Here is a 55,120-nt window from a genome sequence, read left to right on the forward strand (position 1 = left end):
GCTGCGCCTGGCCGACGACGCACTGCGCATGCGGCTGCGGCTGGAAAACACCGGCGGCGCGCCGTGCCCGATGGGCTTCGGCTGGCACCCCTGGTTCGCCCGCCCACCTGGCTGCAGCCTGCGCTTCGCAGCCGCCGCGCGCATGGTGAAGGGCGAGCGCGAATTGCCGGTGGCCGCCGAGCCGAGTAGCGGCCTGGACTCCGCGGTGGCCGAGCTGATGGGGCTGGACGGGCATTTCGCGGGATGGGACGGCGTGGCGGTGCTGCACCGGCCGGACCTGACGGTGACGCTGCGGGCCAGCGGCGCCTGGGCGCGCAACCTGCAGGTCTTCGTGCCGGACGACCACCGCGAGGTGGTGTGCATGGAACCGGTGAGCCACGTGCCCAACGTCATCAACACGCCGGCGCTGGCTTCCTATGGCGCCATGCAGGTGCTGGCGCCGGGCGAGGCGATGGAAGGCAGCCTGGAACTGCTGGTGCGGTAGCGGCCCGGCGACCCGCGGCAAACGATGGGCCGGGAGCCTTCGCTGTCCGTGGCCTTGCGTCGCGCGCATCCGCCCGGCCATTTTGCCGCATGCCGAACGCGCTTGTCCTCGGGGCCGGGATCATGGGCCTTTGCACCGCCTGGGGGCTGACCCGTGCCGGATGGTCCGTCACCGTCCTGGAGCAGGACGCGGTGCCCAACCCGCGCGGCTCCAGCGTCGATGCGCACCGGCTGATCCGCCATGCCTACGGCGCCGAGGCCGGCTACCAGCGCATGGTGGATGCCGGCTTCGCCGCCTGGGACCTGTTGTGGGCGGAGCTGGGCGAAAGCCATTTCGTGCCGACCGGCGTGCTGGCCCTGGCCTCGGCCGCCGGCGGCTGGCTGGCCGACAGCCGCGCCACGCTGCGCGCCGCCGGCCACGCGGTGGAGGACCTGCCCCCCGCCGCCATCCCCGCCCGCTTTCCCATGCTGCGCGATGCCGGCGTCGTGGATGCCCTGGCCACGCGCCCCGGCGGCGTGCTGCTGGCCCGGCCGGTCGTCGCCGCGCTGGCCCGCCATCTCGCCGCGCGCGGCGTGCGGTTCGAGCAGGGGCGCGCCGCCCGGGTGGACCCCGCGCGCGCCGCGCTGGTGCTGGACGGTGGCGGCACGCGGCAGGCGGATTGGCTGGTGCTGGCCGCCGGCCCCTGGGCGCCGCGCCTGTTGCCGGAACTGCGGGGCGAGGTGGTGGCGTCCCGCCAGATCGTCGTGGACCTGGAGCCGCCGGCGGCGCACCGCGCCGCCTGGGCAGCCGCCCCCATGCTTCTGGACCTGTCGCCCGATGGCGGCTTCTACGCGGTGCCGCCGGTGGCGGGCACGGCGCTGAAGATCGGCGACCACCGCTTTTCCCGCCGGGGCGACGCGGAACAGGACAGCCGCGCCGCCACGCCCGCCGAGGCCGAGGCGATCCTGGCCCTGGCGCGCCCGCGCCTGGCCGATGCCGCGGGCTACCGCGTGCTGGGCGCCCGCGCCTGCTACTACGACGTGGAGGAGGCCGAGCGCTTCGTGGTCCGCCCGCTGGGCGACCGGGCCATCGTGATGAGCGGCTTTTCCGGCCATGGCTTCAAGTTCGGCGCCGTGCTGGGGCTGGCGGTGGCCGCGGCGGCGGGTGATGCCGCGCTGGCCGCCGCGCTGCCGCGCTGGGCGGCCGGGCAGGCCCCGCCGCCGCCGGGCATGCTGCCGGACTGCTGCCGCGCCGCCATGCCGGCATGAGGCTAGCGGCCGGGACACTGCTGCTGTCGCTGGCGGCCGGCCCGGCGCTGGCGGCCGCCACGCCGGACGGCGCGGTAGCGGATTGCCGCCGCCCGGGCTCGGACGCCGAGCGTGCGGTATGCGCCAGCCCGGCCTTGCAGGCAGCCGACCTGGCCCTGGCTTCCCTGGTGGCGGACTGGCGGCAGCGCGCGCCGGAAGCGGCGGCGCAGCAGCAGGACTGGCTGCGCCGGCGCGACCGCATGTGCGCCCCCGCCATGCGCCCGGATTGCCTGGACATCGCCTATGCCGAGCGCACCGCCTGGCTGCGCGCAGCCCTGGCGGCCCTGCCGGCGACCATGCCGCCGCCGCCGGCGCCGCCCGCCGCCGCGCCCGCGCCGGTGCCTCCGCCGGTGCCGGCCGAGGCACCGGCGCCCCGACCGGCCCCGGCGGCGGTGGCCGTGGCATCCATGGCGGCGCGGCTGGCCACGGCGCCCTGCGCCACGGTTGGCAGCACCGCTTTGCGGGGGCAGGGCTGGGGGGTGGGCGATGCGCCCTTCGGCCTGGCGCTGGACCGCTGGTCGCAGCCCGATTTCGCCGCGCTGATGCGCCGGGCCCGGGAATGCCAGGCGGAGAACGTGGACAACGCCCGCAACCTGCAGCTCATGCTCAATGTCTTGAACCAATTGCGCGCCACGGCACCGGCCCTGCCGCCGGCGGCACCCGCCGTGCCGCGCCCACCTGCCCCACCGCAGCCTGCGCCGCCGCCCGAGCCCGCGCGGCAGCCCGCCGCCACGGCCATCGACTGCGCCGACCCCGCCCTGCTGCAGGACGTCGCGTTTACCTTTCAGGGGACGCCCGGCGTGTCGCGGGGCGCGCGCATCCGCCAGATGCTGCGGCCACGGCCTTATTCAGACGTCATCACGGAGGCTTATGGCGCCACGCCGGCGCTGCGGGCCGAGTTCCAGCGGCTGCAGCCCTTCATGGCGCCCGTGCCGCAATGCCTGGTGGATGCGGAAACGGACGGCGGCGCGGTGACGCTGTCCTACCGGCTGTATGCCGACGCCGGGCGCATGCTGATCGAGGTGCAGCGCATGCCATGACCGCCGGGCGGGGGAGGGGACCCCCCCGCCGCCGAGGTTATTCGCCCTGCTGGCTGGGCTTGCGCTTGTGGCCGGGCGCCACGTCCACCGGCCCGCCATGCAGCGAGGCCATCTCGTTGGCGTCGCCCGGCTGCGGCTCGCCCGGCGGGATCGGGTTCTCGACGGAGCCGGCGGCGACCTCGTCGGTGTCCTCGGCGTCGGGGCGGCTGTCGTTGACGCTGGGGTCGCGGTCCATGGCGGTGCTCCTGTGTTCCGGCGGCATGGGGTGCCGCCCTGAACAGGGAGAACCGGCGGGCCGGCCGGGCGGTTGCACCGCCGGCCGGCGATGCTCAGTCGCGGCCGACAACGATATCCGGCGCGTCCTCGGCCTTCATGCCGACCACGTGGTAGCCGCTGTCCACATGGTGCACCTCGCCGGTCACGCCGGCGCCGAGGTCGGACAACAGATAGACGCCAGCGCCGCCGACATCCTCGATGGTCGTGTTGCGCTTCAGCGGCGCGTTGTACTGGTTCCACTTCAGGATGTAGCGGAAGTCGCCGATGCCGCTGGCCGCCAGCGTCTTGATCGGCCCGGCGGAGATGGCATTCACCCGGATGCCGCGCGCGCCCACGTCCACCGCCATGTAGCGCACGCTGGCTTCCAGCGCCGCCTTGGCCACGCCCATCACGTTATAATGCGGCGTGACACGTTCGGCGCCCAGATAGGTCAGCGTCAGCAGGCTGCCGCCCTCGCTCATCAGCGCCGCGGCGCGGCGGGACACGGATACGAAGGAATAGCAGGAGATGTCGAGCGCCTGCAGAAAGGCCTCGCGCGGGGTATCCATGTAGCGGCCGCGCAGGAACTGCTTGTCGGCGAAGCCGATGGCGTGGACCAGGAAGTCCAGCTTGCCCCAGCGCTGTTCCAGCGTCTCGAACACCGCGTCGATACTGCTCTCGTCCGTCACGTCGCAGGGTAGCACGATGTCGCTGCCCAGGCTTTCCGCCAGCGGGCGCACGCGCTTCTCCAGCGCTTCGCCCTGGTAGGTGAAGGCCACCTCCGCCCCCTGGGCGGCCACGGCGCGGGCGATGCCCCAGGCGATGGAGCGGTCGTTGGCGACGCCCATGATCAACCCGCGCTTGCCCGCCATCAGCGTGCCGGTGGCGGGCCCGGGGGTGTTCGTTTGCGAGGCAGCTTCCATGTTCAGGCGAGACCGGTTCCGTTGAAGGGCAGGGAAAGGCAGCATGGCCCGGGGCGCGTGTGGCCCCCGGCCCGGGCGTGGCGTTGCAAGGGTCTGGGCGTGGTGGCACACCCCCGCCGCCTGGGCAAGAGCACGCCGCGGCACCGGCTGGCAGCAAAGGCGGAGAGCGCATGACCGAACCCACCCCCGATACCGAGCCCTTCGCGCTCTTCTCCGCCTGGCTGGCGGAGGCCGAGCAGTCCGAGCCGAACGACCCCAACGCCATGTGCCTGGCGACCAGCACGCCGGACGGCTTCCCCACCGCGCGCATGGTGCTGCTGAAGGGGCTGGACCCCCGCGGCTTCGTGTTCTTCACCAACCACAACAGCCGCAAGGGCGGGCAACTGCTGGCCAACCCCCGCGCCAGCCTGAACTTCCACTGGAAGTCGCTGCGCCGCGCCGTGCGGGTGGAAGGCTTGGTGGAACAGGTCTCGGCCGCTGAGTCGGACGAGTACTACGCGACGCGCCCGCGCCGCTCGCGCATCGGGGCCTGGGCTTCCGACCAGTCGCACCACCTCGGCTCCCGCGCCGAGCTGGAACAGGCGGTGGCCGATACCGAGGCCCGCTTTCCGGGCGAGGATGTGCCCCGCCCGCCGCACTGGGGCGGGTTCCGCGTGCTGCCGTCGCGCATCGAGTTCTGGCGGGACATGCCGTTCCGGCTGCACGATCGGCGGGTGTTCCACGCGGCGGCGGGCGGGGGCTGGACGTCCGAAACCTTGTATCCCTGACGGGACAGGGCCGGGGGGAATGGCTCCCCCGGCCCGGCCCGGCATTCCCGCTTCTGGCGCCGCCCCTGGCCGTTGGTGTATCGAGGGCGATCCGCAGAAGGGTTTCCCTCCATGTTGTCTCGCCGTTCGCTGCTGCTCGCGTCCAGCGCCGCTGCCCTGGCCCCGGCCGCCCTGGCCACCTCCGCCGCGCGCGCGCAGACGCCGCCGGGCGTGCTGGTCTTCGCCAAGCAGATCGACGACATCATCTCGCTCGATCCGCATGAGATGTTCGAGTACACGGCCACCGAGATCGCCGGCAACGTGTACCAGAAGCTGGTGACCACCCCGAACAGCAGCCCGTCCGAGATCCGCGGCGAGCTGGCGGAGAAGTGGACCGCCTCCGACGACAACAAGACCTTCACCTTCACCTTGAAGGACGGGCCGAAATTCGCCTCCGGCAAGCCGGTGACGGCCGAGGACGTGGCCTTCTCGCTGTCCCGCGCCGTGATCCTGAACAAGCCGCCGGCCTTTATCGTCAACCAGTTCGGCTTCACCAAGGACAACGTGGCCGAGCGCATCCGCGCCACCGACCCGCGCACGGTGGTGCTGACCACCGGCGAGCCGACGGCGCCCTCCTTCCTGCTGTACTGCCTGTCCGCCGCCGTCGGCTCGGTGGTGGAAAAGGCGGCGGTGATGGCCAATGCCAAGGGCGACGACCTGGGCAATGCCTGGCTGAAGCAGAATTCGGCGGGCTCGGGCCACTACGCCGTGCGCTCCTGGCGCGCCAGCGACAGCGTGATGCTGGACGCCAACCCGCATGCCAGCGAGCCCCCCAAGGTCAAGCGCATCATCATGCGCCACGTGGCCGACCCCTCGGCGCAGTTGCTCGGCCTGCAGAAGGGCGATTTCGACATCGCCCGCAACCTGGTGGCCGACCAGATCGCGACGCTGAGCAAGGACACCTCCTACGAGGTGCAGTCCGCCCGCAAGGCCAGCCTGCTGTACCTGTCGCTCAACCAGAAGAACCCCAACCTCGCCAAGCCCGAGGTGCGGCAGGCCATCAAGATGGCGATCGACTACGCCGGCATCCAGAAGAACATCGTGCCGACCACCTTCAACGTGCACCAGGCGATGGTGCCGGCCGGCCTGCCCGGCGCGCTGACCGACACGCCCTTCCAGAAGGACGTCGCCGCCGCCAAGGCCGCGCTGGCCAAGGCCGGCGTGCCGGACGGCTTCGAGCTGTCGTTCGACTACACCTCGGCCGCGCCGTATTCGGACATCGCCCAGGCCATCCAGTCCAACCTCGCCGAGGTCGGCATCCGCCTGAAGATGCTGCCGGGCGAGCAGCGCGCGGTGATCACCAAGACCCGCGCCCGCACGCATGACATCGCCATGGTGCGCTGGGGCTCGGACTACTTCGACCCCAACAGCAACGCCGAGGCTTTCTCCATCAACACCGACAACGGCGACGAGGCGCGCAACAAGACGCTCGCCTGGCGCGCCTCCTGGCTGATTCCGGAGCTGTCGGCCAAGACGGTGGAAGCCCTCAAGCAAACCGACGCCGGCACCCGCGCGCAGATGTACCAGGACATCCAGAAGGAGCACCAGCAGGTGTCGCCCTTCGTCATCATGCTGCAGGAGATCGAGGTTTCGGTGTCCCGCCCCGGCGTGCGCGGCTTCGACATGGGGCCGATGAACGACCGCCATTCCTACGTCAACATTTCCAAGGGCTGAGTATTCTCTTTATGCGATCCGATGGGGAACTTCAGGCGGAACTGCTGCCGCCTGAGGGCGAACAGGCCGCCGCACCGGTTGTGCGGCGGCCCAGGCGCTCGAAAGCCTGGCTGCGCCTGCGCGGCACCTTGTCCACGCTCGCCAGCGTGCCGATCACGCTGTTTGGGCTGGCACTGGTCACCTTCTTTATTGGCCGGGTGGTGCCGATCGACCCCGTCCTCGCCATCGTCGGCGACCGCGCGCCGGCGGACGTGGTGGAGCGCGCGCGCCTCGACCTCGGGCTGGACCAGCCGCTCTACGTGCAGTTCTGGCGCTATCTCGGGCAGATCCTGCACGGCGACCTCGGCCGCTCGGTGATGACCTCCAATTCCGTCACCGACGACATCGCCCGCTACTTCCCCGCGACCTTCGAGCTGGCCACGGTGGCGATCATCGTCGCCGTGGTGATCGGCGTGCCGCTCGGCGTCTGGGCGGCGACCAAGCAGGGCAAGTGGCAGGACCAGGCGGTGCGGCTGTTCTGCCTGGCCGGCCATTCGCTGCCGGTCTTCGTGCTGGGCCTGCTGTCGCTCCTGCTGTTCTACGCCAAGCTCGGCTGGGCACCCGGCCCGGGGCGGCAGTCCATCTACTTCGAGGGCATGGTGGACGAGCGCAGCGGGATTCTCACCGTCGACAGCCTCCTGGCCGGCGACTGGGGCGCCTTCTGGGACGCGCTGGCGCATCTGGCGCAGCCGGCCGGCGTGCTGGCCTTCTTCTCGCTCGCCTACATCGCCCGCATGACGCGCGCCTTCATGCTGGCCGAGCTGAAAAGCGAATACGTCACCACCGCCCGGGCCAAGGGCCTGTCCAACGCCCGCATCGTGTGGCGCCACGCCTTCGGCAACATCACCGTGCCGCTGGTGACCGTGCTGGCCATGACCTATGCCGGGCTGCTGGAAGGCGCAGTGCTGACCGAGACCATCTTCTCCTGGCCCGGCCTCGGCCAGTATCTCACCGTGTCGCTGCTGAACGCGGACATGAACGCGGTGCTGGGCGCCACCCTGGTGGTGGGGCTGATCTACGTGGCGCTGAACCTGTTGGCGGACGCGCTCTACCGGCTGCTGGACCCGCGGGTGACCTGACGCATGAGCGATACCACTGTGAGCCGCCGCGACTGGCTGCTGTCCGACACGCCCACTTCCCGCGCCCAGGCGCGCTGGGGCCGGCGCTACCAGACCTGGCTGGCGTTCCGCCGCAACGGGCTGGCCGTGGCCGGCCTGGCCGTCATCCTGGTGATGCTGGCGCTGGCGCTGCTGGCGCCCGTGCTCGCCACCCACGACCCCGGCGTGCAGTCGCTGGCCGACCGCCTGCAGCCGCCTTCCGCCGCCCACTGGCTGGGCACGGACGAGCTGGGGCGCGACACCTGGTCCCGCCTGCTGTATGGCGGCCGCGTCACGCTCGGCATGGTGGTGGCCGTCGTCATCCTGGTGGCGCCGCTGGGGCTGATCGTCGGTTGCGTGGCGGGCTATGCCGGCGGCATCGTCGACAAGCTGCTGATGCGCGTGACGGACGTGTTCCTGGCCTTTCCGCGCCTCATCCTGGCGCTGGCCTTCGTGGCCGCCATGAAGCCGGGGGTGGAAAGCGCGGTCATCGCCATCGCGCTCACCGCCTGGCCGCCCTATGCGCGGCTGGCGCGGGCCGAGACGCTGACCATCCGCAACACCGACTTCATCGCCGCCGTGCGCATGACCGGCGCCAGCCCGTGGCGCATCATCCTGCGCCACGTGACGCCGATGTGCATGCCATCGCTGACCGTGCGCGTGACGCTGGACATGTCGTCGATCATCCTGACGGCGGCGGGCCTGGGCTTTCTCGGCCTTGGCGCGCAGCCGCCCATCCCGGAATGGGGCACCATGATCGCGACGGCGCGGCGCTTCATCCTGGAGCAGTGGTGGGTGCCGGTGATCCCGGGCATCGCCATCTTCACGGCGAGCCTCGCCTTCAACCTGCTGGGCGACGGCCTGCGCGACGTGCTGGACCCGAAGCAGCGATGAGCGACCTTCTCGTAGACATCAAGGACCTTCGGGTCGACTTCCCGAACAGCGCGGGCGGCTACAACCCGGCGGTGCGCGGCGTCTCGCTCTCCCTCGGCCGCGAGAAGCTCGGCATCGTGGGCGAGAGCGGCTCCGGCAAATCGGTCACCGGCCGCGCGCTGATGCGCCTGCTGCCGGAGGCCGCGAAGGTGCGGGCCGAGCGGCTGGTGTTCGACGGCATCGACGTGCTGGCGGCCTCGGAGCGTGAGATGCGCCGGCTGCGCGGCGGCCGCATCGGGCTGATCCTGCAGGACCCGAAATACAGCCTGAACCCGGTGATGACGGTAGGCCGGCAGATCGCGGAAGCCTGGCGCGCGCACCATAAGGGCGGCGCCCGCGAAGCGCGCGACGCGGCGGCGACGCTGCTGGAACAGGTGCGCATCCGCGACCCCGGCCGCGTGCTGGATGCCTATCCGCACGAAGTCTCGGGCGGCATGGGCCAGCGCATCATGATCGCGATGATGCTGGCGCCCGACCCGGACATGCTGATCGCCGACGAGCCGACCAGCGCGCTGGACGCTTCCGTGCAGGCCGAGATCTTGTCGCTGATCGAGAACCTGGTGTCCGAGCGCGGCATGGGGCTGATGCTGATCAGCCACGACCTGCCGCTGGTCGGCCGCTTCTGCGACCGCGTGGCGGTGATGTATGCCGGCCAGGTGATGGAAACCCTGCCGGCGCGCGACCTGCACCGCGCCGAGCACCCCTATACCCGTGGCCTGCTGGACTGCATGCCCGCCCTGTCGCAGAAGCGGGCGCGGCTGCCCACGCTGACACGCGACCCGAGCTGGCTGGAGCAGCACCGTTGAGCACGCCCATGATCGAGGCCAAGCGCCTCAACGTGCATTTCGGCTCCAACCACGTGGTGCACGACGTCGGCTTCGCCATCGCGCCGGGCGAGACCTTCGGGCTGGTCGGCGAAAGCGGCTCGGGCAAGTCCACCGTGCTGCGCTGCCTGGCCGGGCTGGTGGACAGCTGGGACGGCGAGCTCGCCATCAATGGCGAGAAGCTGGGCCACAAGCGCGACCGCGCCTTCTTCAAGCGCGTGCAGATGGTGTTCCAGGACCCCTACGGCTCGCTGCACCCGCGCCAGACGGTGGACCGCATCCTGTCCGAGCCGCTGGCGGTGCACGGCATCGCCGATGCCGAAACGCGCATCACCCGCGCGCTGGAGGAGGTGGCGCTGCCGCGCACCGCGCGCTTCCGCTTTCCGCACCAGCTTTCGGGTGGCCAGCGGCAGCGCGTGGCGATCGCCCGCGCGCTGATCGCCGATCCCTCCGTGCTGCTGCTGGACGAGCCGACCAGCGCGCTGGACGTGTCCGTGCAGGCGGAGGTGCTGAACCTGCTGGCCGACCTGCGGGAAGCGCGGCAGCTCACCTGCATCCTGGTGTCGCACAACCTCGCGGTGGTGGGGCATCTGTGCGGGCGGCTGGCGGTGATGCAGGGCGGGCGGATCGTCGAGATCCTGTCCGAGCAGCAATTGCGCGACGGACAGGCGACGCATGCCCATACGCGCGACCTGATCGCGCTGTCGCACGAGCTGGAAGGGTAGAAGGTCGGGGGCGCCTTCCGGGGCGCCCCTGCCGCGTCAGGCCCGGCGGCGCCGGGCGAGGGCCAGCCCGCCCAGGGCGACGCCGAACACGGCGAGCGACGCCGGCTCCGGCACCGTGGTGGCGAGCCGCTGCTGCACGCCGCTGAAGGTGCAGCCGCCATACCAGCAGGCACCGGCGCCATCGCTGTTGAACGTGCCCTGCACCACGGAAGTGCCGTCGAAGGCGAGGCGCGCTTCGTCGCTGGTGTTGTTGAAGGCGACAGTGCCGTTCAGCATGCCCCCCGCGGCGGCGGCGAGGCTGAGGCGGAAGACCGGGCTGCTGCTCGGCTGGCGCGGGTCCTCGTAGGTGAAGTCTGCCAGGGTGTAGCGCAGGGAGCCATTGGGGAAAGGCCCGTTGAAGACGCTGACGAACAGGCCGAGCACGCCGTCCGTTTGCGCCACGCTAGCGCCCCCACCGCTCGAAGCCCGCACCGAGAAGCCGTTCTGTGCCGCCTGGTCGCTGATCACCAGGGTCATGGACGTCACCACACCGATCGTATCGGTCGACGCATAGGGACTGCCGGGGCTGGTCCAGGTAGGAGAGGTCTGGACAAAGCTGTAGATCACGTCCGCCTTCGCGGGGCTGGCCAGGACGGCGGTCAGTGCGAGCAGGCTGGCGGCGAGCGCGGATTTCATGGCGGCGTTTCCCGGTGGTGCCTGGGAAATAGCAAGTTTCATGCCGTGAAAAAAGTTGTTCCGTTTGAAGGCCTTGTCGCTCAACTTATGATCGCGCGGCACGACATGTAAATTCGCGCAACTTGGGTTGCTGTTCCCAGAGCGTCGGCTTCAGCGGCTCGACCGCCGTCCCCACGCCGCGCACGCCCCCGCCACCAGCAGCCCGGCCACCGAGAAGCCCAGCCCCGCGCCGAACACCGCCGCGTGGGATTCGCCGCTCCAGCGGAACAATGCCGCCAGGGCGAAGCCGAAGCCGGCCTGGGACAGCGCGTAGACCGCCGTCGCCCGCACCCACAACGCCCCCGAGGCCGCGCCCGCCGCTTCCCGCGTGCCGGCCAGCGCCACGGCGCTGATGCCGATGCCGGCGAAGCCGGACAGCGGCGCGGCGACGAGGATAGCGGCATCGCCCAGGCCCGGCGGCACCAGGGCGGCCGACAGCGCCGCGACCTGCACCAGCAGCCAGAGGGCCATGGCCGGCATGGCGCCGATCCGCCCCGCCACGGCGCCGGCGCTCAGCGTGCCCAGAAAGCCACCGACGCCGAACAGCACCCACAGCAGCGACACCATCGCCGGACCGGCGCCGTGACCGCGCACCGCCAGATCGGCGGAATACACCATGGGCGCCACCATGCCGGCGGCCGACAGGGCATAGGCCAGCAACAGGGCGACGCTGGGCGGCACCCGCAGGCCACGTGGCAGGGCCAGGGTTTCGGGCGGCGGGTCCGGCCAGCGCGGGCGGGCCAGCAGCCAGGCCAGGGCGGCCAGCACCCCCAGCCCCAGCCACGCGAGGGTGACGCCGCCGCCGGCCAGCAGCGCCGGCACCGCCAGCGCCCCCACCACCACGCCGCAGCCGACGCCGGAGGTCAGCACGCCACCGGCCAGCGCCCGGCGGGCCGGCGGCACCACGGCCTGGGCGGCGGGGCCGGCCAGCGCCATCAGCAGGCCGCCCGCCAGCCCCGCCACGGTGCGCCACAGGGCGAGCCAGCCCAGCCCGCCCTGCCAGGCGCAGGCCAGAAACGACAGCACCACCAGCGCCATGCCGAGGTCCATGGCCGCCGGCACGCCGAGCCGCCGCCCCAGGGTGCGGCCGCCCAGGGCGCCCAGCAGGTAGCCGGTGAAGTTGCAGGCCCCCAGCATGCCGGCACCGCCGCCGCCCACCCAGCCGGCGGCGACCATGGCGGGAAACAGCGGCACGTAGCCGAAGCGGGCCAGCCCGATGCCGGACAACAGGCTGGCACCGGCCGCCAGGGGGGCGGCGAGCGCCGCGGCGCGGGCGCGCATCAGCCGGCCGCCGCCGGGCTCAGCGCCCCTGGGCGGTGCGCAGGGCGCGGCGCAGGCGGGCCACGCCGGTGCGCACATGGCCTTCGCGGCACATCGTCATGCCTTCCTCGGCCAGGCTGCGGGCCGGCTCCTGCGCCGCGCCGGGCAGCGGGGCCAGGCGGGCGGACAGCTCCTCGCAATATTCGCGGCCCTGCGGCACGGTCCGCACCTCGGCCGTGGGGCGGGGCACCCCGGGAAAGGCGATCAAGGCCGAGGACAGCAACAGGCGTGGCAGCATGGCCGTATCCTGCACCATCCCGCCCTGCGGGCGCGTGGCACAGGGGTGACAGGCCGGTCATGCGCTGCCCCGTCATGCCGTGGGCAGGCGGATGCAGACGGCCAGCCCGGGGCGGCCCGGGCCGGCCTCGTGGCCGTCCTCGAACCACAGCGTGCCGCGATGCAGCGTCACCACCGCGCGCACCAGCGAAAGGCCAAGCCCGGAGCCCGGGGTGTTGCGCGACTGGTCGGCGCGGAAAAAGCGCTCGCCCACCCGCGCGCGGTCCTCGGGCGACAGGCCGGGCCCCTCGTCGCACACGCGCAGCAGCACCGCGTCGCCTTCCCAGCCGGCTTGGAGCCGGATGGTGCCGCCCGGCCCGGTGAACTTCACGGCGTTGTCCAGCAGGTTGGCCACTGCCTGCAGCAGCAGGTCGCGGTCGCCGGTCAGCGGCAGCGAGTCCGGCCAGTCCGTGGCCAGGGTCTGCGCCTTTTCCTCGGCATTGGCCCCGTACAGCTCGGCGGCATCGGCCAGCAGGGGCACGAGGTCGAGCGGCGCGAAGGCGGCGCGGCGCGCGCCGGCCTCGACCTCGGCGATGCGCAGCACCGCCTGGAACACGCGGGTGACGTTGTCCAGGTCGGCGATGCCGCGCTCCAGCGCGCCCTTCAGCGCCACCGGGTCGTCCGAGCTTTCCAGCGACTCCTCCAGCCGCGAGCGGGCACGGGCGATCGGCGTGCGCAGGTCGTGGGCGATGGCGTCTGACACCCCGCGCACGCCTTCCATCAGGTGGGCGATGCGGTCCAGCATGGTGTTCATGCTCCGCCCCAGCTGCTCGAACTCGTCGTCGTGGCCGGACAGCGGCACGCGCGGCGACAGGTCGCCGCCGGCGATCAGGGCCGCGGTCGCGGTGGCGGGCGCGAGCCGCTCCTGCAGGGCGCGCCGCAGCATCCAGGCGCCGAGGAAGGCCAGGATGATGGCCACGCCGGCCGCCCAGGCCAGCCCCTCGGTCAGCAGCTCGCGCAGGCGGATCTTCTCGCTGATGTCGCGGCCGACGGCGAGCAGCGAGTTGTCCGGCAGGGTCTGCACCAGCAGCCGCGCCTCGCTTTGCACGCCGTCCCGCTCCACGGTCATGCCATACCACTGGGCGTTGGCCTCATAGACGTCGGGCAGCCGCTCCAGGTTGCCGGCCAGGCGCCGGCGGGCGGGGTCGAGCAGCAGGTAGAGGGTCTGGTCCTCGGCATCCAGCGCCAGCCGCTCGCCGATGGCATCCACCACCGCCGGGTCGCCGCCGTCGCGCCAGCGCTCGGCCAGTCCCACGGAATCCGCGCGGATGGCGGCATCGATCTGCCGCTCCAGCGCGCCGGCGGTGCCCCACCAGAGCACGCCGCTGAAGGCCAGGCCGGCCAGCAGGAACAGGAGCGCGAAAAACAGCGCGAAGCGGAAGCTGGCCGAGGCCAGCAGCTGCCACAGCGCCCCCGGCGTTTGCCGCGAGCGCCGGTGGGCCAGCCCCGCCGGCCGCGTGGCATCGTGCCGCGGGTGCGCCACGGGGGTGTGCCGCGGGTGCGGCGGGGGACTCACGGCTCGGCGCGGATCATGTAGCCGGCGTTACGCACCGTGTGGATCAACGGCTTGTCGAAGCCCTTGTCCAGCTTCTGCCGCAGGCGCGACACGTGCACGTCGATGACATTGGTTTGCGGGTCGAAGTGGTAGTCCCAGACCTTTTCCAGCAGCATGGTGCGGGTGACCACTTGGCCGGCATGGCGCATCAGGTGCTCCAGCAGCCGGAACTCGCGGGGCTGCACGTCGATCCGCTTGCCGGCGCGCGTCACGGTGCGCGACAGCAGGTCGAGCTCCAGATCCGCGACCTTGAGGCGGGTGGCGGGCGCGTCCACCGCCGGGCGGCGGCCGAGCGCCTCGACCCGTGCCAGCAGCTCGGCAAAGGCGAATGGCTTGACCAAGTAGTCGTCGCCGCCGGCCTTGAGCCCCTTGACCCGCTCATCCACCCCCGCCAGCGCCGACAGAAAGATCACCGGCGTGTGGTTGCCCTGGGTGCGCAGCGTTTCCACCAGCTTCACGCCATCGATGCCGCCCGGCAGCATGCGGTCCAGCACCAGCAGGTCGAAGTTCTCGCTGGCCGCCATGAACAGGCCTTCGCGCCCGTTCCCCACGTGCTCGACCGTGTGGCCGGCCTCCTGGAGCCCCTTCTTGACGAAGCGGCCGACCTCGGCATCGTCTTCCACCAGCAGGATGCGCATGGGTGCTGAACTCCTCGGGGTCTCAAGGCGCGGCGCGCCGGCTTTCTGACGGCAGGATGGCGCGCCGTGCGGAAACGCGCCAGCCCATAGCCCCAGGCGCGGAACTGCACCAGAGACATGGCTGGCGGGGCGGGAACGAGACAGGCCGCGGCGGCGCATCGCCCGCCGGACCCGGCCACTGGCCCTGGGCGGTGGAGCAGGGAGGGGGGGGGGGTGGAGCATGCCCCGGCCCGGACGGTGCCAGGGACCGGGGGGGCAGCCTCGGGGGAGGCCGCCCCCCGGGGGAGCGGGATCGCACAGGGGGAGACGACAAGGATGTGCGAGCCACCGCCCGGGGGCGGGCGGTGGCATGGCGGATCTTAGGCGGCGCCGGTGAACAACCGGTTCACGCCGGGTTCAGAAAAAGCCAAAGCCGCGCCGTTCCGTGCCGCGCTCGGCCCGCAGCACCTTGCGCGCGCCGTCCGCGGCGAATTGCCGGCGGTCGCGCACGCCGGGGGCCAGCACGCCGCGCCCCTGGCACCAGGTGAAGAACTCGGCGGGGCGGATGGCGATGCGGATCACCCGGTAGCCCTGCTTCTCGTGATGCCGCAGGTCCTTTTGCGCGCCCATCCGCCAGTCCTCGTAGTTCTCGCTCATGTCGGGCATCCGCAGCCGCAGCTGCGCAAAGCTTTCGGCATCGTACCACGCGAAGCCCATCACCGGTTTCTCGGCCTGCATCATGCCCATCCCTGCCCAGGCAGCCGGCGGTGCCGACGGCCGAAACGGAGAATGCCACGGGGCACCACGCGGCCGGGCGGGGCGGTGCCTCAGAATGCCGTCACGAAATGCCGAGAAGGTTTGACGGGGGGTTAACGCCCCCGCCGGCCGCCGCCACGCTTCTTTTCCGGGTCGTAGCCGCCACCGCCGGGGCCGAGCGGCTTGGGGCGCCAGTCCTTCTTGGCGTCCTTGTCCGCCGCCTTGCCGCCGCGCCCGGCCGGGCGGCTGTCGGGGCCACGGCGCGGCAGCGCGTCCTGCATGGAACGTCCGGCCAGGTTGGGCTCCAGACCCAGCTCCAGGTTCTCCAGCCGCTTGATCTCGTCGCGCATGCGGGCGGCGGTCTCGAATTCCAGGTCGGCGGCGGCGGCGCGCATCTTGCGCTCCAGCTCGGCGATGGAGGCGCGTAGGTCCTTGCCGACGAAGTGGCTCGGCCCGTCCTCCTCCGCGCCGGTCGGCGCGACGGTGACGTAGTCCTGCTCGTAGACGGACTGCAGCACGTCGCTGATCTGCCGCACGATGCTTTGCGGCGTGATGCCGTGCGCGGTGTTGTATTCCACCTGCTTGGCGCGGCGGCGGTCGGTTTCCTCCAGCGCCTGGCGCATGCTGTTGGTCATGCGGTCGGCGTAGAGGATCACGCGCCCCTCGGCGTTGCGCGCGGCGCGGCCGATGGTCTGGATCAAGGAGGTGGTGGAGCGCAGGAAGCCTTCCTTGTCCGCGTCCAGGATCGCCACCAGCCGGCATTCGGGGATGTCCAGGCCCTCGCGCAGCAGGTTGATGCCGATCAGGACGTCGAACACGCCCTTGCGCAGGTCGCGGATGATCTCGATCCGCTCCAGCGTGTCGACGTCCGAATGCAGGTAGCGGACCTTGATGCCCGCTTCCGTCATGTACTCGGTCAGGTCCTCGGCCATGCGCTTGGTCAGCGTCGTCACCAGCACGCGGCCGTTCTGCGCCATCACGTCGCGGCACTGGGCCAGGAGGTCGTCCACCTGGCCTTCCACGGGGCGGATCTCCACCGGCGGGTCGATCAGCCCGGTGGGGCGGATCACCTGCTCGGCAAAGGTGCCGCCGGTGCGCTCCATTTCCCAGGAGCCGGGTGTTGCGCTGACAAAGACGCTGTCGGGACGGAAGGCTTCCCATTCCTCGAACTTCAGCGGCCGGTTGTCCATGCAGGAGGGCAGCCGGAAGCCGAACTCGGTAAGGATCGACTTGCGCGCGAAGTCGCCCCGGTACATGCCGCCGATCTGCGGCACCGTGACGTGGCTCTCGTCGACGATCAGCAGGGCATTGTCCGGCAGGTACTCGAACAGCGTCGGCGGCGGGTTGCCGGGGCCGCGGCCGGACAGGTAGCGCGAATAGTTCTCGATGCCTTTGCAGGACCCGGTGGTTTCCATCATCTCCAGGTCGAAGGTGGTGCGCTGTTCCAGCCGCTGCGCTTCCAGCAGCCGGCCCTCGGCGGTCAGCCGCTCCAGCGTCTGCTTCAGCTCGATGCGGATGTCGCGGATCGCCTGGATCATGGTCGGGCGCGGCGTGACGTAGTGGCTGTTGGCGTAGATCGCGACGCTTTCCATCTCGCCCGCGATCTCGCCGGTCAGCGGGTCGAACTCGCGCAGCCCGTCGATCTCGTCGCCGAACAGGCTGATGCGCCAGGCGCGGTCCTCCAGGTGGGAAGGCCAGATATCGACGCTCTCGCCCCGCACGCGGAAGGTGCCGCGCTGGAAGCCGGCGTCGTTGCGGCGGTACTGCTGCTCCACCAGCGCCTTGACCAGCTGGTCGCGCGGGATGCTGCCGCCGACCTGCAGCTTGACCACCATGTTGGAATACAGTTCGACCGAGCCGATACCGTAGATGCAGGACACGGAGGCGACGATGATGACGTCGTTGCGCTCCAGCAGCGCCTGCGTCGCCGAATGGCGCATGCGGTCGATCTGCTCGTTGATCTGCGCGTCTTTCTCGATATAGGTGTCCGAGCGCGGGACATAGGCTTCCGGCTGGTAGTAGTCGTAGTAGCTGACGAAGTATTCGACCGCGTTGTCCGGGAAGAACGACTTCATCTCGCCGTAAAGCTGCGCCGCCAGCGTCTTGTTCGGCGCCAGGATCAGCGTCGGCCGCTGCACATGCTCGATCACCTTGGCCATGCTGAAGGTCTTGCCCGAGCCTGTGACGCCCAGCAGCACCTGGTCCCGCTCGTTCTGCTTCAGCCCCTGCACGAGCTGCTCGATCGCCGCCGGCTGGTCGCCCGCCGGCTCGTAGGGCGAAACCACCTGCAAGCGCCGGTTGCCCGGTGGGCGGGGGCGCTTGGGCGGCACGAAGGTCACGGCGGTGGCGGGGATGGTCAGACTCATGCGGGCGGCTCCCGGGCGGGCATCAGCCGCCAATGTGGGGGCTCGGGGCATGGAGCGCCAGGAGTGCGAACGATTCGTGAACGGCGAAGCGGCCCCGGGGGAAGGAATTCCCGGGACCTGCCTTACCCCGCCGCGGCTTCGCGCAGCGTCACGCCCAGGGCGCCCAGGTCCCGCCAGTAATCGGGGTAGGTCTTGGCCACGCAGCCGGGGTCCAGGATCGTCACCCCCGGCACGCGCAGCCCCACCAGCGCCATGCTCATGGCGATGCGGTGGTCGGCATAGGTCTCGATCCGCGCCGGGCGGAAGGCCCCGGGCGGGCAGGGGGTCACCACCAGGTCGTCGCCTTGCTCCCTCGCCAGCCCGGGGGCGAGGCGGGACAGCTCGGCCGCCATGGCCGCCACGCGGTCGCATTCCTTGACGCGCAGGTTGGCGATGCCCGTGAAGCGCACCGGGGTGGCGTTGAAGGCGGCGAGCGCGGCGAGCGTCGGTACCGCGTCCTGCATCTGGCTGCCGTCGATCTCGGCCGGCAGGTGCGGAAAGGCGGCGATCAGCGCATGCGCCTGGGCGTCGGGCTGGGTGAAGGCCCCGGCGGGGGTGCCGATGTCGATGCTCCCGCCCGTCAGCACCTCGGCCGCCCAGAGATAGGTGGCGGCGGACGCGTCCGGCTCGATGTGCAGGTCGGCGGCATGGTAGCCGCCGGGGGCGACGGTCCAGGCGCCTGGCGCTTCCTGCGTCACAGCCGCGCCGAAATGGCGCATGGCGGCGGTGGTCAGGTCGATGTAGCCCCGCGCGCCGATGCTGTCGCCCGCCAGGGACACCCGCACCGGCCCCGTGCCGCAGGCGGCCAGCATCAGGATGGCCGACACGTACTGGCTGGACAGCCCGGCATCGATGCTCACGGCCTCGCCGTCGAAGCCGCCGCGGCCTTGGATGGTCACGGGCGGGCAGCCGGTGGGCGCCTTGGCGGCCACGCCCAGCGCGCCCAGGGCGGCGAGCAGCGGGGCGATGGGCCGCTTCTGCATGTGGGCATCGCCCGTCACCACCACCGGGCCGTCGGCCAGGGCGCAGGCGGCGGACAGAAAGCGCGTGGCGGTGCCGGCATTGCCCAGGAACAGCGGCCCGTCCGGCGCCCGCAGCCGGCCGGAGCCGGATACCAGAAAGGTGGTGGCGTCCGGCTCCTGCACCGCCACGCCCATCCGGCGCAGGGCGTCCGCCATGTAGCGGGTGTCGTCGCTTTTCAGGGCGCCGGTCAGGCGGCTGGTGCCGCGCGCCAGCGCCGCCAGCAGCAGCGCCCGGTTGGTGATGGATTTGGAACCCGGCGGCGCCACCCGCCCGCGCAGCGGCGCGGCGGGCGGGTGGATGAGCAGGGCTTCCGTCATTTCTCCACGAAGGCCTTTTCGATCACGTAGTGGCCCGGGCGGCTGTTGGCGCCCTCGTCAAAGCCCATGCCTTCCAGCAGCGCCTTGCTTTCGGCCAGCATCTCCGGGCTGCCGCACAGCATGACGCGGTCGTGCTCCGGGTTGAAGGCCGGCAGGTTCAGGTCGTCGAACAGCTTGCCAGAGCGGATCAGGTCCGTGACGCGCCCCTGGTTGCGGAAGGGCTCGCGCGTCACGGTCGGGTAGTAGACCAGCTTGGGGGCGACCATCTCGCCCAGGAACTCGTCGGCCGGCAGCTCGCGCTCGATGTAGTCGCGGTAGGCCAGCTCCTTCACTTCCCGCACGCCGTGCAGCAGCACCACCTTGTCGAAACGGTCGTAGACCTCGGGTTCGCGGATCAGCGACAGAAAGGGCGCAAGGCCGGTGCCGGTGCCGTACAGCCACAGCGTCCTGCCGGGCAGCAGCGCGTCCGGCACCAGGGTGCCCACGGACTTCTTGCCGACCAGCACCTGGTCCCCCGGGCGCACATGCTGCAGCCGGCTGGTCAGCGGCCCGTCCGGCACCTTGATGGACAGGAACTCCAGGTGCTCGTCAAAGGCGGCCGAGGCCACGGAATAGGCCCGCACCAGCGGCTTGCCCTCCACCATCAGCCCGAGCATGACGAACTGGCCGGCGGAAAAGCGCAGCGTGGGGTTGCGGCTGCAGCGGAAGCTGAACAGCCGGTCGGTCCAGTGATGCACCGTTTCCACCGTTTCGGTGAAATAGGCGGGATGGCTGGCGGTCAGCGGCGGGCGGGTCTCGGCATTCATGGTGCGGAGTTGGTCTTCTCAAGTGCGCCGGGCAAGGAGGTCGGGCAGGCACGGCTTGCATGCGGCCGCGGTTGCGGTGAGCCTTCGCCTATCATGAGCACGCCCCCGCAAGCTACCCCGCCCACGGAAACCCAGCCCCCCGTCGGGCCGGAGGTCGACCCCACCCCGCGCCCCGTGCCGGCCCGCGTCGCCCACCGTGGCGCCAGCGTGACGCTGGAACCGCTCGGCATCCGACACGCCGAGGAACTGTGGGGCGGCATGCAGGGGCAGGGGGCCGACAGCAGCTGGGCCTACCTGCCCTATGGCCCGTTTCCCGATTTCGCGGCCTTTCGCCGCTTTCTGGGCAGCTTCGCCACCACCCACGACCCCATCGCCTGGGCGGTGCGGCCGCATGTCTCGGGGCAGGCATCCGGCTGGCTGACCCTGATGGAGATCCAGCCCGCCAACGCCGCCATCGAGCTGGGCAACATCTGGTTCGCGCCGCGCATGCAGCGTTCCCGCGCCGCCACGGAAGCCATGTTCCTGCTGATGCGCCACGCGATGGACGACCTGGGCTACCGCCGGCTGGTGTGGAAGTGCAACGCGTTGAACGAACCCTCGCGCCGGGCGGCGGCGCGGCTCGGCTTCGTGCCGGAAGGCGAGCACCGTGCGCACATGGTGGTGAAGGGCCGCCGGCGGGACACCACGTGGTTCTCGATTCTGGACGACGAATGGCCGGAGCGGCGCGATGCCATCCTGGCTTGGCTGGACGACGGCAACTTCGACCAGCGCGGCATGGCCCGGCGGAATATGGCCCGGGTTTAATTTGGCGGGCTCAATTCATCCGGGCAGTATTTCGGTGCCGGGCCCATTCCCGGCACAGGAGTGCCGCCCCATGCCGGATTTGTCGGAGCCTTCCAACCAGGATGATCCCCAGGCCGCCCCGCGCCGGCCGGGGCGCCCGCGCCTTGGCGTCGTGGCGCGGGAAATCACTCTGCTGCCCGGCCACTGGGAATGGCTAGCGCGGCAGCCGGGCGGGGCATCGGGCACGTTGCGGCAACTCGTGGAAGCAGCGCGGCACGACGACGTGGAATGACCCCCGGCCCGATGCCGCCGGGGCCGGGCCAGCCGCGGGCCGGGGCCTATACCAGGCCGATGCGCTGGACGATGTCCAGCCGGTCGCCGGCCGCCAGCGGCGTCGCGTCATAGGCCTCGGGAGCCACGAATTCGGTGTTGCGGCCCACCGCCACCTTGCGGCTGTCCATGCCCAGGGTGCCGAGCAGCGCCGCCACGGTGGCGTGGTCCGGCACGATGCGGGCGTCCCCGTTCACGACGATCGAGATCATGTCTGCCATGGCGGGGAGGATGGGGCTCCTCCCGCGCCACGGCAAGGTCACAGGCTGATGGTCGGCGCCGGGTCGATGGCGGTGGGCACTGGCCGGGCCGCGGCGGGGGCCGGTGCGGCGGCCGGGGGCGGCAGTGCCTCGGCTTCCGGGGCGGGCAGGGGGCCGGCGCCCTGCAGCGTGCCGCCGGCTGGCGGCGTGTGGGTGGGGGCGGGGGCCGCGTTGCGCGACTCGGCGGCGACGGCCGGCGGCTCGGGCGGGGTGGTGTAGTCGGGCACGATGCGCGCCTGGGCGCCGGCGATGACCAGCACCTTCTGGCCCAGCGCCAGCGGCACCTGGTCCTTTTGCGCCACGGACACCAGCTCGCTGTTGCCCTTGCGCACGATGTATTCGAAGCCGTTGGTGTTGCCCACGGCCTTTTCCGTCGCGGTGCCGATCAGCCCGCCGATCAACCCGCCGCCGATGCCGCCGAAGGCGGAGGTGATGTCGCTGCCGCTGACCCGCGTGCCGGCCACGCCGCCGGCCGCGGCACCCGCCGTCGCGCCCGCCGTGCCGTCGGCCGCGATCTGCACCGGGCGGACGCCGACGATGGTCCCCTGCTCCACCTTGTTGGCCTGCTGCACGGCACGCCCGGCGTAGGTGTCGGGCGAATAATCAGGGCCGCAGGCGGCCAGGCCCGCCAGCAATGCCAGGGCGAGCCAGGACGGGCGGGAGGATCGGGGGCGCCGAAAGGTCTGCAAGGTCGCGCATCCGCTACGGTGGAAAGGCGCGCGGAACGTAGAGACTGCGGGCGGGCCTGTCATCCCATCCACCGCCGGCACGGCGGCGCGGGCTGCAACGCCGCCGCCCTGCGGCGGTTGGTTCGGTGGACGCCGACAACACCGAGGAGCCCCCGATGCACGGTCTTTCGCCACAGATGCGCGCCTGCGTGGACGCCTGCCTGAACTGCTACGTGTCCTGCCTGTCGGGCTTTTCCGGCCATTGCCTGGTGGTGGGCGGCCCGCACGTGGAGGCCGGGCATGCCCGGCTGATGCTGGCCTGCGCCGAGATCTGCCGCACCTCGGCGCATTTCATGCTGCTGGGCACGCCGCACCACAAGCACACCTGCGCCGAATGCGCCGAGATCTGCACGCAATGCGCGCAGGATTGCGAAAGGCTTGACGGTATGCAGGACTGCGCCGAGGCCTGCCGCCGGTGTGCCGAATCCTGCCGGGCCATGGCGGCCTGAATACAAGCGGCCCCGTCTCCGGCTTTCCGGCCAGGGGCCGGGCCGCTTGCGGTCCCGAATTGCACCGTGCTAGGCGCCCCAGCATACAACCCCGCGGACGCGCCAGCTCGTGAACCCCCCCCTGATCCTCGTGCTCAACGGCCCCAACCTGAACATGCTCGGCACCCGTGAGCCGGCCTTGTACGGGTCGGACACGCTGGACGACATCGAGGCGCTGTGCGCCGAAACGGCGGACGCGCTGGACCTGGCGATCGACTTCCGCCAGTCCAACCTGGAAGGCGAGCTGATTTCCTGGGTGCAGGAGGCGCGCAGCGTCGCGGCCGGCATTGTCATCAACCCGGCCGGCTATTCGCACACCTCGGTCGCGCTGATGGACGCACTGAAAGCGTCCGACCTGCCGGTCGTTGAGGTGCACCTGACCAACATCCATCGCCGGGAAGCCTTCCGGCACCATTCCTATGTGTCGCATGCGGCCAATGGCGTGATCTGCGGGCTGGGCCCGCATGGCTACGCGCTGGCATTGCGCGGCATCGCCGGCATTCTCGCCGAGGCTTGAGAGAACTGAGGTAACATGAGCGGCATTTCCTTCGACCCGGACGCCATCCGCGCCCTGGCCCAGATCCTGCGCGACACCGACCTGAGCGAGATCGAGCTGGCCGACGGCGAAAGCCGCCTGCGCGTGTCCCGCAGCGCGCCGCCGCCGGCGCCGGTGGTGCAGTATGCCGCCGCCCCCGCGCCCCTGCCGTCCGCGCCCGCCGCCGCGCCGGTGGCCGCCGCGGCGCCCGCCGCGGTCGCGGAGGTGACGGCTTCCACCGCCGGCGCCATCACCTCGCCCATGGTCGGCGTCGCCTATCTGGCGCCGGAGCCGGGCGCCGCGCCCTTTATCACGCTGGGCGCCAAGGTCGCGGCCGGTCAGACCGTGCTGCTGATCGAGGCGATGAAGACCTTCAACCAGATCAAGGCCCCCAAGGCCGGCACCGTGACCCGCATCCTGGTGGAAAGCGGCGCGCCGGTGGAATACGGCGCCCCCCTGCTGGTGGTCGAGTAAGGCGCATCCCCATGTTCAAGAAGGTGCTGATCGCCAACCGCGGCGAGATCGCGCTGCGCGTCCACCGCGCCTGCCGCGAGATGGGCATCCGCACCGTCGCGGTGCATTCCACCGCCGACGCCACGGCCATGCACGTGCGGCTGGCCGATGAAAGCGTCTGCATCGGCCCGCCGCTGGCGCGCGACAGCTACCTGAACATGGCGGCCATCCTGTCGGCCGCCTCCATCACCGGCGCCGAGGCCATCCACCCCGGCTACGGCTTTCTGTCGGAGAACGCCTCCTTCGCGGAGATGGTGGAGGCGCACGGCTTCGCCTTTATCGGCCCCACGGCCGAGCACATCCGCATGATGGGCGACAAGATCGCCGCCAAGCAGGCCATGGCCTCGCTGAACGTGCCCCTGGTGCCGGGCAGCGACGGCGAGCTGGGCAGCCTGGAGGAAGCGCGCGAGGTGGCGGCGCGGGTGAAGTACCCGGTGCTGATCAAGGCCGCCGCCGGCGGCGGCGGGCGCGGCATGAAGGTGGCCCATTCCGAGGACGAGCTGGAGGAAGCCTGGCGCGTGGCGCGCACGGAAGCCAAGGCCGCCTTCGGCAACGACGCCGTTTACCTGGAAAAGTACCTGGACCGCCCGCGGCACATCGAGCTGCAGGTGATGGCCGACAGCCATGGCAACGTGGTGCATTTCGGCGAGCGCGACTGCTCCTTGCAGCGCCGCCACCAGAAGCTGGTGGAGGAGGCGGGCTCCCCCGCCCTGACGCCGGAGGAACGCGCCGAGATCGGCGCCCAGGTGACGCAGGGCCTGTCGCAGCTCGGCTACCGCAACGCCGGCACGCTGGAATTTCTGTGGCAGGACGGCCAGTTCGCTTTCATCGAGATGAACACCCGCCTACAGGTGGAGCATCCGGTGACCGAGATGGTCAGCGGCATCGACCTGGTGAAGGAGCAGATCCGTATCGCCGCCGGTGAGCCGCTGGGCTACACCCAGGCCGACATCCGCTTCGAGGGCCATGCCATCGAATGCCGCATTACCGCCGAGGACCCGGACAGCTTTCTTCCCTCGCCCGGCCGGGTGAACACCTTCCATGCCCCCGGGGGCCTGGGCGTGCGGGTCGATAGCGCGCTGTATTCCGGCTATTCCGTGCCGCCCAACTACGACAGCCTGGTCGCCAAGCTGATCGTGCACGGCAAAACGCGGGCCGAGGCCATCGCCCGCATGCGCCGCGCGCTGGAGGAGATGGTGGTGGATGGCATCCGCACCACCATCCCGTTGCACCAGCGCATCATGGCGGACCCGGAGTTCCAAAGCGGCGACTACACCATCCACTGGCTGGAACGCTTCGTCGGCCAGCCGCACTGAGGGGCGGGGGAGGCGGCCTCCCCCGAAACCCGCCCGGGCCGGCGCGCCGCGGCCCTGCCGCGCCGCCGGCACATCAACTTCATGCTTTCGCCATCGCAATCGGGCATCCCTAGCCCAAGCTTGTCGTTGAGTGGGAGCATGATCTCCTGCTCGTGACGCAACCGGGATGGCCTGATGAATGGATTGACCGCCGAGGCGCCTGAGGCGGTGCAGCATGGCGAGCCCGCGGGCCCCGCGATCGCCCATGGCGTCAGCCGCCTGGCGGCGTGGCGCCCCTGGCTGCTGGGCGCTGCCGGGCTGGTCATGGCGGCCATGGCGGTTTTCGCGCTGGACCGGCTGTCGCAGGAGATCGATTACGCTTCCGTGGTCGCGGCCCTGTCGGCCAAGAGCCTGGGGCTGCTGGCGCTGGCGGTGCTGGCGGCGGCGGTCAGCTACACCGCCATGATCGGCTACGACCTGTCGGCGCTGCGCCATGTCGGGCCGGAGCCGGCGGTGCCGGCCAGGATCGGCGCGCTGGCGGCGTTTTGCGGCTTCGCGCTCAGCAACAGCATGGGGGTGGGGGCCTTCACCGGCGGCGCGGTGCGCTGGCGCATCTACGCGGCGGCCGGGGTCAAGCCGGGGCAGATCGCCCGCATCCTGGTGTTCGTCACCGCCAGCTTTTCCATCGGCATCTTCTTTGTGGCCGCCATCGGCGTGCTGCTGCAAGCCGGTCAGATGCAGGGCTGGTTCGGGCTCGACGCCACGCTGCTGCGGGTGCTGGCGGGGCTGACGCTGCTGGCCATGCTGGGGGTGGCGCTGCTGGGGCGCTTCAAGCGCACCGCGCTGCGGCTGGGGCCGGTGACGCTGCGGGTGCCGGGCGCCAAGCTGGTGCTGGCGCAGGGCGTCATCTCCATCATCGACCTGACGGCTGCGGCGGTGGTGCTGTGGCTGCTGCTGCCGGACGGCGCGGTGCCGCTGCCGTCCTTTATCGCGCTCTACGTGGTCGCCATCGCCATCGGCGCCGCCAGCCACCTGCCGGGCGGCATCGGCGTGTTCGATGCCGTGGTGCTGCTGGCCTTCCAGGGCGGGCCGGTGCCGTTGGACCAGGTGGCCGCCGCCCTGCTGCTGTACCGCGCCATCTATTTCGTGCTGCCCCTGCTGGTCGCCGTGCTGCTGTTGACCGGGTTCGAGCTGCGGCACCGGGTGCCGGCGGTGGCGGGCGGCGCGCGGGCGCTGCGGGCTTCCACCCGGCTGATGCCGCGCTTTCTGGGCGTGCTGGCCTTTGGTGCCGGCGCCGCGCTGCTGCTAGGCGGCATCGCCCCGCCGGTGGAAGGCTTCGAGCCCGGCTTCATGCTGCCCAACCTGCCGCAGCCGCTGTTCGAGGCCTCGCACCTGCTGTCCTCCGTGGGCGGGCTGGGCCTGCTGTTCGTCGCCTACGGGCTGGCGCACCGGCTGGATGCGGCCTGGTGGCTGGCGCTGCTGCTGGCGGGCGGTGGCATCCTGTTGTCCGTGGTGCGCGGCAGCGGAGTGCTGGAGCTGACGCTGCTGACCCTGCTGGGCGTGGCGCTGCTGACATCGCGCCGCCGCTTCGACCGCCGGGCGCGGATGTTCACCCCCACGCTGTCGCCCGGCTGGTGGCTGGCCGTTGCCTGCGTGCTGGCCGCCGCCACCTGGCTGCTGTTCTTCGCGCATCGCGACGTCGAGTATTCGCGCCAGTTGTGGTGGCGCTTCGAGCTGGACGAGAACGCGCCGCGCGCCATGCGCGCCACGCTGGCCGTGGTGCTGCTGGCCGGCGCCGCCGGGCTGTGGAGCCTGTTGAAGCCCGCGCAGTCGCGCGCCGAGCGGCCGGATGCCGCCGCCCTGGCCCGGGCCGTCGCCATTGTGGAGGCGCAGGATCGGGCCGACGCCAATCTGGTGCGCATGGGCGACAAGGCGCTGTTGCTGACGCCGGAAGCCGACGCCTTCATCATGTACGGCCGGCGCGGCCGCTCGTGGATCGCGCTCTACGACCCGATCGGGCCGGCGGCGCAGCGCATCGAGCTGGTGTGGCGCTTCGTGGAGATGGCCGATGCCCAGGGTGGCCGCGCCGCCTTCTACCAGGTGCGGCCGGACAGCCTGCCGCTGTACATCGATGCCGGCCTGCAGCCGCTCAAGCTGGGCGAGGCCGCGCGCGTGCGCCTGTCCGCCTTTGAGCTGAAGGGCAAGGCGCGCCAGCCGCTGCGCACCGCCATCAACCGCGCCGAGCGCGAGGGCATGACCTTCGAGATCCTGCGCCCCGCCGAGGTGCCGCCCGTGCTGGACGAGCTGGAAGCCGTGTCCCGCGCCTGGCTCGACCAGCACAAGGCCCGCGAGAAGGCCTTTTCGCTCGGGGCCTTCGAGCGGGATTACGTGGCCAGCCAGCCGGTGGCGGTGGTGCGCGGCGCGGAGCGGCAGGTGATCGCCTTCGCGACGTTGCTGGACACGCCGGGGGCGCGCACGGACATGTCCGTGGACCTGATGCGCCACCGGCCGGACATGCCGCCCGGCACCATGGACTTCCTGTTCACCAAGCTGCTGCTGATGGCCAAGGAACAGGGCTATGGCTTTTTCGACCTCGGCATGGCGCCGCTGTCGGGTCTGGCGGCGCATCGCCTCGCGCCCATCTGGTACCGCCTGGGCGGCATGGTGTTCCACCGGGGCGAGCGGTTCTACAACTTCCGCGGCCTGCGCGCCTTCAAGGAGAAGTTCGACCCGGTGTGGGAGCCGCGCTACCTGTGCACCGCCGGCGGGCTGGACCCCTGGGTGGTGCTGGCGGATGTCGCGGCGCTGCAATCCGGTGGCCTGCGGGGAGTGATCGGCAAATGAGCATCGGCAAACGCGGCCTGCTGGCCGGCATCGGTGGGGCCGCGCTGCTGGCTCGCCCGGCCCTGGCGCAGCGCGACACCTCCAAATGGCTGATCGAGATGCCGGCCAAGACGCCGCGCAAGGACGTCTTCGCCATCATCCTGTCCGGCGACGGCGGCTGGCGCGACATCGACCGCACCATGGGGCGGAACTTCCGTGACCGTGGCATGTCCGTGGTCGGCTTCGACTGCCTGAACTGGTTCTGGACCCGCCGCTCGCCGCAGGAAGTCGCGACCGAGCTGGACCGCGTGGTGGCGCTCTACGCCGGCAAGTGGAACATCCCGAAGGTGGCGCTGGTGGGGTATTCCTTCGGCGCGGACATTCTGCCCGGCACCTGGCCGCGGCTGCAGGATGCGACGCGTGACAGGATGGTCCTGGTGTCCCTCCTGGCCTTCGCCAAGGAAGCCGCCTTCGAGATCCGCATCGGCGATTTCCTGGGCCTCGGCCGGCCGACCGCCGTGCCGACCATTCCGGACGTGCCCAACATCCCGCCCGCCCTAGTGCAATGCATCTATGGCACGGACGAGGCCAAGGACACCGGCTGCACCAGCTTCGCAAGCCCGCCCGCGCAGATCATCGGCATCAAGGGCGGGCACCATTTCGACGAGAACTACCACGCGCTCGCGGACCGCATCTATGCACGGCTGCCGCCGGCGCCGCAGGGGTGACGGGCGCCGGCCGGGGGCGTCCCGAAACCGCGCCTGACGGGTCCGGGCGTGGTTTCGCTGGCGGGGGCGGGTGCATCGCCCCACCCCGGGAAGCCCCGGGAAAGGGCAACGGCTCCTTGCCCGGCCGCTCCACCCCTGGCGGCACTCCGCCGCCGCACCCATGATAAGCGCCGTGTCCCGCCATTCCGTCCAGATCACGCCCGAGCTGTTGCTGCGCGCTTATCGTGCCGGGTTGTTTCCCATGGCCGAATCCCGCGACGCGGGGCAGCTCTACTGGCTGGACCCGGAACTGCGCGGCATCCTGCCGCTGGACGGGTTCCACCTGTCCCGCCGCCTGGCACGGACCGTGCTGTCGGGCGGCTTCCGCGTCACGGCGGACACGGCCTTCGCCGCCACCATCGCGCAATGCGCCGCGCCTGCCCCCGGGCGGGAAGACAGCTGGATCAACCCGGAGATCGAGGCCCTGTTCACCATGCTGCACCGCCAGGGGCACGGCCATTCCATCGAAGTATGGCAGGGCGAGGAACTGGTGGGCGGGTTGTACGGCGTGGCGCAGGGCGGGGCCTTCTTCGGGGAAAGCATGTTCAGCCGGGCGCGGGACGCCTCCAAGGTCGCGCTGGTGCAACTGGTGGCGCGGCTGCGGCTGGGCGGCTTCACGCTGTTGGACACGCAGTTCGTCACCGGCCACCTGGGGCAGTTCGGCGCGGCGGAGATCCCCCGCGCCGCCTATCGCCGCAGGCTCAGCCAGGCGCTGGAACAGCCCGCCCGCTGGCTGCCGCAGCCGGCGGGGCTGGAGGACGAGATCCGCGCCATGCGGCAGGCATAGAAAAAGGGGAGGCGCCGAAGCACCTCCCCCTGAAAGTCTCCGGAGCCAGGGGCCCCGGGCCGGTCAGCGCGAGTAGAACTCGACCACCAGGTTCGGTTCCATCTGCACCGGGTAGGGCACGTCCGACAGCTTCGGGGCGCGCAGGTAGCGGCCCTTCATCTGGCGGTGGTCGACCTCTAGGTACTCCGGCACGTCGCGCTCGCCGGACTGGGCGGCGTCCAGCACGCAAACCAGCTGCTTGGACTTCTCCTTGACCTCGATCACGTCGTTGTCGCGAACTAGGTAGGAGGGGATGTTGACGCGCTTGCCGTTCACCGTGACGTGGCCATGGTTCACGAACTGGCGGGCGGCGAAGGGGGTCATCGCCAGCTTCAGGCGGTAGATCACCGCGTCCAGGCGGCGCTCCAGCAGCTCGATCAGGTTCTCCGAGGTGTCGCCCTTACGGCGCACGGCCTCCTCGTAGTACTTGCGGAATTGCTTCTCGCCGATGTTGCCGTAGTAGCCCTTGAGCTTCTGCTTGGCCATCAGCTGGATGCCGAAGTCGGTCGGCTTCTGCTTGCGGCGCTGGCCGTGCTGGCCGGGGCCGTATTCGCGCTTGCTGATGGGGGACTTGGCGCGGCCCCACAGGTTGACGCCGAGGCGGCGATTGATCTTGTACTTGCTTTCCGCGCGCTTGGTCATGCGGCGGGCTCCTTCTTCGATGCGGCTGTGCCGCTGTTTTGTCCCGGTAGTCCCAAGGCGGGCATGCCAAGGGCGGGGCGCGGGCACGGTGGCCCACGTCCGCGTTCCCGGAAGGGTGGGGGCGTGTAGCCGCCCGAGGCGGCGCCTGTCAAACGCCGGGCGCTTGCCAAGCCGCCCGCCGCCGCATACTGCCGCAGCTATGGTGACACGCGCGCAATTGCTGGTGCTGGGGCTGACCGCCGGGGTGACGGGCAGTCTGGTGGGCGGGCTGATGCTGGGCATCGGCCTCGGCCTCGTGGTCAACAGCGTGCATGCTGGCTGGGTGCTGGTGCTGCCCGCGGCGCCGCTCAGCGGCCTGATCGGCTACTGGCAGGGCAAGCGGCTGGCGCGGGACGCCGGCCTCTAGGCCACCGCCGGCGCCACGGCGCGGCGCGCCTTGCCGCGCGCCATGCTGGGCTTCTCCACCAGCCGATGCAGCACCCAGGCGGCCGCCAAGCAGGCCAGCAGAGCCAGGCCCAGCGCCGGGGCATAGGCCATGCCCCAGCCCTGCACCAAAGCCTGCAGCAGCGCGTAGCCCAGCATCGCATGCACCAGGTATAGCGGGTAGCTGACCGCCGACAGCCAGCGCAGCGGCGCCAGCGGCACGGCCCGGTTCCGCAACGCGAAGCACAGCGCGAAGACGCCCCAGCCCCACAGATAGCTGAAGCCCGCCGAGTTGAAGCTGCCCGCCATGGGCCCGCCCATCCAGGTCAGCAGAAACAGCCCCAGGGTGACGGCCGAGGCGCCCAGCAGCGCAGAGAACCCCAGGGCGCCGCGCAGAAACAGGAAGAATAGCGTGCCCAGCAGCAGAAAGGGCAGGAACATGAACCCGTGCGCCGTGCCGCGCAGGGCGTAGCCGAGGCGCAGGGGCAGCAGCGGCATGGCCCAGGCGGCAAGCAGGTTCAGCGCCAGCATCGCCACCGCCAGCCCGACCACGAAGCCGCCTTTCCACCGCAGCAGCCACGGCAGCGCCAGGGCGAACAGCAGGTAGAACTTCAGTTCCACCGTCAGCGTCCAGTTCACGAGGTCGACGCTGCTGATGCCCGCGAGGTCGTGCAGCAGCACCGCATTGGCCAGCAGCGCCAGCGGATTGACCTGCAGCGGCTCGCCCCAGAAGGCGCCGGATGCCGCCCGCACCGCCAGCCCCAGCAGCAGCGCCGCCAGGTAGGTCGGGAAGATGCGCCACAGCCGCGCCCGCAGAAAAGCCAGCCGCCCGGTGCCGTTGAACGAGAAGGGGATGACGAAGCCGCTGATCAGAAAGAACACCGCCACGCCGAAGGGCCCCGGGTTGAAGGGCAGCCGCTCATGCAGCGCCGCCAGCCCGGGCACCGGCCCGGCCGGCACCGGACCGCCGACGAACTGCGCCACCAGCTCCGGCTGATACCAGTAGATGCCCGCCAGATGGCTGAACACCACCAGCAGCGCCGCGATGCCGCGGAGCTGGTCGGCGAACAGGATCTTGGGCCGTTGGTCCGCCATGGCTGCGCCCCGGGGTGGTTGCTGGTGCTGCCAGATGCCAGCGCGGGGGGTGATCTGCCAAGCGAAGGATGCAGCGAGGCCGGGGGCGTGAATTCCCCCGGCAAGGACCGAAGCGGATCACCGCGACGGCAAGGGGCAGCCACGCGGCGGCGGAACGGAGAGGAGGGACGGGGAGGCCACCCCTAGCCTCCGCCGCGCCGGAGATCAGGCCGCGATCAGCGCCTCGGACTGGCGGCGCACCATATCCTGGTAAGGGCCGGGGCGGCGCATCAGCAGCTCCGGGGCGCCGTCCTGCACCACTTGCCCGGCATCCATCACCACGATGCGGTCGAAATTGGACAGGGTGGCGAGGCGGTGCGCGACCGCGATGACGGTGCGGCCCTGCATCAGGCCATCCAGCGCCACCTGCACCTCCGCCTCGCTTTCGGAGTCGAGCGCCGAGGTCGCCTCGTCCAGCAGCAGGATGGGGGCGTTCTTCAGCAGGGCACGGGCGATGGCGAGGCGCTGGCGCTGGCCGCCGGACAGCTTGGCGCCGCGGTCGCCGACGATGGTGTCGAAGCCCTCCGGCAGCGCCTCGATGAAGTCGCGGCAGCGGGCCGCCTCGGCGGCGGCCAGCACCTCGGCGTCCGAGGCATCGGGGCGGGCGTAGCGGATGTTTTCCAGCACCGTGCGGTGGAACAGCGACACGTCCTGCGGCACCACCGCGATCATCTCGGCCAGGCTTTCGCGCGTGGCGTGGGCGATGTCCTGGCCGTCGATGGTCACGCGCCCCAGCTGCGGCGCGGCATGGCGCTGCAACAGCGTCAGCAGCGTGGACTTGCCGGCGCCGGAGCGCCCGACCACGCCGACCTTCTGGCCGGCCGCGATGTCGAGCCGCAGGTGGCGCAGGATGGGCGGGCTGCCGGCGGGGGCGGCGGGATAGGAGAAGGTGATGTCCTCGAACACCACCTCGCCGCTCGCCCGGTCGGACGGGGTGGCCAGGATATGGGCGTCCTCGATGTCGGGCATGTCGTGCTTGACCAGCAGCGCGCCCAGCGCCTCGCGCATGCGGGCCACGTACTGGGTGAGGTCCACCAGCGCCATCGCCAGATCGCGCGAGGCGTGCAGGATAGTGAAGCCCAGTGTGCACACCAGCACGATGTCGCCCGTGGTGGCGCGGCCGGTTTGCCACAGGTGCACGGACCAGCCCAGCAGGCAGGCGGTCAGCACGGCGGTGGCGGCACCATGCACCAGCCGCAGCTTTTCCAGATAGCGCAGCGAGGCGCGGCGGGCGCCGGTCTCGGCTTCCAGCGCGTGGTCCAGCCGCTGGCCTTCGCGGCCAAAGGCGCCAAAGGCGCGCACCAGGGCGAAGTTCTGCACCACGTCCACTAGCTGCCCGTCCACCGCCGCGGCGCGGCCGGCGAAGCTGTCGTGCAGCACGTCGCCCTTGCGGCCCAACAGGGCGATGCCGGCGGCCAGCGCGCCGGCGGCGACGACCAGGCACAGCGCCATCCAGGGGTCGACGCTGGCCAGAAAGCCGATGGACAGCACCACGGCGACCGCCGGCGGCACCGTGTGCCAGGTGAAGTTCTGCAGCAGGGTGAAGGCGGCGGTGCCGGTGGCGCTGATGCGGCTGGCCAGCGTGCCGGCCGAGCGGTTGGCGAAGTAGCCGGGCGCGTGGCCCGACAGGTGGCGGAACAACTCGGCCCGCATGGAGGCGGTGGCGCGCGGAAACCGGTCCGCGGCGATCCAGCCGCCGACGCGCCACAGCATGTTGTCCGCGGTGATGACGCCGGCGAGGATGGCGAACGCGGTCCACACGGCGGTGGAGGCCACTGCCATGGGGTCGCCGGACAGCGTGTCGATCAGGTGCTTGACCGCGTAGTTGGCACCGACCGAGCAGCCCACCGCGCCCAGCACCGCGGCCAGGATGGCGGCGTGCGACCCGGCATGGGGGCGCAGGTGACGCATCAGATAGGCCACGGGGCGGTGGGCGAAGCGCAGAACCTCCGCCCCCTCGCGGTTGGCGGCCTGGGATGGCGTCTCAACCCGGCCGGAAGAAGCGGAATCGGTGGTCTGTCTGTCGCTGGGCTGCATGGGGTCCGGCACCTCATTCGTCCGCTGGGAGGCACACAAGCTCGTGAGGACACGTCGCTTCCGCGTTAAAAGGCAGGAAACACCGCCATCACGTCAGAATCGTGGCGGGCTTCGCCAGAAGCAAACCGCATTCGCGCCTCAAGTTGCCGACATGACGCACGCTCTTGCCCACTGACGGAGTTCGGACCCGATGCGCATCGCCCAGATCGCTCCCCTGACGGAAGCCGTGCCGCCGAAGCTGTATGGCGGCACCGAGCGGATCGTTTCCTACCTCACCGAGGGGCTGGTGGAACTCGGCCACGAGGTGACTCTCTTCGCCAGCGGCGACTCCGTGACCTCCGCCACCCTGGCGCCCATGAGCGCCAAGGCGCTGCGGCTGGACCCCAGCGTGCGGGACCCCAACGCGCCGCTGACCCTGATGCTGGAAACGGTGTATCGCCGCCGGCATGAATTCGACCTGCTGCATTTCCACCTGGACTACCTGCCGTTCTCGCTGTTCTCGCGGGCGTCCACGCCGATGCTGACCACCATGCACGGCCGGCTGGACCTGCCGGAGCTGCAGCCGGTGTTCGAGGCGTTCCGCGACGTGCCGGTGGTCTCGATCTCCAACGACCAGCGCCGGCCGCTGCCGCAGGCGAACTTCGTGTCCACGGTGTATCATGGCCTGCCGGAAAAGCTGCTGACGCCGCGCACCGACGTGGCCCCGGGCTACCTGGCCTTTCTGGGTCGCATCGCGCCCGAAAAGCGCTGCGACCGGGCCATCGAGATCGCCATCGCCACCAACACGCCCATCCGCATCGCCGCCAAGGTCGACCGGGTGGACCAGGAATACTACGAGCAGAAGATCCGCCCCATGATGGCCCACCCCCTGGTGGAGTTCATCGGCGAGATCAACGAACAGCAGAAGCCCGACTTCCTGTCCGGCGCCACCGCGCTGCTGACGCCGATCGACTGGCCGGAGCCGTTCGGGCTGGTGATGATCGAGGCGATGGCCTGCGGCACCCCGGTGGTCGCCTTCCGCCACGGCTCCGTGCCGGAGGTGGTGGATGATGGCGTCACCGGCTTCGCGGTGTCCGACATGGCGGAGGCGATCGCCGCCGTGGAGCGGGTCAAGCAATTGCCGCGCGCCGGCGTGCGGGCGCGCTTCGAGCAGCGCTTCACCGCGCGCCGCATGGCGCAGGACTATGTGGACCTGTACCAGCGCCTGGCGCACAGCCGGGCCGCGGAGCTGATGCTGGCCGCCGAATAAGGCGCCGCCGTGGGGCCCGGTCCGCCGGGCCGGGCCCCACGCGGTTCGTTTCGGCGACAATCCACAGGATAATACTGGCCAAGCAGCAAATCACGATTTCGCCCAGGTATGCTTTGCTGCACCGGCTATCGGCTTTCCTGGGTTAGTTGCAACAAAATCTCTCCGCAGTCATGCGGGGTCATGGTAAGCCTCGCATCCCAAGGCGGCGTGAGCCCCACGTCCGCCGGCACATGTCGCAGGCCCCCGATGCGAAACGACTTTCTCAGCCTGGATGCTTTGTCTGCCCGGGTGGCGGCCAAGGCACCGGCCTTTCGGGACCTCGCGGACCGGATCTGGGATTTCGCAGAACTCCGCTTCCAGGAACACCGCTCCAGCGAAGCGCAGATCGCCCTGCTGGAAGCCGAGGGCTTTCGCGTCACGCGGGGCCTCGGCGGGCTGGCCACCGCCTTTGTGGCAGAAGCGGGCGGGGGCGGTCCGGTGATCGGCCTGCTGGGCGAATTCGATGCCTTGGCGGGCCTGAGCCAGGAAGCCGGCAACCCGCGGCCGGCACCGCTGGTGGCGGGCGGCCATGGCCATGGCTGCGGCCACAACCTGCTGGGCGCCGGCGCCATGCTGGCCGCCGTCGCGGCGCGCGACGCCCTGGCGGAGGGCGGCCAACCCGGCACCATCCGCTACTATGGCTGCCCGGCCGAGGAGGGCGGCTCCGGCAAGACCTTTATGGCCCGCGCCGGGGCGTTCGACGACCTGGACGCCGCCATTTCCTGGCATCCGGGAGTCTTCGCGGGCGTCAACTCGGCCCGCACCCTGGCCAACTTCCAGGTCTACTTCCGCTTCAAGGGCCGGCCGTCGCATGCCGCCGGCAGCCCGCATCTCGGCCGCAGCGCGCTGGACGCCGTCGAGATCATGAACATGGGCGCCAACTACCTGCGCGAGCACATGCCGAGCGACGCGCGGCTGCACTATGCCATCACCGACACCGGCGGCATCTCCCCCAACGTCGTGCAGGCCAATGCCGAGGTGTTGTACCTGATCCGCTCGCCCAAGGTGGCGCAGGCGGAGGCGCTGTTCGCCCGCGTGCGCCGCTGCGCCGAGGGTGCGGCGCACATGACCGAGACGGCGCTGACGGTGGAGCTGGACAAGGCCTGTTCTGAGGTGCTGCCCAACACGGTGCTGGAAATGGCGATGCACGAGAACATCCGCCGCCTGGGCGCGCCGCAGTTCGACGAGGCCGACCGTGCCTTCGCCCACGCCATCCGCGAAAGCCTGACGGCCGAGGACATCGAAAGCAGCGTGGAATTCTTCGGCGCTCCCGCCGGGGCCGCCGCGCTGAGCATGGCCGAGGAGGTGTTGCCCTTCGATGGCACGCCCCGCTTCATGCCCGGCTCCACCGACGTCGGCGACGTGTCCTGGGTGGTGCCGACGGTGCAGTGCCACGGCGCCAACTACGCCATCGGCACGCCCTTCCACACCTGGCAGATGGTGGCGCAGGGCAAAAGCCCGGCGGCGCACAAGGGCATGCTGCACGCCGCCCAGGCGATGGCCGCCACTGCGCTGGACGCCGTGCGCGACCCCGAGCTGCTGGCCCGCGCCAAGGCGGAGCTGGCGCGGCGCACCGGCGGCAAGCCTTATGCCTGTCCCATCCCGCCGGAGGTGGTGCCGCCGCCGCTGCGGGCCGTCGCCGCCAGGGGCCCGCGCGCATGAGCCCGCTGCTGGGCCACCCCGCCGGCTGGGTGCTGCGCATGGCAGAGGATGCCGACCTGCCGGGCATCCTGACGATCGTCAACGACATCATCGCCACCAGCACCGCGATCTACCACGACCAGCCGGAAACCCTGGCGCAGCGCCGGCTATGGCTGGAAAAGCGCCGGGAATGGGGCTACCCGGTGCTGGTGGCCGACTGCCTGCGTGGTGGCGGCGTCATCGGCTTCGCCGCCTTCAGCGATTTCCGCAACGGCTGGGACGGCTTCCGCCACACGGTGGAGCATTCGGTGCATGTGCGCGGCGACGCGCGCGGCCGCGGCGTGGGCCAGACGCTGGTGGGCACGCTGATCGACCAGGCGCAGGCACTGGGCAAGCATGTGCTGGTGGCCTCCGTGGACGCGGACAACGCGCCATCGCTGCGCATGCACGAGAAGCTGGGCTTCGTGCGTGTCGGCCTGTTGCCGCAGGTGGGCTGCAAGTTCGGCCGCTGGCTGGACATGGTGCTGCTGCAGCGCGTGCTGGACCACGCCCCTCCGCGCTGACGCCGAGCTTCAGTCTTCCTCGCCCCGGCTCTCCGGAGTGTCGGCGGACGGGTGCGGTGCCGGCGGCTTGCCCGGCTGCAGCAGCGCCGCCACCTGTCGCGCCAGTTCGTTCTGGCGGAACGGCTTGCGCAACACGGGGTAGTCGTCGCTGCGGGTGGCGGGGTCGGCATAGCCGGTCAGCAGCAGGATCGGCAGGCCGGGCCAGCTGCGGCGCACCTGGGTGGCAAGCTCCGCGCCGGTCATGCCGGGCATGGCGTAGTCGGTCACCAGCAGGTCGAAATCCGCCGCCTCGCTTTGCTGCAGCAGCGCCAGCGCGCTGACGCCATCGGCGGCTTCCTGGGTGTCGTGGCCCAGCTCGTTCAGAAAGGTGGTGGTGATGCCGCGCACGCTGTCATCGTCGTCCACCACCAGCACGCGGCCGGCGGCGGCGGCGGGGGCGGCGCCTTCGGCCACCGCGGCGGTGGACCAGGGCTGCGCCGAGCGCGGCAGGTAGACTTCCACCAGCGTACCCTCGCCCGGGGTGCTGGCCAGCGTCACGGTGCCGCCCGACTGCCGCGCCAGCCCATACACCATGGACAGGCCGAGCCCCGTGCCCTTGCCGACCTCCTTGGTGGTGAAGAACGGCTCGAAGGCCTTGGCCATGACGTCGGGCGTCATGCCGGTGCCGTTGTCGGCGATGCCCAGCACGACGTAGTCGCCCGGGTGCAGGTCGGGCACCGCCTCGTCTTCCGCCGCCTCCGCCACGGTGCCGTTGCGGGTGGACAGGGTGATGCTGGTGGCGCCGGCGTCGCGGCCGTTGATGCACAGGTTGAGCAGTCCGAGCGCGAACTGCTCCTGGTCCGCCAGCGCGGGCCACAGGCCGGGCGCCAGCCGGGTGCGGATCTGCACGCGCTCGCCCAGGCTGCGGGCCAGCAGCGCGTCCATGTCCAGCACCAGGCGGTTGATGTCGGCCGGGCGCAGCGTCAGCTCGCGCTTGCGGCTGAAGGTCAGCAGGCGGCGGGTCAGCGCCGAGCCACGCTCCGCCGCGGCGATGGCGGTCTTCAGCAGCGCCTGCTGCCTGGGGTCGGCGGGACCGGCGGCGGCATGCGCGGCCATCAGGTCCAGGCTGCCCAGGATGGCGGTCAGCAGGTTGTTGAAGTCATGCGCCACGCCGCCGGCCATGGTGCCCAGGGCCTGCATCTTCTCGGCCTGGCGCAGCCGGTCCTCCAGCGCGCGCTGCTCGGTCAGGTCGTGCTCGATGGTCGCCAGGTGCGAGGGCTGGCCGTCGCGGTCCAGGATCGGCAGGCGCTGCACGCGCAGCCAGCGGGTGCCGCCGGTGGCGCCGGCCTGGATCTGGCCGGTCCAGTCGTGCCCCTGGGCGCCGCGCAGCGCCTGCTGCTCCACCTCGCGCAGCGCCGCGCCGCGCTCGGGCGGCACGAGGTCGGCTTCGCGCTCGCCCAGCAGCGATTCCACCGTGCCGCCCAGCGCGCGGGCCTTGGCGGCGTTCAGCCGCACGAAGCGTCCCTCGCCGTCCTTGAAGGACAGCGGCTCGGGCGAGGCGTCCAGCAGGCCGCGCAGCAACGCGCGCTCGGTCGCCAGGGCGCGGGCCAGCCGGTGCCGGTCCACCGCGCTCAGCACCATGCTGCGCAGCAGCGCCGGGTCCCAGGGCTTGGGCGCGTAGAAGGCGATGCGCCCCTTGTTCACGGCGCTGATCACGGCATCCAGCTCGGCATAGCCGGTTAGCAGCAGCGCCTCGGCTTCCGTGAACTCGCGCGCCCGGGCCAGAAAGGCATCGCCGGTCATGCCGGGCATCCGCTGGTCGGAGATGATGACCTCCACCCCGGGCACGCGGTGCAGCAACTCCAGCGCCTCGGCGCCGGAGCTGGCGGCGTGCACCTGGAAATCCTCCTCGAACAGGTCCTCCAGCGCGGTGAGGATCTCGCGCTCGTCGTCGACCACCAGCAGGGTGCCGCGGCGCCGCTCGGTCGGGCTGGGCTGGGTCATGGTATCCGCAGTCATGGTTCGGTCCGGATAGGCACGGTGACCGTGAAGCACGCCCCCCCCTCGGGGGCCGCGCCCACGGCGATGGAGCCTTCATGCGCCGAAACGACGTTGTAGGCGATGGCCAGCCCGAGGCCGGTGCCGGTGCCGACCGGCTTGGTGGTGAAAAACGGTTCGAACACCCGGTCCTGCAGGTCCGCCGCCACGCCCGGGCCGCTGTCGCGCACCTCGATCACGTAGCTGCGCCAGTCGCTGCGGCTGCTGATGGCGATGTGTCCCTGGCCGGGAATGGCGTCGGCGGCGTTGCTGACCAGGTTCATCACCACCTGGTTGAACAGCGCCGGCAGGCACACCAGCTCGCGCATGCCTTGCAGGTCGCGCTCCACCACCACGCGGTCGCCGAGCTTGGGGCCCAGCAGGGTCAGCACGGTGCCGATCGCTTCCGGCACGTCCACGCGTTGAAAGGCATTGTCGTCCAGGCGGGAAAACTTCCGCATGTTGGCGACCAGATCCTGGATGCGGCCGAGGCCCAGCGTCATGGACCCCACCCGGTCGCGCGCGCGGGCCAGCAGGGGGGCGATCTCGTCGCCCGGGGCGGTCAGCTCGCCCGCCTGGCGCAGCAGCCGCTCCACCGTGCCCTGGTGCGCCTGGATAAAGGCCAGCGGGTTGTTGATCTCGTGCGCGATGCCGGCCACCAGCTCGCCCAGCGAGGCCATTTTGGCCGCCTGCACCAGCCGGGTCTGGGTTTCGATCAACTGGCGGTTGGCGTCCTCCAGCTCGGCATTGGCGCGAGCCAGGGCCTCGGCCATCGCGGCCTTGGCCTGGGCGCGTTCCATGGCCAGCGCCTGTTCGCGCGACGCCAGGGCGGCGCGGCGCTCCTCGTCCAGCAGCAGCTTGCGCCGCAGTGCTGCGCGCAGCCGCACGCTGAGCACCTCGGGCGCCGCAGGCCCCTGGATCAGCTCGTCCGCGCCGGCGGCGAACAACTGGCCGGCCAGGGCTTCCGGCGCTGCCTCGCCCAACAGCACCACGATCTGGAAGCTGGCGTGGCTGGAGCTGCGGAAGTCGTGCAGCCGGGCGGCGAGCGCCGGGCCGTCCAGCCCGCCGCCGGCGTTCAGCAGCACCCCGTCCCAGGCCGCTGGCCCGGCGGACAGCGCCGCCAGCGCCGCGCCCGCATCGGCGGCGGCCTGCACCTCGTGCCCTTCGCGTCCCAGCCGCGCGGCCAGGGCCAGGCGCTGGGTCGGGCTGTCGTCCACCAGCAGCAGCCGGGTGCGGCGGAAGCTGGCGCCGGGGGGGCTGGCGGCGCCGGCCGGCTCGGGCACGGCGGCCTCGGCGCGCGGGCGCAGCAGCGCGCGCAGCCGCAGCAGCAGCGGTGCCTCGCCGGCGGATTTTGGCACATAGGCGTCGGCGCCGCTTTCCAGCCCCTGCCGCTCCAGCCCCTGTTCGCGCGCCTCGGTCAGCATCAGCACCGGAATGGTGCGGGTGCGGCTGTTCAGGCGGATGCGGCGGGCCAGTTCGTCGCCATTCATGCCCGGCAGGTGGAAGTCGGCGATCACCAAGTCGGGCAGGGGGCCGTTCAGCGCGTCCAGCGCCGCCTCGGCGGTGGCGGCGCGGGTGACCTGAAAGCCCTCGCGCAGCAGCATGTGGCGCATCTGCAGCGCCTGGGTGTCGGAATCCTCGACCAGCAGCAGGTGGGCGGCGGAGCCGGTCATGCGCGCGCGTCCCGCTTCAGCAGTTGCTGGAGGCGCGGCCCGATGGCGGGCAGCGGCAGGCTGGCGGAGGACCCGCCGAGCCGGACCGCCGCCGCCGGCATGCCGTAGACCACGGCGGTGCTTTCGGCTTCCGTGATGGCATAGCCGCCGGCGCGGCGCAGCTCGGCCATCCCGGCGGCGCCGTCCTCGCCCATGCCGGTCAGCAGCACGCCCAGCGCCCGCGCGCCCATCGCCTCGGCGACGCTGCGAAACAGCAGGGTGGCGGAAGGGCGCTGGCTGGCCAGCGGCCGCTCGGCCGAAAGGCGCAGCGTGCCGGCGGTCGTCAGCAGCAGGTGGCGGTCGCCGGGGGCCACGTAAACCCGGCCGGGGCGCGGCAGCTCGCCATCCTGCGCCAGCGCCACGGGCATCGGCACCAGCCCGTCCAGCCAGCTGGCGAAGCCTTCCATGAAGGGTGCGCCCATGTGCTGCACCAGCAGCACCGGCACGGGGCAGTCGCGCGGCAGGGCGCCCAGCACCTGCGCCAGCGCCGGCGGCCCGCCGGTGGAGGCCGCGATGGCCAGCATGCCGGGCGACAGCGGCGGCGGCAGCACCGTCACGCTGGCCGGCACGCGCGGCGCTGCGGCGGCGGGGGCGCGCTGCCGGATCACCGCCACCTGGCTCATGATGAACAGCTGCGTGCAGATGGTGTCGGCGATCTGCTCGTGCCCGCCGGTGGCGATGCCGACCGGCTTTTCCACCACGGACAGGGCGCCCGCGCGGAGCGCGTTCATGGAGATGCCGAAGGTGGCGTCGCGCACGCTGTCGGCGATCACCACGATCGGCGTCGGCTGCTCGGCCATGATGCGCCGGGTGGCTTCCAGCCCGTCCATGCCGGGCAGGCGGATGTCCATGGAGATGACGTCGGGCCGCACGCGCGGCAGCTCCTGCAGCGCTTCCTCGGCCGAGGCCACGGCGGCGGCCAGCTCCAGCCGCGCGTCGCGCGACACGATGTGCGCCAGGAGGCGGCGCACCACCAGGGAGTCCTCGACGATCATCACCCGCACGGGGGCCGGCAGGGTCACGGGCATGGCGTCACAGCATCCGGCCGATGGTGGCCAGCAGCTCGCGCTGGTCGAACTTCTGCTTCGCCAGATAGGCGCCGGCGCCGAGATCCAGCCCGCGCCGCACGTCCTCGGGCGCGGCGCGCGAGGTCATCAGGATCACCGGGATGGGCGCGAGCTCCGGGTCGGTCTTGATCGCCTGCAGCAAGGCGAAGCCATCCATGCGCGGCATCTCCACGTCGGCCACGACGAGGTCCACCAGCGCCTCGCCGCCGCGCAGCACGGCCAGCGCGTCCAGCCCGTCGACGCTGAGCAGCACGCGGTAGCCCTGCGCTTCCAGGATCGACTTTTCCAGCGTCCGGGTGGTGATGGAATCGTCGACCACCAGCACCGTGGGCCGCGCCCCGGGCTCGGCCAGCGGCGCGGCGAGGCCCAGGCGGCCGGCACCGAGATGCCCTTCGTCGCGCAGCCAGCGGCCGACCAGCCCCTCGGGGCTCAGCACCAGCACCGGCGCCTCGCCCTGCCGTGCCGCGATGCCGCCCAGCAGCTCCACATCCAGGCCCAGCGCGCCCAGGGCGGCGGCGTCCAGGCTGTCCACCAGCAGGGTGCGCACGTCCTGCGCCGCCTGCACCGCCAGGGCGCAGTGCCGGGCGCCGCGCTTCAGCAGCACGGCGTGCACGTGGCCGGCCTCCACCGGGATGGCCGGGTCCGGCGAGCCGAGCAGGGTGGCGAGGGATACCAGAGGCGCGATCACGGGGGCGGTAACGCCGGTGCCGGCCATCGCGATGCGTGCCACGGGCCGGCCTTCCACGCTTTCGACCAGCCCCGCCGGCAAGCGCAGCAGCCGCTCCACGCCATGGCTCGGCAGGCCATAGGTGCGGCCGCCGGCGTCCACCAGCAGCAGCCTTTGGCGGGCGGCGGACAATGGCACCGCCACCTCCACCTCGGTGCCCGCGCCGGCGGGGCGGGCCCGCATCAGCGCGCCGCCACGCAGCCGCCGCGCCGCTTCCGCCACCACCGACAGCCCCATGCCGCGCCCGGACAGCCGGTCCACGCTGCCGGCGGTGGAAAAGCCGGGCTCGAACACCAGCGCCAGCAGCCGGTCGGGCGGCGGCGGCGGCGCGCCGGGCGCGCGCTCCGGCAGCAGCCCCTGGCGGACCGCCGTGCTTTCGATGCGCGAAAGGTCCGGGCCGTGGCCGTCATCGGCCACCGTCAGCAACAGCAGCCCGCCGCGCGTGGCCAGCCGCAGCACCACTTCGGCGCGCGACGGCTTGCCCTGGGCCAGCCGCTGCTCCGGCCGGTCCACGCCGTGGCCGATGGCGTTGCGCAACAGGTGCAGCACAGGGTCCTTGAGGGCCTGCAGCACCCGGCGGTCGGCCTGGATCGCCATGCCTTCCAGCCGCACCGAGACATCCTGCCCGGCGTCGCGCGCCAGGTCGCGGGCCATGCGGCCGAGCGCCCCCAGCACCGTTTCGGCCGGCACCAGGGCAATGGCCTCCACCTGCTCGCGCGCCTGCTGGGCGGCGGCCTCGGCGCCGGCGGCATCGGCCCGCTGCTGGCGCGCCAGGGTGGCCATGGTGCGCGACAACTGGTCCAGCCCGCGCTCCACCGCCTGCACGGCCGCCGGTCCCGGGTCGCGCCGCACCGCGTCCAGGCCGTGCCGCACCATGGCCAGCTCCGCCAGCATGCCGCGCAGCGCGGCATCCCGCTCGCTCCAGCGCGTTGCTTCCTCCGACAGGGCCTGCACGGCGACGGCGAGCGATTCCAACTGGCTGGCCGGCACCCGCAGGTATTCCACGGCGGCTTCCGGCACCGCGGGCGGCACGTCGGCGGGCGCCGAGGCGGGCTGCATGGGGGGGGCGTGCGCCGGGGCGGGGGGCGGCGGCGTGCCGGCACCGCCCAGCAGCGCGTCCAGCGCGCTGATCGCGGCGGGCGGCGGGGCGGTGGCGGCGGGCGCACCGTCCGGCGGCAGCGCGGCCACGAAACCCTCGATCCCGTCCAGCCCCTGCTGCACGGCGCCGATCACGGCGGCATCCAGCGCCAGCGCACCCTCGGCCACGCGCGCCAGCACGGCTTCCAGCCGGTGCGCCACGTCTTCCACCGCCGGCAGGTCGACCGCGCGCGCGGCGCCCTTCAGGCTGTGGGCGCGGCGGAAGATGTCGCGCAGGTCCGGCACCGCGCCACGCTCGGCCGCGTCCAGCCCGGCGCGGATGGCCTCCAGGTGCTCACGGTGCTCGGCGTCGAAGGCAGCCAGCAGCTCGCGCCGCAGCTCGGCCATCGGGTCGGGGAACGGCGGCACGCCGGGTCAGACGCGGTAGCGGTCGGCCAGCCCGACCAACTGGCCCGACAGCTGCGTCAGGTTGGCCGCCGCCGTGTCCAGCTGCCGGGTGCCGGCGGCGGTCTGCTGGCTGGCCTGGCGGATGTTCTGCAGCGCGCCCATCACCTGCTCGATGCCCAGCTGCTGCTGGTTGGTGGAAGCCACGATCTGCTGAAAGGTCTGCACGCTTTCCTGGATGCGCGCGCTGATCTCGCTGATGGTGCCGTGGGTGGTGTCCGTGCGCTCGCGCCCGGCGGCGACGCGCTTGACCGCCTCTTCCGTCAGCATCACGGAGGAATTGATGCCGCGCTGGATGTCGCCCAGGATGGAGCGCACCTGCGCGGTCGCTTCCTTGGCCTGGTCGGCCAGCGTCTTCATCTCGGCCGCCACGACCGAGAAGCTGCGGCCCTGCTCGCCGGCCGCCGCCGCCTCGATCGCCGCGTTGAGCGCCAGCAGGTGCGAGCGTTCCGAGATGTCGTTGACGGTGGCGATGATCTCGCCGATCGCCTGGGTCTTCTCGCTGAGCGCCACGATGTTGCCGGCCACCGCCTCGGCCTGCTCGCGGATCTGCTCCATCGCGCGCACCGTCTCGTCCACCGCCTTGAGGCCGGCGCTGCCGGTTTGCGCGGTGGCCTGGGCGGAAGCGATCACCTCCTGCGCCCGCTTGCCGATCTGGCTGCCGGAATGGGTGATCTCGTCCACCGTGGCGGCGGTTTCCTGCACGGCGGCCAGCTGTTCCTCCACGCTGGCCGCCTGTTCCTGCGTGCTGGCGCGGATCTCGGCGGCGGCGGCATTGAGGTTTTCCGTCGCCTCGCGGCTTTGCCGCGCCATCTGGCGCAGCCCCTCGACCATGCTGTTCAGCGTGGTGCCGAGCCGCCCCAGCTCGGTGCGTCCGCTGGCGGCGGGCGGCCCCGACAGGTCGCCCCGCCCGACGCGCTCGACGAACTCCATGAAATCGGCGAGGGGGCTGACGATGGAGCGGCGGATCAGCAGCGCGATGGCCAGCCCCAGCACCACCGCGATGCCGAGCGCCAGCACCACGGACAGCCGGCTGTCCTCGTAGCGCTGGTTGCTGCGCGCCTGGCCGGCGGCGATCACCTGGTTCAGCGTGTCCTGGGTCTGGTCGATCAGCCGGCCCAGCTCGTCGCGGCCGGTGACCACGGCGGTGCCGGCGTTGATCACCGCCTCCACGTCGCCGCCGCGCGTGGCGTTCACCTGGGCCTGGCTCTGGTCGCGGATCTGCCGCAGCGGGCCGGATGCCTGGGTGAGAAGCTGCGCCACCTGCGACCAGCCGCCGCTGCGTTCTTCCGAAATGGCGCTGGCGGCGTTGCGGTTGGCGGTGGACAGCATCTCGGCCAGCAGCGCTTCCGTGCGGACGGCCTGGCGCTGCCATTGCTGGGGCAGGTCGCCTTCCTGTCCGTCGCGGCCCAGCTGGCGCATCAGAAAGCGGCTGACGGTGCGGGCGCGGGTGTCCTGCATGTCGCTTTCCGCATCCCGCAGCGTGGCCAGCTGGCGCAGCATGCCGAGGTCGCGCGCCACGATCATCTCGGTGGCGCGCGTCACCGTGCTGATCTGGTTCAGCCCGTACAAGCCGAGGCCCACCATCAGGAGCACGAGGGCGGCGAAGCCGAGGAGGATGCGGTTGGCGATGCTCAAGTCGAAGGATTCCCAGAAGGTCCGGCCGGGGCCGCGGGCAGGAAAGGGCGCAGCAGCCGGGGCAGGTCAACCAGCCCCGCCAGCCCGGCGGGCGTCAGCACGGCGCCGGCCAGGCCGCCGGACGCCGGCGCTTCCGCCAGCGGCAGCGGGCCAGGGGCGCCCAGGGCGCGGTCCACCCGCAGCGCGAAGCGCCGCAGGCCGCCGCGCAGGAGCAGCAGGTGGCCGGCCGGGCCGGGTGCCGCCGCCGGAGCCGGCAGGCCCAGCGCCAGCCCGAGGTCGAGCAGCACGAACACCTGCCCGGCGCGGCCAAAGAAACCCAGCATGGCCGGCGGCTGGCCGGGCGCGGGCGTCACCGGACCGGCCGGCACCACCCGCAGCACCGCGTCCAGCGGCAGGGCATAGCTGTCCCCGCCCAGCGCGCACAGCAGCAGGGGCGGGCTGAGCGCGCCGGGCGGGCCGGCGGCCGCGCCGCGGCGCGCCAGCGCCCGGGTGCGGCTGTCGAGGATGTGCTCGGCGCGGCGTTCCGCGGCGGTCGGCTGGTGGCGCAGCTGCAGGATCATGGGGCGGCCAGCTGCAGGCGGGCGGTGGCGCGCAGCGCGCTGGCGCTCAGCCCGTCGCCTTCGGGCAGCGGCGCGTCGCCCGGCAGGGTGCCGGCGATGCGCGCGGCGGCGGCGACGGCGCGGCGCCCCGGCTGCCGCTGCCCGCCGGCCAGCAGCAGCAGGCCCAGCTGGTAATGCGCCATGGCGAAGTCCTGGCGCAGCGCGATGGCGCGGCGAAACCCCCGTTCGGCCCGGTCGCGTTCGCCGGCCGCGGCGGCCAGCAGCCCGTCGTAGTAATGCAGCGCGGCATCGCCGGGGTTGTGTTGCAGCCCGTCGCGGCAGGCGGCGGCGGCACCGCTCAGATCGCCCAGGTCGGCGCGCAGCCGCACCAGCGACAGCAGGTCCGGTGCCGGGTGTGGCGCCGGGGGCTGCGGGGCGGGCGGTGTGGCGGCCCTTGGCGATGGTGGCGGCGGCAGCGGGGCCCAGGCGGCCGGCGGGGGGGCGGCCGGCGGTGGCGGCGGCGCGGCGGCGGGCAGCGGCGGCAGCTCGCCCGCCGCGCGGCGCCACGCGGCGGTGCCGGGCAGCGACACCGGTTCCAGAAAGGCGGCAAAGGCCGGGCTGGGCTCGGCATGGCCCAGCAGCAGCCAGCCGCCGGGCTGCAGCCGCGCCGCCAGCTGCCGCACCAGCGCCGGCACCACCGCCGGGTCGAAATAGATCAGCACGTTGCGGCACAGGATCAGGTCGAATTCATGCAGTTCCAGTGCCGCGTCGGGCCGCAGCAGGTCCAGGAGGTTCTGTTGCTGAAAGCGCACCAGCGCGCGGTGCTGCGGCCGCAACTGCCAGGTGGCGCTGGCGCCGGGGCGCGCCGCGGGCCGTGCCACGAAGTCCCGCTCGCGCTCGGCGGGCGGCAGGGCGCGCAGCGACCAGGCGGTGAATTCCGCTTGCCGTGCCGCTTCCAGCGCCTGGGCGTTCAAATCGGTACCCAGCAGCGTGATGCGCCAGTCTTCCAGCGCCGGGCCCAGCAGCTCGCGCAACAGGATGGCGATGGAATAAGGCTCGCTGCCGTTGGCGCAGCCGGCGCTCCAGATCCGCAGCCGGCGGCTGGCGGCGTTGCGCGACAGCAGGGTGGGCAGAATGGTGTTGCGCAGCGCCGCGAACTGCTCGGCGTAGCGGAAGAAAAAGGTTTCGCCGATGGTGATCGCGGCTTCCAGCGCGGCCCATTCCGCTTCCGCCGTCGCGGGGTTCTCCAGCCGGGCGCGCAGGGCAGCCAGGCTGGTCAGCCCCAGCGCGCGCAGCCGGGCGCGCAGCCGGTCCCACAACAGGTCGTCCTTGTCGGCGTAGTAGTGGTGGCCGGTGCGGCGGATCACCTCGGCCTTCAGGTCCAGGAAGTCGGCATCGGGCAGGAAGCCGGGGGTGGCCATCAGGGCTGCCAGCCCCGTGCGCGGTGCTGCGCCGCCTCGGCCAAGCCGGCCAGCGCCTCGCGTTCCCGGGCCAGCAGCAGCCGGGCGGGGTCCAGCAGGTGGGCGGGTCCCTGCGCGGTGGGCAGCGTGGCGGCGACGCAGCCGTTCAGCGTGTGCGCCGGGTCCACCGGCTGCAGGCTGCCGGCGGGCAGGGCCAGCAGGTCCAGCGCGCGGTCCACCAACAGGCCGAAGCCCTCTTCCAGCACCACGATGTGGCGGTACAGCCCGTCTGCCTGGTCGTCTTCCGGCGCTGCGGCCCGCAGGCCCAGCAGGCGGGTGGCGTGCAGCACCGGCAGCAGCGCGCCGCCCAGCCCGGCGAAGCCCGCCACCACCGGCGGCAGCCCCGGCGGCCGGGCCAGGCGCGGCAGCGGCAGCAGCTCTCGCACCGCGCCGCGTGGCAGGGCCAGCCGCATCCCGGCCAGCGCCAGCAGCAGAAAGTGGTCCGTCGCCGCCGGCAGGGGGGCGGGGGCCGCGGCTTCGGGGCAGGCGGTGTGCATCGGGCGATGGCGCTGTTGCCAGAGGCTTGTATCATCGGCCTTCCCGCACCGCCAATCCCCGGAGCCGCTCGCGCCCATGCCCGCGACCTTCGCGCTGCTGCGCCACCTGCCGACGGCGCTCGCGCCCGGCCACTGCTACGGCCGGCTGGACCTGCCGCCGGGGCCGGCAAGCCCGGCGGCGGCGCTGGCGGGGCTGCGAAACTTCCCCGCCCGGACGCTGCTGAGCAGCCCGGCGGCGCGCTGCATGGCGCTGGCCGGTGCCGTGGCGGCGGCCACGGGCCTCGCGGCGCGGCCGGAGCCGGGCCTGCTGGAACTGGATTTCGGCGCCTGGGAAGGGGCCCGCTGGGACGACGTGCCGCGCGCGGCGCTGGATGCCTGGGCCGCCGACCCCTGGGGCTTCGCGCCGCCGGGGGGCGAAAGCGGCGCGGCGCTGGTGGCCCGGGTGCGGGCGGTCTTCGCGACCATGCGGCCGGGCACGGTGGTGGTGTCCCATGGCGGGCCGTTGAAGGTGCTGGCGGCGCTGATCGCCGGCCGGCCGGTGGACCTGCTGGCCCCGGCGCCGCCGATGGGCTCCTGCGTGCTGCATCCGCCGGGGGGTGGTTTGCCGTAAGGCGGGAACGGCGTCATCCTGCCGGTCCGGGAAACGCGGAAGGACAGGTTCATGGCGGAGACGGGGCAGGTTGGCGGGCTGACGGTGGCGGCGGCCTTGAAGCGCTTTCTGGACCAGGAAGCGCTGCCGGGCACCGGCGTCTCGCCCGAAGCGTTCTGGGCGGGCTACGCGCGCATCCTGGCCACGCTCGCGCCGCGCAACGCCGCATTGCTGGCCGAGCGCGACGCGTTGCAGGCCAAGATCGACGCCTGGCACCGCGCCCACCCCGCCCGCCCCGTGGACCGCGCCGCCTATTCGGCCTTTCTGCGTGAGATCGGCTACCTGCTGCCGGAGCCCGAGGCGGTGCAGGCCGCGACGGCGGATGTGGACGAGGAGATCGCCACCCTGGCCGGGCCGCAGCTGGTGGTGCCGGTCAACAACGCCCGCTACGCGCTGAATGCCGGCAATGCCCGCTGGGGCAGCCTGTACGACGCCCTGTACGGCACCGACGCGATCCCGGAAGCGGGCGAGCTGTCCCGCGGCCAGGGCTTCAACCCGGCGCGCGGCGCGCAGGTGATCGCCCGCGCGCGGGAGGTGCTGGATGCGGCGGCGCCGCTGCTCAGCGGGCATTGGGCTTCCGTCACGGGGCTGGCGGTGCGCAACGGCGTGCTGGAGGTTTCCATGACCAGCGGCCAGACCTCGCTGCGCGATGCAGCGCAGTTCGCGGGCTATGCCGGCGCGCCGGACGCGCCCACCGCCGTGCTGCTGCGCCACAACGGGCTGCATCTGGAGATCCGCCTGGACCGCGCGCACCCGATCGGCCAGGGCGACCCGGCGGGCATGGCCGACCTGGTGCTGGAATCTGCCGTGTCCACCATCATGGACTGCGAGGACAGCGTCACGGCCGTGGATGCCGAGGACAAGGTGGCGGTGTACCGCAACTGGCTGGGCCTGATGAAGGGCGACCTGTCGGCCACCTTCGGCAAGGATGGGCGGGAAGTGACGCGCCGGCTGAACCCCGACCGGGCGTTCACCGCGCCGGATGGCAGCAAGCTGTCGCTGCACGGGCGCAGCCTGATGCTGGTGCGCAACGTCGGCCACCACATGATGACGGATGCCGTGCTGCTGGACGGCGCCGAAACGCCGGAAACCATCCTGGACGCGCTGGCCACCGTCGCCATCGCGATGCACGACATCAAGGGCAAGCGCCTGAACTCGCGCAAGGGCAGCGTCTATGTGGTGAAGCCCAAGATGCACGGTCCCGCGGAAGTGGCCTGGGCCAACGAGCTGTTCGGCATGGTCGAGGAGGTGCTGGGCCTGCCGCGCAACACCGTCAAGCTCGGCATCATGGATGAGGAGCGGCGCACCACGGTCAACCTGCGCGCCTGCATCGCGGCGGCCAGGGACCGCATCGCCTTTATCAACACCGGCTTTCTGGACCGCACGGGCGACGAGATCCACACCTCCATGGAAGCCGGCCCTGTGCTGCGCAAGAACGACATGAAGGGCGCGGCCTGGATCAAGGCCTACGAGGACTGGAACGTCGATGCCGGCCTGGCCTGCGGGCTGCGCGGCCGGGCGCAGATCGGCAAGGGCATGTGGGCGGCGCCGGACCGCATGGCGGACATGCTGGCGCAAAAGGCCGGCCACCCGAGGGCCGGCGCCTCCACCGCCTGGGTGCCGTCCCCCACCGCCGCCACGCTGCACGCGCTGCACTACCACGAGGTGGACGTCGCCGCGCGGCAGCGCGAGATCGCCGGCGGCGGCCGCCGCGCTGAGCTGGACGACCTGCTGACCGTGCCGCTGAGCGACAGCAACTGGTCGCCCGAGGATGTGCAGGCGGAGCTGGACAACAACGCCCAGGGCATCCTCGGCTACGTGGTGCGCTGGGTGGACCAGGGCGTCGGCTGCTCCAAGGTGCCCGACATCCATGACGTGGGGCTGATGGAGGACCGCGCGACGCTGCGCATCAGCGCCCAGCACATCGCCAACTGGCTGCGCCACGGTGTGGTGACGCAAGCCCAGGTGGAGGAAACGCTGCGCCGCATGGCGGGCGTGGTGGACCGCCAGAACGCCGGCGACGCCGCCTATACCCCCATGGCCCCGGGCTTCGACGGCCCGGCCTTCCGCGCGGCGCGCGAGCTGGTGTTCGAGGGGGCGCAGCAACCCAACGGCTATACCGAATTCGTGTTGACCCGCCGGCGGCGCGAAGCCAAGGCCGCCACCGCGTGACCGCGGGTGTCGCGCAGCCTGCCGACCCGGCGCTGCCCGGGTTGCTGCTGGCGCTGGCGGGCGGTCAACGCGCGGCGCTGCGCAGCCTGTACGACCGGCAGTCCACCCGCCTGTTCGGCATCGCCAACGCCGTGCTGCGCGACCGCGACGCGGCGGCCGACGCGCTGCACGATGCCTTTCTGCGCATCGCCACGCGCGCCGGGCAGTTCGACCCGGCGCGCGGCGCGGCGGAAGCCTGGCTCGCCGCCATCGTGCGGCACGCGGCGCTCGACCTCGCGCGCAAGCGCGGGCGGGAGCTGCCGAGCGACGACCCGGCGCTGGGCGACACGCCCGTGGCGCCCGAGGCGCTGGACCGCGTGCTGGCCAACGATGACAGCCGCCGTTTGAAGGACTGCCTGTCCACGCTGGAAGCCAACCGCCGCGAAGGCATCGTGCTGGCCTTCGTGCATGGCCTGTCGCATGCCCAGATCGCCGCCCGGCTGGCCCTGCCGCTGGGCACCGTGAAGGCCTGGATCCGGCGCGGGCTGCTGCAACTGCGGGGATGCCTGACATGAGCGGCGCCGAGGATACCGACGCCCTGGCCGGCGAATACGTGCTGGGCACGCTGGACGCGCGCGAGGCCGCCGCCGTGGCCGCCGCCCTGCCGGCCGATGCCGCGCTGCGCGAGGCCGTGGACTGGTGGGAAGAGGTGCTGGCCCCGCTGGCGGCCCTGGCCCCGCCCGAAGCACCGCCACCCGGGTTGTGGGACCGGATCGAGGATTCGCTGGAGCCCGCCGCCCCCGCGCCGCGCCCGGCGCCGCGCCGCGCGGGCTGGCTGTGGCGTGGCTGGGCGCTGGGGGCGTCGGCCGTGGCTGCCGGGCTTGCCGCCTTTCTGGTGCTGCGCCCGCCCGGGGCGGCCCCGCTCAGCACGGTGCTGCTGAGCCAGCGCGACCAGCCGGCCTGGATGGTGGAAGCGCAGGGCGGCGCCATCCGGCTGGCCGCGCTGAACCCGCGCGAAACGCCGCCCGACCGCGTGCTGCAGCTTTGGGCGCTGCCGCCGGGGGCCACGGCGCCGACCTCGCTGGGCGTGATCCCGGCCAGCGGCAGCTTCACCGTCAACGTATCCGGCATCGTGCCGCAGGCGGGGATGCTGGTGGAGATCAGCCTGGAGCCACCCGGCGGCTCCAACACCGGGCGGCCTACCGGGCCGGTGCTGTTTATCGGCCGGCTGACGGCGGCGGGCCGCAGCTGAAGGCGGGCCGGGGGAGGCGCTCCCCCGGCCCCGATTTTTGTCGCCAACCCTTTGCGTCCAGGCCGAACCGTTCCGCGTAACGTTTGTGGATGCGGTGCCACGGCGGCATCGCCCGGAAGCAGGATGCCAGAGCATGAAACATGTTCGTTGTCTGCTGATGGCCGGCGCGGCTCTGCTGGCCGGAGGCGCCGCGCAGGCGGCCACGCTGGTGGGCCTGACGGCCGACAACCACCTGGTGCGGATCGACCCCGAAACCCGCCGCGCCACCGCGCCCGTGATGGTGCGCGGCGCTTCAGGCACGCTGATCGGTATCGACGTGCGGCCGGGGGACGGCAAGCTCTACGGTGTCACGGACCAGAACCACATCGTGACCATCGATCCGGCCAGCGGCCAGGCGACGCAGGTCAGCACCCTGTCGCAGCCTTTCGTGTCCGGCGGCCGCGCGGTGGTGGACTTCAACCCGATGGCCGACCGCCTGCGGCTGATGGGCGTGAATGGCACCAGCTACCGCATCAACGTGGAAACCGGCGCGGTGACGGTGGACGGCACGCTGAAATACCAGACCGGCACGCCCCTGGCGGAAACCACGCCGCGCATCGTCGCGGGTGCCTACACCAACAGCGTCAAGGGCACGGAAGCGACGCAGCTCTTCACCATCGATGCCATGCTGCGCCAGCTGAACCTGCAGGCACCGCCAAACGACGGCGTGCAGCAGCCGCGCGGCGAGATCGCCGCCACTCTGCCGGCGGGCGTGGCCTTTGATATCCTGTCCGACGGTCAGGGCGGCAACACCGCCTTCGCGCTGGCCGGCGGCACGCTGCACACGCTGTCGCTGGAAATGGGCACCGCCACGCCGCGCGGGGCGGTGTCGGGGCTGCCGGCATCGGAGATCATCGACATCGCGGCGATGCGGTAGCCGCCAGCCGGCGGCGGGAAGGCCCCCGAAACGCGGCTTTCCCGCCCTCAGGCCGTCGCCAGCAGCGCCACGCCGCCGGCGATCAACGCAATGGCGGCCAGCTTCTGCGGCCCCAGCGCCTCGCCGAACATGTAGTGCCCGACCAGGGCGATGATGATGTAGGAGGCCGCCGTGCAGGGCAGCGCCACGCTCATCGGGATGCGCCGCAGCGCCACGATGTAGAGCAGCGCCGCGCCGCCATAGCAGCCGAGGCCGAGGATGGTTTGCCAGCGGAACAGCTGCGCCAGGAAGTTGCCCTCGGCCAGCGTGCCGGCCTTGAGCAGCACCTGCCCGGTCATGGAGGTGCAGATGGCCGCCGCCAGCACCAGCCAGTGGGCGGTCACGCGCGGGTTTCCACGTCGCCGGGCACCACCACCGCGGGGGGCGCGGCGGCGGCGGGGCCGACCACCTCGCGCACCACGCCCTGCGGCTTGCCGTTGGCGGACAGAAAGGCGCGGCCGAGATATTCGCCCATCACGCCGAGGATCAGGAACTGCACGCCGGCGACCAGCAGCGTGATGGTCATGACCGAGGCCCAGCCGGACGGCGTGTCCTTGGTCATGGCTTCCACGATGGTGAAGACGGTGCCCACCATGCCCAGCGCGCCCATGCAAACGCCCGCCAGCATCGCGAGCCGCAGCGGCATGAGCGAGAAATTGGTGGCCAGGTTGAGCCACAGCCGTACCAGGCGGCGCAGGGTGTAGTTGCTGCGGCCTTCCATGCGCGCCAGGTGCATCACCTCGATGCTGTCGATGCGCTGCGTCACCTGCATGATCAGCCCGTCGATATACGGGTAGGGGCCGGTGTACCGGGCGACCTCCCGCGCCACCAGCGCCGACATGCAGCGGAACGAGGACAGGTACAGCCCGCGCGGCTTGTCCAGCAGCTGGTCCGCCACCTCGTTGGCGAAGCGCGAGCCGAGGTTGCGCCAGCCCTCGTGCTCCTTCTTGGCATAGCGGGTGTAAACCACGTCCCACTGGCCAAGGCGCGCGTGGTCGTACAGCCGCACCACCTCCTCCGGCGGGTTCTGCAGGTCGTCGTCCATGGTGATGATGAAGGCGCCGCGCGCGTGCCGCAGGCCGGACATGACCGCGTTGTGCTCGCCGAAGTTGCGGGCGTGCTCCACGTAGGTCAGCGGCACGGTGGCCGAGGCCGCCAGCGCCCGGCACACCGGCCCGCTGTCGTCCGGGCTGCCGTCGTTGACCAGCACGATCTCCAGCCCGCCTTCCGGCCGCAGCGCGGACAGCGCGGCGACGAGCTGCCCCACGGTGGCGGCGCCGCGATACACCGGCACGACAATGGAAAGGCCGATCGGGGCGGCCGGCGGGCGGGCGGTGGCTGTCGGCATGGCGCGGGTTCCGGCGGGGATCAAAGGGGACGGGTGGCGACCACCAGCACCGATCCGCCGGCGGGAAAGCGCAGCCCGAGCCGCGCGAGCCCGGCCTCGGCACGGGTGGCGGCGTGCAGAGTGCGGTCCAACCATGGCGGGAAGGGGGCGACGTCGCTGGCGGCATCGGGCGCCGCGGCGCGCAGCTTGCGCTGCGCCACCATCAGCGGCAGCAGCAGGCTGTTCCAGTAGAACGCCTCCACGTCCGCGAAGCCGGCCTGCCGCAGCAGCGCCACCGCGCCGCCTGCGGTGTAGCGGCGGGCGTTGTGCACGCGCGCGTCGTGCGCGCTGAACAGCCAGTTGAAGGCAGGCAGGTTCAGCACCAGCGTGCCGCCGGGCGCCAGCACGCGGCGCATCTCCGCCAGGGCCAGTGCTTCCGTCACGCCGCGGTGGCATAGCACGTCGATGCTGACCAGCGCGCCGAAGCGGCCATCGGCGAAGGGCAGGGCGTTGACGTCCCCGGCCGCGACGGCGGCGCCGGACTTGGCGCGCGCGCGGGCGGCGGCGGCGGGGTGGAACTCCACGCCCGCCAGCGGCGCCGTGCCGCGCAGGCGCCGCAGCAGCCCGCCGGTGCCGC

Annotated in this window: 54 protein-coding genes (2 of these 54 running past the window's edge); 27 read left to right on the top strand and 27 right to left on the bottom strand. The window is 72.1% G+C overall.

Going from position 1 to position 55,120, the window contains the following annotated elements; translation table 11 throughout:
- The 3 genes from IAI59_RS06925 to IAI59_RS06935 form a co-directional block, all read left to right on the top strand.
- Nucleotides 1–484, top strand: the 3' portion of a protein-coding gene (locus IAI59_RS06925; protein ID WP_237180643.1) for an aldose epimerase family protein. The gene continues 371 nt to the left of window position 1, outside the view; only the last 484 of its 855 coding nucleotides appear in the window; the start codon falls outside the window, past its left edge; it ends in the stop codon at nt 482–484.
- 89 nt (nt 485–573) lie between these two features.
- Complete coding sequence (locus IAI59_RS06930; protein WP_207416978.1) at nt 574–1,731, top strand: FAD-dependent oxidoreductase; 1,158 nt, start codon at nt 574–576, stop codon at nt 1,729–1,731.
- Complete coding sequence (locus IAI59_RS06935) at nt 1,728–2,810, top strand: hypothetical protein (protein WP_207416977.1); 1,083 nt, start codon at nt 1,728–1,730, stop codon at nt 2,808–2,810. Before IAI59_RS06930 ends, IAI59_RS06935 begins: the two co-directional genes overlap by 4 nt.
- Before the next feature lie 37 nt (nt 2,811–2,847).
- On the opposite strand, the gene IAI59_RS06940 is transcribed toward IAI59_RS06935, so the two are convergent.
- Both IAI59_RS06940 and fabI read right to left on the bottom strand, forming a co-directional pair.
- Nucleotides 2,848–3,045 carry a hypothetical protein gene (locus IAI59_RS06940; RefSeq protein WP_207416976.1) on the bottom strand — a complete coding sequence of 66 codons (198 nt, stop codon included), beginning with the start codon at nt 3,043–3,045 and terminating at the stop codon, nt 2,848–2,850.
- A gap of 94 nt (nt 3,046–3,139) precedes the next feature.
- Nucleotides 3,140–3,988, bottom strand: a complete 849-nt coding sequence (gene fabI, locus IAI59_RS06945) for an enoyl-ACP reductase FabI (protein ID WP_207416975.1) — start codon at nt 3,986–3,988, stop codon at nt 3,140–3,142.
- Nucleotides 3,989–4,158: 170 nt separating this feature from the next.
- On the opposite strand from fabI, the gene pdxH reads away from it, so the two are divergent.
- The 6 genes from pdxH to IAI59_RS06975 all read left to right on the top strand — a co-directional run bounded on the left by pdxH (nt 4,159) and on the right by IAI59_RS06975 (nt 10,086).
- Nucleotides 4,159–4,755, top strand: a complete 597-nt coding sequence (pdxH, locus tag IAI59_RS06950) for a pyridoxamine 5'-phosphate oxidase (protein WP_207416974.1) — start codon at nt 4,159–4,161, stop codon at nt 4,753–4,755.
- A 111-nt stretch (nt 4,756–4,866) separates the two neighbouring features.
- Nucleotides 4,867–6,468: an ABC transporter substrate-binding protein gene (locus tag IAI59_RS06955; RefSeq protein WP_207416973.1), complete on the top strand. Its 1,602-nt coding sequence runs from the start codon at nt 4,867–4,869 to the stop codon at nt 6,466–6,468.
- A gap of 11 nt (nt 6,469–6,479) precedes the next feature.
- A complete protein-coding gene (locus IAI59_RS06960; RefSeq protein ID WP_207416971.1) occupies nt 6,480–7,586 on the top strand; it encodes an ABC transporter permease in 1,107 nt (368 codons plus the stop codon).
- 3 nt (nt 7,587–7,589) lie between these two features.
- Complete coding sequence (locus IAI59_RS06965; RefSeq protein WP_207416969.1) at nt 7,590–8,498, top strand: ABC transporter permease; 909 nt, start codon at nt 7,590–7,592, stop codon at nt 8,496–8,498.
- Entirely contained in the window at nt 8,495–9,343 is an 849-nt protein-coding gene (locus tag IAI59_RS06970) for an ABC transporter ATP-binding protein (RefSeq protein WP_207416966.1), read from the top strand. The genes IAI59_RS06965 and IAI59_RS06970 overlap by 4 nt, the downstream gene beginning before the upstream one ends.
- Nucleotides 9,340–10,086 carry an ABC transporter ATP-binding protein gene (locus IAI59_RS06975; protein ID WP_419556545.1) on the top strand — a complete coding sequence of 249 codons (747 nt, stop codon included), beginning with the start codon at nt 9,340–9,342 and terminating at the stop codon, nt 10,084–10,086. The genes IAI59_RS06970 and IAI59_RS06975 overlap by 4 nt, the downstream gene beginning before the upstream one ends.
- A gap of 36 nt (nt 10,087–10,122) precedes the next feature.
- Here the strand turns inward: IAI59_RS06975 and IAI59_RS06980 are convergent, their stop codons facing one another.
- The 9 genes from IAI59_RS06980 to IAI59_RS07020 all read right to left on the bottom strand — a co-directional run bounded on the left by IAI59_RS06980 (nt 10,123) and on the right by IAI59_RS07020 (nt 19,875).
- On the bottom strand, nt 10,123–10,761 hold the full coding sequence (locus IAI59_RS06980; protein WP_207416964.1) for a PEP-CTERM sorting domain-containing protein: 639 nt from the start codon (nt 10,759–10,761) through the stop codon (nt 10,123–10,125).
- Between the two features lie 150 nt (nt 10,762–10,911).
- Entirely contained in the window at nt 10,912–12,081 is a 1,170-nt protein-coding gene (locus tag IAI59_RS06985) for a YbfB/YjiJ family MFS transporter (protein ID WP_207416962.1), read from the bottom strand.
- 19 nt (nt 12,082–12,100) lie between these two features.
- On the bottom strand, nt 12,101–12,358 hold the full coding sequence (locus IAI59_RS06990; protein ID WP_207416961.1) for a hypothetical protein: 258 nt from the start codon (nt 12,356–12,358) through the stop codon (nt 12,101–12,103).
- Nucleotides 12,359–12,430: 72 nt separating this feature from the next.
- Complete coding sequence (locus IAI59_RS06995; protein WP_237181208.1) at nt 12,431–13,912, bottom strand: sensor histidine kinase; 1,482 nt, start codon at nt 13,910–13,912, stop codon at nt 12,431–12,433.
- Nucleotides 13,909–14,589 (bottom strand): response regulator transcription factor, encoded by a 681-nt coding sequence (locus tag IAI59_RS07000; protein ID WP_207416960.1) that lies wholly within the window; start codon nt 14,587–14,589, stop codon nt 13,909–13,911. The genes IAI59_RS06995 and IAI59_RS07000 overlap by 4 nt, the downstream gene beginning before the upstream one ends.
- Nucleotides 14,590–14,985: 396 nt before the next feature.
- The gene (locus IAI59_RS07005) at nt 14,986–15,309 is read right to left on the bottom strand and encodes a hypothetical protein (protein ID WP_237180642.1); all 324 of its coding nucleotides are present in this window, start codon (nt 15,307–15,309) and stop codon (nt 14,986–14,988) included.
- A 128-nt stretch (nt 15,310–15,437) separates the two neighbouring features.
- Entirely contained in the window at nt 15,438–17,690 is a 2,253-nt protein-coding gene (gene uvrB / locus IAI59_RS07010; protein WP_237180641.1) for an excinuclease ABC subunit UvrB, read from the bottom strand.
- A gap of 122 nt (nt 17,691–17,812) precedes the next feature.
- Nucleotides 17,813–19,069, bottom strand: coding sequence for a 3-phosphoshikimate 1-carboxyvinyltransferase (locus tag IAI59_RS07015; RefSeq protein ID WP_207416959.1), 1,257 nt, complete (start codon nt 19,067–19,069; stop codon nt 17,813–17,815).
- On the bottom strand, nt 19,066–19,875 hold the full coding sequence (locus IAI59_RS07020) for a ferredoxin--NADP reductase (protein ID WP_207416958.1): 810 nt from the start codon (nt 19,873–19,875) through the stop codon (nt 19,066–19,068). The genes IAI59_RS07015 and IAI59_RS07020 overlap by 4 nt, the downstream gene beginning before the upstream one ends.
- A 93-nt stretch (nt 19,876–19,968) precedes the next feature.
- Between IAI59_RS07020 and IAI59_RS07025 the strand changes: the two genes are divergently transcribed.
- Entirely contained in the window at nt 19,969–20,679 is a 711-nt protein-coding gene (locus IAI59_RS07025) for a GNAT family N-acetyltransferase (protein WP_207416957.1), read from the top strand.
- Between the two features lie 70 nt (nt 20,680–20,749).
- On the top strand, nt 20,750–20,950 hold the full coding sequence (locus tag IAI59_RS07030; protein WP_408887609.1) for a DUF2239 family protein: 201 nt from the start codon (nt 20,750–20,752) through the stop codon (nt 20,948–20,950).
- Nucleotides 20,951–20,996: 46 nt separating this feature from the next.
- Here IAI59_RS07030 and thiS read toward each other — a convergent pair whose 3' ends face one another.
- Nucleotides 20,997–21,209: a sulfur carrier protein ThiS gene (gene thiS, locus IAI59_RS07035; RefSeq protein ID WP_207416956.1), complete on the bottom strand. Its 213-nt coding sequence runs from the start codon at nt 21,207–21,209 to the stop codon at nt 20,997–20,999.
- Between the two features lie 38 nt (nt 21,210–21,247).
- A complete protein-coding gene (locus IAI59_RS07040) occupies nt 21,248–21,937 on the bottom strand; it encodes a hypothetical protein (RefSeq protein WP_207416955.1) in 690 nt (229 codons plus the stop codon).
- A gap of 155 nt (nt 21,938–22,092) precedes the next feature.
- On the opposite strand from IAI59_RS07040, the gene IAI59_RS07045 reads away from it, so the two are divergent.
- The 7 genes from IAI59_RS07045 to aat all read left to right on the top strand — a co-directional run bounded on the left by IAI59_RS07045 (nt 22,093) and on the right by aat (nt 29,184).
- On the top strand, nt 22,093–22,425 hold the full coding sequence (locus IAI59_RS07045; protein WP_207416953.1) for a four-helix bundle copper-binding protein: 333 nt from the start codon (nt 22,093–22,095) through the stop codon (nt 22,423–22,425).
- A gap of 109 nt (nt 22,426–22,534) precedes the next feature.
- Nucleotides 22,535–22,981, top strand: coding sequence for a type II 3-dehydroquinate dehydratase (gene aroQ / locus IAI59_RS07050; RefSeq protein WP_207416951.1), 447 nt, complete (start codon nt 22,535–22,537; stop codon nt 22,979–22,981).
- Nucleotides 22,982–22,996: 15 nt separating this feature from the next.
- Entirely contained in the window at nt 22,997–23,473 is a 477-nt protein-coding gene (accB, locus tag IAI59_RS07055; RefSeq protein ID WP_207416949.1) for an acetyl-CoA carboxylase biotin carboxyl carrier protein, read from the top strand.
- 11 nt (nt 23,474–23,484) lie between these two features.
- The gene (accC, locus tag IAI59_RS07060; protein ID WP_207416948.1) at nt 23,485–24,828 is read left to right on the top strand and encodes an acetyl-CoA carboxylase biotin carboxylase subunit; all 1,344 of its coding nucleotides are present in this window, start codon (nt 23,485–23,487) and stop codon (nt 24,826–24,828) included.
- A 174-nt stretch (nt 24,829–25,002) separates the two neighbouring features.
- Nucleotides 25,003–27,651 (top strand): bifunctional lysylphosphatidylglycerol flippase/synthetase MprF, encoded by a 2,649-nt coding sequence (gene mprF / locus IAI59_RS07065; protein WP_207416947.1) that lies wholly within the window; start codon nt 25,003–25,005, stop codon nt 27,649–27,651.
- Entirely contained in the window at nt 27,648–28,358 is a 711-nt protein-coding gene (locus IAI59_RS07070) for an AcvB/VirJ family lysyl-phosphatidylglycerol hydrolase (RefSeq protein ID WP_207416946.1), read from the top strand. Before mprF ends, IAI59_RS07070 begins: the two co-directional genes overlap by 4 nt.
- 172 nt (nt 28,359–28,530) lie before the next feature.
- Entirely contained in the window at nt 28,531–29,184 is a 654-nt protein-coding gene (gene aat / locus IAI59_RS07075) for a leucyl/phenylalanyl-tRNA--protein transferase (protein WP_272877395.1), read from the top strand.
- A gap of 63 nt (nt 29,185–29,247) precedes the next feature.
- Here the strand turns inward: aat and rpsD are convergent, their stop codons facing one another.
- Nucleotides 29,248–29,865, bottom strand: coding sequence for a 30S ribosomal protein S4 (gene rpsD / locus IAI59_RS07080; protein WP_207416944.1), 618 nt, complete (start codon nt 29,863–29,865; stop codon nt 29,248–29,250).
- Nucleotides 29,866–30,064: 199 nt separating this feature from the next.
- Between rpsD and IAI59_RS07085 the strand changes: the two genes are divergently transcribed.
- Nucleotides 30,065–30,271 carry a hypothetical protein gene (locus IAI59_RS07085; protein ID WP_207416942.1) on the top strand — a complete coding sequence of 69 codons (207 nt, stop codon included), beginning with the start codon at nt 30,065–30,067 and terminating at the stop codon, nt 30,269–30,271.
- Here IAI59_RS07085 and IAI59_RS07090 read toward each other — a convergent pair.
- Nucleotides 30,268–31,383, bottom strand: coding sequence for an acyltransferase family protein (locus IAI59_RS07090; RefSeq protein WP_207416940.1), 1,116 nt, complete (start codon nt 31,381–31,383; stop codon nt 30,268–30,270). The two genes, IAI59_RS07085 and IAI59_RS07090, sit on opposite strands and share 4 nt — an antisense overlap.
- Before the next feature lie 204 nt (nt 31,384–31,587).
- A complete protein-coding gene (locus IAI59_RS07095) occupies nt 31,588–33,459 on the bottom strand; it encodes an ABC transporter ATP-binding protein (protein WP_207416938.1) in 1,872 nt (623 codons plus the stop codon).
- A 190-nt stretch (nt 33,460–33,649) separates the two neighbouring features.
- Here IAI59_RS07095 and IAI59_RS07100 point away from each other — a divergent pair, with 190 nt between their 5' ends.
- The 3 genes from IAI59_RS07100 to IAI59_RS07110 all read left to right on the top strand — a co-directional run bounded on the left by IAI59_RS07100 (nt 33,650) and on the right by IAI59_RS07110 (nt 36,951).
- Nucleotides 33,650–34,708 (top strand): glycosyltransferase family 4 protein, encoded by a 1,059-nt coding sequence (locus tag IAI59_RS07100; protein ID WP_207416937.1) that lies wholly within the window; start codon nt 33,650–33,652, stop codon nt 34,706–34,708.
- A 246-nt stretch (nt 34,709–34,954) separates the two neighbouring features.
- Nucleotides 34,955–36,409: a M20 family metallopeptidase gene (locus IAI59_RS07105; RefSeq protein WP_207416936.1), complete on the top strand. Its 1,455-nt coding sequence runs from the start codon at nt 34,955–34,957 to the stop codon at nt 36,407–36,409.
- On the top strand, nt 36,406–36,951 hold the full coding sequence (locus tag IAI59_RS07110) for a GNAT family N-acetyltransferase (RefSeq protein ID WP_207416935.1): 546 nt from the start codon (nt 36,406–36,408) through the stop codon (nt 36,949–36,951). The genes IAI59_RS07105 and IAI59_RS07110 overlap by 4 nt, the downstream gene beginning before the upstream one ends.
- A 9-nt stretch (nt 36,952–36,960) precedes the next feature.
- On the opposite strand, the gene IAI59_RS07115 is transcribed toward IAI59_RS07110, so the two are convergent.
- From IAI59_RS07115 to IAI59_RS07150, 8 genes are read right to left on the bottom strand one after another with little or no spacing between them, the layout of a single operon-like run.
- The gene (locus IAI59_RS07115; protein WP_207417096.1) at nt 36,961–38,934 is read right to left on the bottom strand and encodes a response regulator; all 1,974 of its coding nucleotides are present in this window, start codon (nt 38,932–38,934) and stop codon (nt 36,961–36,963) included.
- 11 nt (nt 38,935–38,945) lie between these two features.
- Nucleotides 38,946–40,640, bottom strand: coding sequence for a response regulator (locus tag IAI59_RS07120; protein ID WP_207416934.1), 1,695 nt, complete (start codon nt 40,638–40,640; stop codon nt 38,946–38,948).
- A complete protein-coding gene (cheB, locus tag IAI59_RS07125; protein ID WP_237180638.1) occupies nt 40,637–41,707 on the bottom strand; it encodes a chemotaxis-specific protein-glutamate methyltransferase CheB in 1,071 nt (356 codons plus the stop codon). Before cheB ends, IAI59_RS07120 begins: the two co-directional genes overlap by 4 nt.
- A 4-nt stretch (nt 41,708–41,711) precedes the next feature.
- On the bottom strand, nt 41,712–43,979 hold the full coding sequence (locus tag IAI59_RS07130) for a hybrid sensor histidine kinase/response regulator (RefSeq protein ID WP_237181209.1): 2,268 nt from the start codon (nt 43,977–43,979) through the stop codon (nt 41,712–41,714).
- A 6-nt stretch (nt 43,980–43,985) separates the two neighbouring features.
- Nucleotides 43,986–45,653 carry a methyl-accepting chemotaxis protein gene (locus IAI59_RS07135; protein ID WP_207416933.1) on the bottom strand — a complete coding sequence of 556 codons (1,668 nt, stop codon included), beginning with the start codon at nt 45,651–45,653 and terminating at the stop codon, nt 43,986–43,988.
- Nucleotides 45,650–46,213, bottom strand: a complete 564-nt coding sequence (locus tag IAI59_RS07140) for a chemotaxis protein CheW (protein ID WP_207416932.1) — start codon at nt 46,211–46,213, stop codon at nt 45,650–45,652. Before IAI59_RS07140 ends, IAI59_RS07135 begins: the two co-directional genes overlap by 4 nt.
- Nucleotides 46,210–47,613, bottom strand: coding sequence for a CheR family methyltransferase (locus IAI59_RS07145; protein ID WP_207416931.1), 1,404 nt, complete (start codon nt 47,611–47,613; stop codon nt 46,210–46,212). Before IAI59_RS07145 ends, IAI59_RS07140 begins: the two co-directional genes overlap by 4 nt.
- Complete coding sequence (locus IAI59_RS07150; protein WP_207416930.1) at nt 47,613–48,149, bottom strand: chemotaxis protein CheW; 537 nt, start codon at nt 48,147–48,149, stop codon at nt 47,613–47,615. Before IAI59_RS07150 ends, IAI59_RS07145 begins: the two co-directional genes overlap by 1 nt.
- Nucleotides 48,150–48,225: 76 nt before the next feature.
- On the opposite strand from IAI59_RS07150, the gene IAI59_RS07155 reads away from it, so the two are divergent.
- From IAI59_RS07155 to IAI59_RS07175, 5 genes are all read left to right on the top strand, one after another.
- On the top strand, nt 48,226–48,759 hold the full coding sequence (locus tag IAI59_RS07155; protein WP_207416929.1) for a histidine phosphatase family protein: 534 nt from the start codon (nt 48,226–48,228) through the stop codon (nt 48,757–48,759).
- A gap of 51 nt (nt 48,760–48,810) precedes the next feature.
- Nucleotides 48,811–50,970 (top strand): malate synthase G, encoded by a 2,160-nt coding sequence (locus tag IAI59_RS07160; protein WP_207416928.1) that lies wholly within the window; start codon nt 48,811–48,813, stop codon nt 50,968–50,970.
- Nucleotides 50,967–51,524: a sigma-70 family RNA polymerase sigma factor gene (locus tag IAI59_RS07165; RefSeq protein ID WP_237181210.1), complete on the top strand. Its 558-nt coding sequence runs from the start codon at nt 50,967–50,969 to the stop codon at nt 51,522–51,524. Before IAI59_RS07160 ends, IAI59_RS07165 begins: the two co-directional genes overlap by 4 nt.
- Entirely contained in the window at nt 51,521–52,201 is a 681-nt protein-coding gene (locus IAI59_RS07170; RefSeq protein WP_207416927.1) for an anti-sigma factor, read from the top strand. The genes IAI59_RS07165 and IAI59_RS07170 overlap by 4 nt, the downstream gene beginning before the upstream one ends.
- 133 nt (nt 52,202–52,334) lie before the next feature.
- Nucleotides 52,335–53,117, top strand: a complete 783-nt coding sequence (locus IAI59_RS07175) for a DUF4394 domain-containing protein (RefSeq protein ID WP_207416926.1) — start codon at nt 52,335–52,337, stop codon at nt 53,115–53,117.
- A 47-nt stretch (nt 53,118–53,164) separates the two neighbouring features.
- Here the strand turns inward: IAI59_RS07175 and IAI59_RS07180 are convergent, their stop codons facing one another.
- The 3 genes in view from IAI59_RS07180 to IAI59_RS07190 are tightly spaced (at most 20 nt apart) and all read right to left on the bottom strand, a layout consistent with a single transcriptional unit that may run on beyond the window.
- Nucleotides 53,165–53,500: a DMT family transporter gene (locus tag IAI59_RS07180; protein ID WP_207416924.1), complete on the bottom strand. Its 336-nt coding sequence runs from the start codon at nt 53,498–53,500 to the stop codon at nt 53,165–53,167.
- On the bottom strand, nt 53,497–54,504 hold the full coding sequence (locus tag IAI59_RS07185) for a glycosyltransferase family 2 protein (protein ID WP_207416911.1): 1,008 nt from the start codon (nt 54,502–54,504) through the stop codon (nt 53,497–53,499). The genes IAI59_RS07180 and IAI59_RS07185 overlap by 4 nt, the downstream gene beginning before the upstream one ends.
- A 20-nt stretch (nt 54,505–54,524) precedes the next feature.
- Nucleotides 54,525–55,120 carry the 3' portion of a class I SAM-dependent methyltransferase gene (locus IAI59_RS07190; RefSeq protein WP_207416910.1) on the bottom strand. The gene runs 136 nt beyond the window's last position, so only the last 596 of its 732 coding nucleotides appear in the window; the start codon falls outside the window, past its right edge; it ends in the stop codon at nt 54,525–54,527.

The organism is Roseomonas haemaphysalidis (assembly GCF_017355405.1).
Classification (GTDB): Bacteria; Pseudomonadota; Alphaproteobacteria; order Acetobacterales; family Acetobacteraceae; genus Pseudoroseomonas; species Pseudoroseomonas haemaphysalidis.

Bases quoted from the DNA above. Each gene is read 5' to 3' on its own strand.
- IAI59_RS07155 (WP_207416929.1), top strand. From the start codon at position 48,226: ATGCCCGCGACCTTCGCGCTGCTGCGCCACCTGCCGACGGCGCTCGCG.
- uvrB (WP_237180641.1), bottom strand. From the start codon at position 17,690: ATGAGTCTGACCATCCCCGCCACCGCCGTGACCTTCGTGCCGCCCAAG.
- IAI59_RS06955 (WP_207416973.1), top strand. From the start codon at position 4,867: ATGTTGTCTCGCCGTTCGCTGCTGCTCGCGTCCAGCGCCGCTGCCCTG.
- IAI59_RS07150 (WP_207416930.1), bottom strand. From the start codon at position 48,149: ATGCACACCGCCTGCCCCGAAGCCGCGGCCCCCGCCCCCCTGCCGGCG.
- IAI59_RS07025 (WP_207416957.1), top strand. From the start codon at position 19,969: ATGAGCACGCCCCCGCAAGCTACCCCGCCCACGGAAACCCAGCCCCCC.
- IAI59_RS06930 (WP_207416978.1), top strand. From the start codon at position 574: ATGCCGAACGCGCTTGTCCTCGGGGCCGGGATCATGGGCCTTTGCACC.
- IAI59_RS07105 (WP_207416936.1), top strand. From the start codon at position 34,955: ATGCGAAACGACTTTCTCAGCCTGGATGCTTTGTCTGCCCGGGTGGCG.
- IAI59_RS07100 (WP_207416937.1), top strand. From the start codon at position 33,650: ATGCGCATCGCCCAGATCGCTCCCCTGACGGAAGCCGTGCCGCCGAAG.
- IAI59_RS07020 (WP_207416958.1), bottom strand. From the start codon at position 19,875: ATGAATGCCGAGACCCGCCCGCCGCTGACCGCCAGCCATCCCGCCTAT.
- IAI59_RS07175 (WP_207416926.1), top strand. From the start codon at position 52,335: ATGAAACATGTTCGTTGTCTGCTGATGGCCGGCGCGGCTCTGCTGGCC.
- IAI59_RS07000 (WP_207416960.1), bottom strand. From the start codon at position 14,589: ATGCGCATCCTGCTGGTGGAAGACGATGCCGAGGTCGGCCGCTTCGTC.
- IAI59_RS07095 (WP_207416938.1), bottom strand. From the start codon at position 33,459: ATGCAGCCCAGCGACAGACAGACCACCGATTCCGCTTCTTCCGGCCGG.
- fabI (WP_207416975.1), bottom strand. From the start codon at position 3,988: ATGGAAGCTGCCTCGCAAACGAACACCCCCGGGCCCGCCACCGGCACG.
- rpsD (WP_207416944.1), bottom strand. From the start codon at position 29,865: ATGACCAAGCGCGCGGAAAGCAAGTACAAGATCAATCGCCGCCTCGGC.
- IAI59_RS07115 (WP_207417096.1), bottom strand. From the start codon at position 38,934: ATGACCCAGCCCAGCCCGACCGAGCGGCGCCGCGGCACCCTGCTGGTG.
- IAI59_RS07120 (WP_207416934.1), bottom strand. From the start codon at position 40,640: ATGACCGGCTCCGCCGCCCACCTGCTGCTGGTCGAGGATTCCGACACC.
- IAI59_RS07045 (WP_207416953.1), top strand. From the start codon at position 22,093: ATGCACGGTCTTTCGCCACAGATGCGCGCCTGCGTGGACGCCTGCCTG.
- cheB (WP_237180638.1), bottom strand. From the start codon at position 41,707: ATGCCCGTGACCCTGCCGGCCCCCGTGCGGGTGATGATCGTCGAGGAC.
- IAI59_RS07145 (WP_207416931.1), bottom strand. From the start codon at position 47,613: ATGGCCACCCCCGGCTTCCTGCCCGATGCCGACTTCCTGGACCTGAAG.
- accB (WP_207416949.1), top strand. From the start codon at position 22,997: ATGAGCGGCATTTCCTTCGACCCGGACGCCATCCGCGCCCTGGCCCAG.
- IAI59_RS07015 (WP_207416959.1), bottom strand. From the start codon at position 19,069: ATGACGGAAGCCCTGCTCATCCACCCGCCCGCCGCGCCGCTGCGCGGG.
- IAI59_RS06940 (WP_207416976.1), bottom strand. From the start codon at position 3,045: ATGGACCGCGACCCCAGCGTCAACGACAGCCGCCCCGACGCCGAGGAC.
- accC (WP_207416948.1), top strand. From the start codon at position 23,485: ATGTTCAAGAAGGTGCTGATCGCCAACCGCGGCGAGATCGCGCTGCGC.
- IAI59_RS06970 (WP_207416966.1), top strand. From the start codon at position 8,495: ATGAGCGACCTTCTCGTAGACATCAAGGACCTTCGGGTCGACTTCCCG.
- IAI59_RS06980 (WP_207416964.1), bottom strand. From the start codon at position 10,761: ATGAAATCCGCGCTCGCCGCCAGCCTGCTCGCACTGACCGCCGTCCTG.
- IAI59_RS06935 (WP_207416977.1), top strand. From the start codon at position 1,728: ATGAGGCTAGCGGCCGGGACACTGCTGCTGTCGCTGGCGGCCGGCCCG.
- IAI59_RS07070 (WP_207416946.1), top strand. From the start codon at position 27,648: ATGAGCATCGGCAAACGCGGCCTGCTGGCCGGCATCGGTGGGGCCGCG.
- IAI59_RS07185 (WP_207416911.1), bottom strand. From the start codon at position 54,504: ATGCCGACAGCCACCGCCCGCCCGCCGGCCGCCCCGATCGGCCTTTCC.
- mprF (WP_207416947.1), top strand. From the start codon at position 25,003: ATGAATGGATTGACCGCCGAGGCGCCTGAGGCGGTGCAGCATGGCGAG.
- IAI59_RS07030 (WP_408887609.1), top strand. From the start codon at position 20,750: ATGCCGGATTTGTCGGAGCCTTCCAACCAGGATGATCCCCAGGCCGCC.
- IAI59_RS07005 (WP_237180642.1), bottom strand. From the start codon at position 15,309: ATGATGCAGGCCGAGAAACCGGTGATGGGCTTCGCGTGGTACGATGCC.
- IAI59_RS07140 (WP_207416932.1), bottom strand. From the start codon at position 46,213: ATGATCCTGCAGCTGCGCCACCAGCCGACCGCCGCGGAACGCCGCGCC.
- IAI59_RS07170 (WP_207416927.1), top strand. From the start codon at position 51,521: ATGAGCGGCGCCGAGGATACCGACGCCCTGGCCGGCGAATACGTGCTG.
- IAI59_RS06960 (WP_207416971.1), top strand. From the start codon at position 6,480: ATGCGATCCGATGGGGAACTTCAGGCGGAACTGCTGCCGCCTGAGGGC.
- IAI59_RS06965 (WP_207416969.1), top strand. From the start codon at position 7,590: ATGAGCGATACCACTGTGAGCCGCCGCGACTGGCTGCTGTCCGACACG.
- IAI59_RS07085 (WP_207416942.1), top strand. From the start codon at position 30,065: ATGGTGACACGCGCGCAATTGCTGGTGCTGGGGCTGACCGCCGGGGTG.
- thiS (WP_207416956.1), bottom strand. From the start codon at position 21,209: ATGGCAGACATGATCTCGATCGTCGTGAACGGGGACGCCCGCATCGTG.
- IAI59_RS07110 (WP_207416935.1), top strand. From the start codon at position 36,406: ATGAGCCCGCTGCTGGGCCACCCCGCCGGCTGGGTGCTGCGCATGGCA.
- IAI59_RS07160 (WP_207416928.1), top strand. From the start codon at position 48,811: ATGGCGGAGACGGGGCAGGTTGGCGGGCTGACGGTGGCGGCGGCCTTG.
- IAI59_RS06985 (WP_207416962.1), bottom strand. From the start codon at position 12,081: ATGCGCGCCCGCGCCGCGGCGCTCGCCGCCCCCCTGGCGGCCGGTGCC.
- IAI59_RS06990 (WP_207416961.1), bottom strand. From the start codon at position 12,358: ATGCTGCCACGCCTGTTGCTGTCCTCGGCCTTGATCGCCTTTCCCGGG.
- IAI59_RS07090 (WP_207416940.1), bottom strand. From the start codon at position 31,383: ATGGCGGACCAACGGCCCAAGATCCTGTTCGCCGACCAGCTCCGCGGC.
- pdxH (WP_207416974.1), top strand. From the start codon at position 4,159: ATGACCGAACCCACCCCCGATACCGAGCCCTTCGCGCTCTTCTCCGCC.